This window comes from Pseudonocardia oceanicola, assembly GCF_047200735.1.
GTDB lineage: Bacteria > Actinomycetota > Actinomycetes > Mycobacteriales > Pseudonocardiaceae > Pseudonocardia.
The window spans coordinates 1-57,671 of sequence record NZ_JBJZON010000032.1 but is presented as its reverse complement, the minus strand read 5'-3'; the positions used below and the strand labels follow the sequence as shown (position 1 = coordinate 57,671).

Genomic DNA, 57,671 nt, shown 5'->3' with positions numbered 1-57,671 from the left:
ATCCCGATCGCGTACCCGTACCGGGCCGAGGCGCGGCCGTGCTCGGCGGGCGGCACCAGCTCCGCCACCAGCGCGCTGCCCGCCACCGTGAGGAGCCCGAACCCGATCCCGCGGACCGCGGAGATCAGCAGCACCGGCCCGAGCTCGGCCGTGAGCAGCAGGAACGGTGCCGGCGCCCCGAGCAGCACGAGGCCCGCGCCCAGCACGGCCCGGTAGCCGACGCGCCGGAGCAGCGCGGGCACGGCGAGCTGGGTGACGACGGTCGCGGCCATCAGCACCCCGGTCGTCGTCCCGGCGCCGAACTCGCCCGTGCCGCCGCGGCTGACCCACAACGGCAGCACCGGGAGCAGCAGCGCGTGCCCGCCGAAACCGAGGACGGTCACGGCGAGCATCAGCCGGAAGGCGGTACTCCTCACCGATCCCTCCTCAGGGCCGTTCTCCGGACCGCTCCCCGCCGGGCCGCTCTCCTCCGGGCCGCTCTCCTCAGGGCCGCTCACCACCGGGTCGCTCCCCACCGGGCCGCCAGGTGCGGGTGTCGGTGACGATCGCGGTGACCAGGTCCGCGGGCGTGACGTCGAAGGCCGGGTTCCACGCGTCGGCCCCGGCCACGACCTCGGCGGCGTCCCGCTCCTCGATGTCGATCGCGCCGCCGTCGGGGGTGTCGGTGTCGACCGTCGTCTCCGGGGCGGCGACGACGAACGGGATCCTCGCCCGTGCGGCCGCGAGGGCCAGCGGGTAGGTCCCGATCTTGTTCGCGACGTCGCCGTTCGCGGCGATCCGGTCCGCCCCGACCACCACGGCGTCGACCAGCCCGCGGGCGATCACCGACGCCGCCGCGCCGTCGACGACGACCCGGTGCGGCACGCCGAGCGCCTGCAGCTCGACGGCGGTGATGCGCGAGCCCTGCAGCAGCGGCCGCGTCTCGTCGGCGACCACCAGCTCGACCCGGCCCCGGGCGTGCAGCGACCGGACGACCCCCAGCGCGGTCCCCCACTCCACGCAGGCCAGCGCACCGGCGTTGCAGTGCGTGTGCAGGCGCAGCGGGCGCTCCCCGCACAGCTCCCCGAGCAGGGCGGCGCCCCGCGCACCGATCGCCCGGCAGGCGGCGACGTCGGCGTCCCGGAAGGCGTGCGCGGCCGCCAGCGGGTCCGCCGCGGCGAGGGCCTGCTCGACTCCGCGCCGCAGGTTGACGGCGGTGGGGCGGGCGGAGGCGAGACGTTCGGCGTGCACGGCCAGGTCGCCGCCGCCTCGGGCGGCGAGCGCGACCCCGTACGCCCCGGCGACGCCGAGCGCGGGCGCCCCGCGGACGACGAGCCGGCGGATGGCGTCGACCAGCGCGTCGACGTCCCGGATCTCCACCCGGTGCACCTGCGGCAGCCGGGTCTGGTCGACCAGCACGATCCGGTCGCGTTCCCAGGTGATCGTCGGCGGCAGGTCCCGCCGGGGGATGGTGGAGGACACGCAGGAACCTTCTCAGAACGAGACACCACGGACGGCGACCGCACCTTATGCTCGTCGCCACCGTTAGAGTGCTCTTCGTGGCTGGAGTAGGCAGGTCTACATGACGGGTCGGCACAGGTGGACGGCGATGCTGCTCGCCCTGTGCGTGGCCCTGCTCTGCACCGGCTGCGCCGCGCGAACGGTGACCGCGGACCGCGCGCCGGTCGCCGAGCGCCAGGTCCGGGTCACCACGACCACCACCATGATCACCGATTCGGTGCGCCGGATCGGCGGGGACCGGGTGCAGGTCACCGGCCTGATGGGGCCCGGCGTCGATCCGCACCTGTTCAAGTCCAGCGCCCGCGACGTCCGCCTGCTGCGCGACGCCGACCTGATCCTCTACGGCGGGCTGGGGCTGGAGGGGAAGATGGGTGACCTGCTCGCGGATCTCGCCGTCCGGCAGCCCACCGCCGCCGTCACGGACGGGATCCCGCCCGCGGCGTTGCTGACCCACCCCGGCTCGCCCGAACCGGACCCCCACGTCTGGTTCGACGTCACGCTGTGGGAGGACTGCGTCCGCACGATCGCCGACCGGCTCTCCGCGCTCGACCCGCAGCACGCCGGCGTCTACCGGGCCAACCTCGACTCCTACCTCGTCGAGCTGACCGCGCTCGACGCCGAGGTCCGCGAGCGGATCGCCGCCGTCCCGCCCGCGCAGCGGCTGCTGGTGACCTCGCACGACGCGTTCGCCTACTTCGGCCGGCGTTACGGGATCGAGGTCGCGGCCATCCAGGGCATCTCCACCGCCGCCGAGGCCACGACGGCCGACGTGGAGCGGGTCGCCGAGCTGCTGGCCTCGCGCCGGGTCCCCGCGGTGTTCATCGAGACCTCGGTTCCCCGGCAGACCGTCGACGCGCTGCTCGCCGCGACGGCCGAGCGGGGGTTCCGGGCGTCGATCGGCGGGGAGCTGTACACCGACTCCGCCGGCGCACCCGGAACGCCGGAGGGCACGTACACGGGCATGGTGCGCACGAACGCCGAGCTGATCGCGAGCGCCCTCGGGGCGCCGGGCCGGGAAGGGTGAGGATGCACGCTCTGGAGATCTCCGCGCTCACCGTGTCCTACCGGGCCGCCCCGGTCCTCTGGCAGGTCGACGCGACCTTCCCGCGCGGGGCCCTGTCGGCGATCGTCGGGCCCAACGGCGCGGGCAAGTCCACGCTGCTCAAGGCCGCGCTCGGGCTGGTCCCGGCCGACTCCGGCACGGTCCGGATCGCCGGTGTGCAGGGCCGGGACGCGCTGGAGAACCTCGCGTACGTGCCCCAGGCCGGGTCCGTGGACTGGGACTTCCCCATCACGGTGGCCGAGGTCGTGGCGATGGGCCGGTACCGGGCGGCCGGCTGGTTCCGCCGGATCGGCCGCGCCGACCGGCGGATCGCCGAGGAGTGCCTCGACCGGGTGGGCATGGCGCCGCTCGCGCGGCGGCAGATCGGCCAGCTGTCCGGTGGCCAGCGGCAGCGCGTCTTCCTCGCCCGGGCGCTCGCGCAGCGGGCCGACGTGCTGGTGATGGACGAGCCGTTCGCCGGCGTCGACGCCCGGACCCAGGCCGACCTGCTCGAACTGCTCGGCACGCTGTCCGACGAGGGCGGCTCCGCGATCGTCGTGCACCACGACCTCGCCCAGGTCCGCAACGCGTTCGACTGGGTCCTGCTGCTCAACGTCCGGGCGCTGGGCTGCGGGCCGACGGCCGAGGTGCTCACCCAGGACTCCGTCCACCGGGCCTACGGTGCCGGGCTCCCCGAGGGGACGCCGGTGTGGACGGGCTAGGGCTCGCGTCCTGGGGCGCGCTGCTGGGCCTGCCCTACACCGACACCGTCGTCACGGCCGGGGCGCTGGTCCTCGGCGTGACGAGCGGGGTGCTGGGCTCGTTCGCGGTGCTGCGTGGCCGTTCCCTGGTCGGCGACGCGATCGCGCACTCCACGCTGCCCGGGGTCTGTGTGGCCTTCCTCGTGCTCGGCACGAAGGAGGTCGCCGGGCTGCTCGCGGGCGCGGCCGTCGCAGGGCTGGTCGCGGCACTGCTGATGGTCGCCGTGGAGCGGTCCCGGCTGCGGCCGGACACGGCGATCGGCGTGGTGCTGTCCGGGTTCTTCTCGCTGGGCGTCGTGCTGCTGACGCACATCACCTCGGGCGGGAACGCCCAGCAGGCCGGTCTGGAGAGCTTCCTGTTCGGGCAGGCCGCGGGCCTGCTCGAGCGCGACGTCGCCGTGATGGCGGCGGTCGGGGCCGTCGGGGTCGCCGCCGTGGTGCTGCTGCGCCGCGCGCTCGCGGCCACCCTGTTCGACCGCGCCTACGCCGCCGCGATCGGGCTGCCGACGCGCGCGATGGAGATCGCGGTGACCGCCTTCCTCGTCGCGGCCGTGGTGATCGGGGTGCGGCTGGTCGGCGCGATCCTCATGGTCGCGATGCTCGCGGTGCCCACGGTCACCGCCCGCCAGCTGGCCGACCGCTTCCCGCACGTCCTGGTCCTGGCGGGGGCCACCGGCGCGGTCGTCGGCGTCACGGGGGCGTTGCTCGCCACCCGGGGCGGGTTGCCGACCGGGCCGGTCGTCGTGCTGGTGGGTGTGGCCGCCGCGCTGCTCGCGGTGGTCCTGGCCCCGCGGCGCGGGGTGCTGTCCCGGCGGCTGCGGCTCGGCCGCCGCCGGCGTGCCGCCCGCCGGGCGACCGCCCTGCGGGACCCCGCCACCGCCGACCCGCGCACCCGTCGGCGGCTGGTGTCGGCGGGCCTGCTCACCCCGGACGGCGCACTCACCCCCGCCGGACGGACCGAGCGGGCCGCGGTCGTCGAGCACCTGGCGCTGTGGGAAGCGTGGCTCGACCACGGCCCACGGATCAGGCTGCGGGACGCCCGCGAGCCCGACCCGCTCAACCTGGTCGGCACCCTCGACCCCGAGGCGCTCGCCGAGCTGCGCGAGCGGGCCGGGCTCCCCGCCGGGGGCGGCCGGTGACCGCCGACGACCTGACGATCGTGCTGGTCGCGGGCCTGACCGCGACCGCCTGCGGGCTGTTGGGGCCGTTCCTGGTGCTGCGCCGGATGGCCCTGCTGGCCGATGCCGTCAGCCACGCCGTCCTCCCCGGGATCGTGGCCGTGTGGCTCATCGCCGAGACCCGGGCGCCGGTGCCGGTGGTCGCCGGTGCGGCTGCCTTCGCGGTGCTCTGCGTGCTCGGGATCGACACCGTCCGGGCGACCGGGCTCGTGGCCTCGGACGCGGCGATCGCGCTGGTGTTCCCCGCGCTGTTCTCGCTCGGCGTCCTCGGGATCACCCGCTACGCCTCGGACATCCACCTCGACCTGGACTCCACGATCTACGGGGAGATCGCCTTCACCCCGTTCGACGTCGTGACCCTCGGCGGGGTCGACCTCGCCCGCTCCGGGGTGGTGCTCGGCGGGGTCGTGCTGCTCAACATCGTCCTGGTCACGCTGCTGTGGAAGGAGCTGCGGGCCACGACCTTCGATCCGCACTTCAGCCGGGTCACCGGGCTGCGGCCGCGGCTGCTCTCCCGGCTGCTGCTGGTCGCGGTGGCCGTCACCGCGGTCTCGGCCTTCGAGGCGGTGGGCGCGATCCTGGTGGTGACGCTGCTGATCGTCCCGGCCGCCACGGCGTTCCTCGTCACGCGCACCCTGGCCGCGATGATCGCCGTGGCCGTCGGCGTGGGCTGGGTGGGGGCGATCGCCGGGCACGTCCTCGCGCTCACCTTCGACGCCTCGATCGCCGGGGCGATGGGGCTGGTGTGCACGGGCTGCTTCCTCGTCGCGCTGGTCCTCGCGCCCCGCGGCCCGCTCGCCCGGCTCCGCCGCGCCCGCCGGCCGCGCGCCGTGGCGCCATGACCCGGTCGGGAGCACCGGCCGGACGCGCCATGGATTCCTCACGCGACCGGAATCGGCCCTGACGAGCGTCGTGGATACATACTGCGGGGGATGCCCGACTTCCCCGACGCCGCGTACCCCGCCGCGCCGTACCCCGGGGTCGTGCCCGACCGGTCGTTCGTCCACGTCGAGGGCGGCGGGTTCGCGCTGACCCCCGCCGCCTCGTCCCGCTCCTCCTGGCGCGTGGGCGACCTCGACCACGGCACCGACCTCGACGCCTGGCTCACCGCGCGGGACGCCCCGCCGCTGGCCGCCCGCGTCCCGCTGCTCACCTACGGCTCCAACCGCAACCCCGCGAAGATCGGCTGGCTGCGCCGGGGGCTCGGGTTGGCCGGCCCCGTCGTCGTGCTCCGGGCCCGGACGACGGGGCTGGCCGCGGTGTGGGCACACGGCCTGCGGGTGGTCGACGACCAGCGCCCCGCCGTGCTGGCCGCCGCCCCGGGCCTGGCCGAGGAGCACTCGGTGTGGCTGGCGACGTGCGACCAGATCGCGGTGCTCGACCGCTGCGAGGGCCGGGCGTCCGGCCGCTATCGCCTCGCGCGGCTGCACACCGGCGAGGTGCGCGCCGAGGACGGGACCCTGTTCGACGGCGTCCTGGCGTACGTCGGGCTGGCGGGCATCCGCCGCCCGCTGCTCGTCGACGGTGTGCCGGTCCGCTGCACCGATCTCCCGCAGACCGCGGCCCGGGCGCTGCGGGGTGAGCGCGCCCCGGGCGACGGTCTCGAGGCCACCACCCTCACCGGCGTGCCGCACCCGGACGCCTGGCCCACCTGGCTCTTCGTCTACGGCACCCTGCAGCCCGGCGAGCGCTCCTGGCACCTGCTGGAGGGCTCCGCCGCGGGCCCGCCCGAACCGGTCACCCTCCCCGGGACGCTGCTCGACACCGGGTTCGGCTACCCCGCGATGCTGCGCGACGACGGGCCCGGGGTGCCCGGCCACGTCGTCCCGCTGCGGGATCCGGCCGCCCTCCTCCCCCGGCTCGACCGGTTCGAGGGACCCGCCTACACGCGGGTCCGCGTCACCGCACCCGACGGACGGTCGTGTTGGACGTACGTCTGGACGGAGCCGACGTCCGGGTTCCGTCCCGTCGCGCGCTGGGCCACGGTCCGCGACGGCCGCACTCCCGCCTGACCGTGTCGCCCGGCGCCCGCCGGGGGCCGGCTCTCGCTCTGCGACCGCGGAGCAACCGCCTTACCGTTGCTCCACACAACCGGTCCAGGAGGCGTGATGAGCGAAGCCGGAAGCGCGACGCCGCAGATCGAGGAGGCGGACACCCGGACGGTCCGCCGGGCCGTGTCCGGGGCCGCGATGGGGAACGCCATCGAGTGGTACGACTACGGGGTCTACGGCTACCTCGCCGTCGTGATCAGGGACGTCTTCTTCCCCGACGTCAGCTCGGCGGCGGGGACGCTGCTGGTCTTCGCCGGCATCGCGATCCCGTTCGTGCTCCGGCCGCTCGGCGGGATCGTCCTGGGTCCCCTCGGTGACCGGTACGGACGGCGTCAGGTGCTCGCCGTGACGATCCTGCTCATGTCCGGGTCGACCTTCTGCGTCGGGCTCATCCCCGGCTACGCCACGATCGGCATCTGGGCACCGATCCTGCTGCTGGTCTTCCGGCTGGTGCAGGGCTTCTCGACCGGGGGCGAGTACGGCGGCGCGGCGACGTTCATCGCCGAGTACGCGCCCGACCGGCGGCGCGGTTTCTGGGGCTCGTTCCTCGAGTTCGGGACCCTCGGCGGCACCATCCTCGGCGCCGTCCTCGCCACCGCGGTCCAGCTCGGGTTCGACGAGCAGACCCTGCAGAGCTGGGGCTGGCGGATCCCCTTCCTGGTCGCGGGTCCGCTCGGCCTGATCGGGTTCTACCTGCGCAGCAAGCTCGAGGACACCCCGGCCTTCCAGCACGCCGAGACCGAGGGCCAGACGTCGACGAGCCCCTTCCGCGAGGTCCTGGCGAACGTCTGGCCGCAGATCCTGCAGCTCATCGGGTTCGTCGTGCTGCTCAACGTCGCCGACTACATCCTGCTCACCTACATGCCCACGTACCTCACCCAGGTGCTGGAGATCAGCGACACCGAGTCGCTCCTGGTGCTGATCGGGGTGATGATCGTGATGATGGCCCTGATCGCGCCGGTCGGCGCCCTCTCCGACCGGGTCGGCCGCAAGCCGTTGCTGCTCACGGCGGCGATCGGCTTCCTGGTGCTCGGCGCCCCGGCGTTCCTGATGCTGGGGATGAAGGCCGTCTTCCCGGTCATCGTCGGCCTGGTGATCGTCGGCGGTCTGCTGCTGCTCATGCTCGGCACCATCGGCTCGGCGCTGCCCGCCATGTTCCCGACCCGCAACCGCTACGGCGGCTTCTCGATCGGGTACTCGACGTCCACGGCGGCGTTCGGCGGCACCGCTCCGCTGGCCGTGTCCGCCCTCATCACGGCGACCGGCAACGACCTGGTCCCCGCGTTCTACCTGATGGGGGCCGCGGTGATCGCCATCGTGCCGATCCTGGTCATGCCGGAGACCGCACGGGTGTCGCTGTCGCACCCGACCCGCATCCCGGGCACGGACAGGTTCGTGCCCGACCGCACCCCGGCGATGGCCGGGGGTTCCCGGGCCTGACACACGGGCTCACGCAGGAGACGGCCCGGTCCCCGCTCGGGGCCGGGCCGTCTCCGTGCTCCTCAGCGTGCGCGAGCGGCCGTGTCGTGTGCGACGAGCGCCTCGGGCACCGGCAGCCGGTAGAGCCGGGCCGCGTTGGCGCCCAGCACGGCCTGGATCGCGGGGGGCTCGAGCCCCCGGGCGAGCAGCGCCGCTGCCGTCTCCTCGACGAGCCGCTCCGGCCGCACGAGCGGGTAGCCGCTGCCGAACAGCAGCCGCTCCGGGCCGAACGCGGCCAGCAGGGCGTCGAGGGCCTCCCCCGCCTCCCGCGGATGCGTCCGCAACCCCGTGAGGACCTCGGTGAGCAGCACGTGCACCCCGGGCAACTGGGCGAGCCGGACCAGGACCGGCGTCGGCAGGCAGCCCGCGCCCAGCACGAACCGCAGCCGTGGCAGTGCCGAGACGAGGGGGCGGACCCCGCCGGGGTCGATGCGCCCGGCGGGCGCCGGCCGCGCGTCGCGCTCCCGGACGGGCAGGGCCGAGCCGGAGCGCACCGGTTCGGCCCAGCTCGGCCAGCGGGCGCGGATCCGCCCGGACCCCGTCGGCCGGTCCGGGACGCCGCCGTGGCACCAGCCGGGGGCCCCGGCGGCCGGGTGCGCGGCGGCACCGACCCCCAGGTGCACCACGCCGGCCCCCGCCTGTTCGGCCCGCCCGAGCGCCCGGCGCAGGGCCGGGTCGCCGAGCTCCAGGCGGGCCTCGGGGCGGGTCCCGGACGTCAGGGACAGGCCGCGCAGGTCCTCCCGCCGTACCCGGACGGCGATGCCGCGACGGCCGCCGTCGTCGGCGGGGTCGAGCTCGCCGGTCACGGCGAACCGGCCGGCGAGCCCCTCCGCGAGCTCCGCGGACCATGCCGACGGCGCGAAACCGAGGACGAACAGCGAGCCCAGCCCGAGCGGCTGCAGCACCGCCCGGTCCACGTGTCCCCGGCCCAGCAGGTCGGCGGCCAGGGAGCGCTCGCCGACCGCGGCGAACTCGTCGAACGGGATCGGCCGCGGCGAGCGGTCGAGGACACGGTGCCGGTGGTACAGGTCGGCGACGAACTGCTCGCCCGCCGGGCCCGCCTGGTTGTGCGGACTCCCGTCCCACGCGTGCACGTGGGCGTCGACGACGACGTAGCGCTCCCCGCCGACCTCGTACACCGCGCCTCTCCCGTCGCGTTATGGAGCCATAATGCGATTTCGGACCCGGACATTTCGCATGATGGAACCACAATGCGCTCCGGCCGGTGACTTTCGCGCATTATGGTTCCATCACGGTCAGCCCACCGACGGGCCCAGGCCCATGGACTGCGGCGTCGACGAGTCCGGGCTGGGCTGCGGGATGCCCTCGTCGAGCGGACCGAACTCGGTCATCAGGCTCTTGTTCCAGGGCGTGACCTCCTCGGCCACCAGCGAGTTGGTGGTGAGGATCAGCCCGGCCACGGAGGCGCCGTTCTGCAGAGCGGAGCGCACCACCCGCAGCGGGTCGATGATGCCCATCTCCACCATGTCCCCGAAGCGGCCCTGCAGGGCGTCGAAGCCCTCGTCCACGCCCAGGTCCGTGACCTGCTTGACCACGTCGGCGCCGTCGTAGCCGGCGTTGGACGCGATCAGGTGCACGGGCTCGGACAACGCGGCCCGGACGATCTCGACGCCGATGCGGTAGTCGCCGTCCACCTCCAGCCCGTCGAGCGCGGACTCGGCGTGCAGCAGCGCCGCCCCGCCGCCCGCGACGATGCCCTCGGCCATGGCGGCCCGGGTCGCCTGCAGCGAGTCGTCGACGCGGTGCCGGATCTCCTTGAGCTCGGCGTTCGTCGGCGCGCCCACGGAGATGATCGCGGCCTTGCCTGAGAGCCGGGCGATACGGTCGTTGAGCCAGTCCTCGTCCGTGCCGATCGTCGCGCGCGCCATCTCGGCCCGCAGCTGCGACAGGCGCCGCTCGACGGCCTCCTTCGCGCCGTGCCCGCCGATGAACACGCTCTGCTCGTTGGTCGCCCGGACCTGCGTGGTGCGTCCGAGGTGCTCGGTCGTCATCTGCTCCAGCGCGAAGCTCGACGCCTTGGAGTGCACCTTCGCGCCGGTCAGCGCGGCCAGGTCCTCCAGCAGGTGGATACGCTTCTCGCCGAACCCGGGCGCCTGGATCGCGGTGACCTTGAGGTGCCCGTTGACGTGGTTGTGCACCAGCATCTGCAGCGCGGTGCCCTCGACCTTCTCGGCCACGATGACCAGCGGCCGCGGGTCCCGCATGAGCTTCTCGAGCACCGGCATCAGCTGCCGGACGTCCGTGATCTTCTCGGCGGACAGCAGGATGTACGGGTCGTCCAGCACGGCCATCATCGAGCCCGGGTCCGTGACCAGGTAGGGCGAGACGTAACCGTTGTCGAACTCGAAGTCCTCGACGAAGTTCACGCTCAGCCCGAGGACCGGGCCGTCGTCGACGGAGATCACGCCGTCGTCGCCGACCGTGTGCAGGGTCTGGGCGATGACGGAGCCGATGGTCTCGTCGTCGTTCGCCGAGATGGCGGCCACGCGGGACAGGTGCTCGAGCGAGTCGACGGGGTGCGCCACCGCGGCGAGCTTCTCGACGATCCGGCCGACGGCGAGGTCGATGCCCCGCTTGACCAGCACCGGGTTCCCGCCGGACTGGATGGCCTTCATGCCCTCGCGGACGATCGCCTGGGCCACCACGGTCGCCGTGGTGGTGCCGTCCCCGACGGTGTCGTTGGTCTTGATCGCCGCTTCCTTGAGGATCTGCGCGCCCATGTTCTCGAACGGGTCGCGCAGGTGGATCTCGCGGGCGATGGTCACGCCGTCGTTGGTCACCTCGGGCGTGCCGGTGATCTTCTCCAGGACGACGTTACGGCCCTTCGGGCCCAGCGTGCTCTTGACGGCCTCGGCGAGCTGGTCCACCCCGGCTTGGAGCGCCCTGCGGGCCTCCACGCCGAACTTGAGTTCCTTGGCCATGACTTCGGTCCTCCCGGACTATCTCGAACTGCGTTGGTCTGCGGCGCGGGTGCGGATCAACGAACCCGCGGGTGGCGGCGGCGCTGCGGCCGCCGCCACCTGCGGGGGTGAGGAGCGGCGGTCCTACTGGATCGGCTTCAGGTCGAAGTCGATGTACTCGGCCGCGTCCTCGGGGTTGGCGAACATGATCGTGCGGTCGTCGAGGTGGACCATGCGCCCGTAGTGGGTGGACATCGCCTCCTCGAACTCGGCGGCGGTGAACCAGTCCTCGTCCTCGCCCGCCTCCTCGTCGACGTCGGCGTAGATGACCTCGAACTTGTCCTTCCCGTCGACGCGGATCATCGACGGCAGCGGCGTGACCGTGACGTTGTCCAGCCGCTCCAGGACGTTCGCGATCAGCACCCCGACCTGGCTGTTCATCAGGGTGAAGCCGCACATGTTCGAGGCGGTGTTGTCGGACTTGAACGGGCTCTCGGCCGACTTGAACGTGGTCACTGCTTCAGCTCCTCGGGGGTGTCGAGATGAAGATCGCGGCAGATGCCGGCGAACCGGTTCTTGGCACGGTCGAGGGCGTCCTCGAACCTCGGAGGCTTGTGGTCGGCCTGCGACCACATCGGCTGCATCGTCCGGGCCGCCTCGAGCGCCTGCGGCACCCAGTTCGACAGCCAGCCCTGCATGAGGCCCTTGTTGTGGTCGGCGAACTCACGGTCCTGAGCCAGCGGCGCGAAGCAGGCGATCGTCCAGCGCAGGTCGCGCTGCGAGTAGTCGAACTCGCCCGCACCCATGACCGTCGGGGTCACGAAGTCGCCGTTGCCGGCCGCGGCCTGCATGACCAGGTTGGACCGGAAGAGCTCGCCGATCAGCGGCTCGAACACGACGTTGGCGGCGAAGATGGCCTCGCCCCAGTCGTCCTGCACGGCCGTGAGGGCCTCGCAGACCTTCCGGGCGCCCTGCCACACCTCGTCGGAGTTCCAGGCCTCCACGTGCGCGGTGCCGTCGAAGCCGTCGATCTCCTCGGTCAGCGTCAGGTTGTAGAGCGCGAGGTCCTGGGCGAAGCGGATCTTGTGCGCGCTGTTCACGGCCATCGCCGTGTTGTGCATGTTCGTCGGGCCGGAGCGCTCGTTCGCGGCGAACACGTACAGGCCGAGGACGTGCTCGATGTGCATCCACGCCCCGACGTTGCGCTCGACGAAGCGCACCCAGTTCGGCGTCCAGAGGTCGAAGGCCTTGGCGTTGCGGGCGTTCTCGACGTTCTGGGTGAGCTGCCGGACGACGTTGGCGTTGTACCGGTAGAGGGTCTGCTCCCACTCCTCGTTCGGGTCGCGGAACTCGTGCCAGCCGTGCGCCGGCCAGTTCTGGACGTGCATCGAGCCCGTCCCGACGCCGCGCGCCGGCTCCGGCTCGTCGACTCCCCAGGCCTTGAGCTTCGTCCAGTGCAGCGGGTAGCCGTTCGTGCCGTCGGCGAAGCCGTAGATCCAGCCCTGGGACAGGTAGTGCCGCGGGTCCGGCTGGACCTCGACCGTCACGTCCTCGTAGTGGGTCTGCTTGCGCTTCGCCGGCGCGAAGTAGTTGTAGCGCCGCGCGGCGGGGCTCGAGTCGGGGAACTCCTTGGCGCCTGCTTCGGCGTCCGTGAAGACTGGCTTCGGGACGCTGCGTTCGGTCGGGGCGGAGGGATTGCTCTCTGTGGTGGTCACTGCCCGTCCTGGCCTTCCTGCTCACCGGTCGTGGTGAACTTGTCGTAGAAGATGTTCTGCTCGCGCACGCCCAGTGCGGTCAGCGTCGCGATCGCCGCGTCGACCATGGGCGGCGGACCGCAGACGTAGGCATCTGCTCCTTCCAGCGTCGGTTCGAGGGCCTCGACCACCTCGGTGATCAGACCCGTGTGGCCTTCCCACGGCTCGCCCTCCGCCGGCTCGGACAGGGCGGGCACGTAGCGGAAGTCGGGGATCTTCTCGGCGAGCTCCCGGAGCTCGTCCTCGAAGCACAGGTCGCGGGCGGTGCGGGCCCCGTAGTAGAAGGTCGCCTTGCGCTCGACCCCGCGCTCGGCCATGGACCGCAGCAGTCCGAGCACGGGGGCCATGCCGGCCCCGCCGCCCACGAAGATGATGTTCGACGTGCGGTTCTCCCGGAGCGTGAAGGTCCCGAACGGGGCCTCCACGTCGAGCCGGTCCCCCACCTGGATCTTGTCCGCCAGGTGCTCCGAGAACAGCCCGCCCGGGTAGATCTTGATGACGAACTCGTAGATCCCCTCGCGGTTGGGGGTGTTCGCCATGGAGAAGGACCGCGTCTCCTCGGTACCGGGGACGACGAAGTCCATGTACTGGCCGGGGAAGAACTTGATCTCACTCGGCTCGACGAGCTTCACGACCAGGTGCCGCATGTCGTGGGTGACCGCCTCGTTGGACACGACCTCGACCACGCCCCGGCGCAGCGGCAGTCCGCTCCGGATGATCTCCTCGTCGTAGTTGAGGAGCTCGATCGTCAGGTCCTCGTAGGCGTGCGCCCGGCAGAGGAGGGTCTGGCCCTCCTCCTTCTCGTAGTCCGGCAGCGCGAACGTCGAGTAGCTGTCGAGCTCGATGTCCTCGCCCTCGAGGACGAAGGACTTGCACGCCGCGCACTGACCTTCCTTGCAGCCGTGCATGAGCTGGACGCCGTTCTCGGCGGCGGCGCGCAGGATCGTCTGACCCTCGTCGACCTCGATCTCGATGCCGACGGGTTCGAAGCGCACCACGTGTTTCTCGCCCAAGGGGAGGACCACCTCTCGACTCGGTTGGGCAGCACCCGCGGGCGGGGCCCACCATCACTCCACTGTGGACGGTGATGGTCGCGGGAGGCCCCGGCCCGCGGAGTGCGGGCGTACCACCGGGTGGACCCGCCGGTGGGCGGGTCCACCCGAGCGGGGGAAGGACCGGAGGACCCGGTCCTCCCCCCTCGCCTGACCCGCGCTCAGGCGTCCTGGGGAGCCGGCCGGCCGGCCGGGCCCTGGCGGTTGTAGTCCGCCTTGAACGCCTCGCGCTCGGCGTCCGACATCTCGTTCAGAAGGACGTTGGGGCTCTGCAGATGCGGCATGCGCCGCATGTGGTCGAGCGTCCACATCTTCTTCGGGTCGAGGTTCAGGTGCGGCTGGGCGGTCATGGTCTTGCCGTCGTCGCGGACCATGCCCATGTCCTTCACCACGTCGGCCCAGTTCCAGCCGTGGTACAGCGTCTCCCACTCGCGGTGACCCACGAGCCGGCCCATGTTCGGGGTCTCGCGACCCTGATAGACCGGGCGGAAGGCCTCGGCGTCCGTCCAGCGGCAGACCTCGTGGCAGTACGTCCGCCACTGCCCGTCGACCTCCTGCATGACCATGTCCTCACGCACGAGGCAGGGCACCATGCAGGTCCAGCAGCGGTGCGGGTACACGTAGTCGACGTCCTCGGCCACGATGGCGTTGTGGCCGTTCGGGATGGCGAGACGGTTGTAGTTCTCCCACCACTTGCCGTACTTGTCGTACCATCCCGGGTACTTGTACTCGAACCACTCGAAGTCCTCGTCGGTCATGCCGTCGATGCGCCAGTAGTTGGCGAGCCAACCCGTGGCGAAGAACTGCGCGACCTCGTGGACGTAGCCCTTGTTCCAGATCTGGTTCCAGGACTCCTCGACCAGGTCGTGCGGGATGACCAGGCCGTACTTCTCGAGCGGCAGCAGGTAGGACCGGTAGTAGTCGTCGTAGATCCAGCGGCGCCACATCTCCGCGTAGGACTCGCGGTCCTTGCGACGGTCCTTCGTGCCGTACTCGATGAAGGTGCCGATGGCGGCGTCGACGACGCGGTGGTTGTTCCACCACGCGTAGCGCAGGTCGCGCTCGAGCAGCTGGCGGTTGTCCTCGTCCGACAGCGCCATCAGCAGCGTGGCGTAGCCGTTGGAGATGTGCCGCGACTCGTCGGACTGCACGGAGTGGAAGACCGTCGGCAGCAGGTAGTCGCCGTTGGCCGCCGCCTCGGCCGGCATGGCCACGAACAGCGTGTTCGTGAAGGCCGTCTCGGCGACGATCGTCAGGTAGATGCTGGCCGCGGTGATCGCGTCACCGGTGATGAACCCCTCCGCGAACTGGCGGCCGATGGTGCCGCAGTAGTCCGTGTGGAAGTTCCGCAGGCTGTTGTTGAAGCCCGCCGGGTCGATGTAGTTGTTCATGTACAGGCGCTTGAGGTTCTGCTGGATGGTGCTGTGCCGAACCTCGTCGATCATCTGGATCGCCTGGCCGTTGTGCAGCTCCGGGTTCGGGACCGCGTGGAACAGCATCGGCATGGAGCGCGCCGCCGAGATCTCGGGCAACGGGATGATCGACAGGAAGAGCTTCTGCCACTCCAGCCAACGCTCCTGGACCTGGCGGAACATGTTCCCGCGGATCGCGCCGTCCTGCGCCCCGTAGACGCGGTGGTCCTTCTCCTCCTCCATCGGGAAGTAGGACCGCAGGACCTGCTTGAGCGGGTCCTTCTTCGCGGCCTTCCGGAAGGTGTAGTCGGTTCCGTACTTCATGTACGGCTCGTGGTACTGCGGCTCCCAGGCGAGTTCCTGGATCTTCTGGTGAGCCTTCGCCAAGCTCTGCCGACTCACGTCGTCTCCTCACGGTGGTGGGGTGAGAGCGCACAGAGCTGACGCCGCCGGCCGGCGCGGGAGCCCGCGACGCTGTCGGGCCCTGTGCCGAGGTTCGCCTTGGCCGGGTCGGCAGTGCACCCCGCCGCAGCTCGCCTCGTGCCAGGAATCACACCGCCGACCCCCCTGACCTGCGGTCTCAATATGAGACGGTATGGAGTTGACCAGGCCCTTCCGGGTGGGACCGCTCACCTCTAGCGTGGCTCGGGTCCGGGCGGTACCGTCCGGGCCGATACCGGCTGCCGCGACACCGCGGACCACAGCTGCTCCGAGAAGGGCAACCGGTTGGTCGAGAAGAACGAACACGCCATGCGCCGCGGCGCCGCCGCACCCGGCGATGTCCGGCACGGTGCAGGCCCCGGAAAGGCGCCGGACGACGAGGCCGAGTCCGGGCGCCGCCGACCCGTGCCCGTCGGTCCGGCCACCGTCGGCAAGGCCGCCGAGTGCGTGGCCCTCGCCCGGGACGCGTTCCTCCACTTCGAGGAGCCGGATCCCAGCGCCGTGCGGGCGCCGATCCTGGCCTCGTGGACCCGCTCGCGGCAGTTCTCGGTGCCGAGCGACCACCTCGAGCTGCCGTACGAGAGCGACGCCGAGCCGGACACCCCGCTGCTGCGCGCGGCCCGGCCCGTCATCTCCGACATCGCCGACCAGTTCGCCACCGAGCCGGTCAGCGTGATCCTCTGTGACGACGAGGGCGTCGTCATCGACCGGCGCACCGGTGACAGCGCCCTGCGCCACCACCTCGACCGGATCTGGCTGGCCCCCGGCTTCAGCTACGCCGAGCAGTACGTCGGCACCAACGGAATCGGCACCGCGCTGGAGGGCCGCGCGCCCGCCCAGGTGTTCGGGCACGAGCACTACGTCGAGCACCTCGAGGACATGGCGTGCGCCGGCGTGCCGATCCACCATCCGGTCAGCGGGAAGCTGCTCGGGGTGCTCGACCTGACCTGCTGGCGCAGCGAGGCCAGCGCGATGATGGCCGCGACCGCCGCCACGATCGCCCGGCGCATCGAGGAGACGCTGCTCGAGCAGTCCGGCCGCCGCGAGCTCACGCTCCTGCACGACTACCTCTCGGCCTGCCGCCGGGGCCGGGGCGCGATCTTCGCCGTCAGCGACGACCTGCTGATGATGAACGACCGGGCGCGCGAGCTCATCGACCCGTCCGACCAGGCCCCGTTGCTGGCCGAGGCCACGGACGCGATCCGAAGCGGAAGGCGACGCCAGCTGCTCGTCGACCTGCCCAGCGGCGCCACGGCTCGGGTGCAGTGCCGGCCGAGCTGGGCCGAGGGCGGGCTCTCCGGCGGGATTCTGCAGGTCCAGCTGGTCTCCCGCGCCCCGCTGCACGGCCGCCCGTCGACGCCGTCGATCACCACGGCCCTGCCGGCCGCCGTCGGGTCCGGGGCACTGTGGACCAAGTGCGCCCAGGCCGTCGACCGGCACTTCCGGATGAACGAGTGGCTGGTCCTGGAGGGCGAGAAGGGGTCGGGGCGGACCACGCTGGCCCGGGCCACCCACCAGATGCACTCCCCCGCCGGACACGTGCGGGTGCTCGACGCCGAGCACTGCGGCCCGCGATGGATCGCCGAGGTGTCCGACGAGTTGCGCACGAGCGGCGGGACGCTCGTGCTGCAGCACCTGGACTCGCTCTCCCCGCAGCACGCGCTGGCGCTGGCCGACGCGCTGGAGCCCTTCCGGGAGTCCACCGACCCGGAGCGACAGTGGGTCGTCGCCACCCGGTCGCGGACGGCGGAGCCCGACTCCCCGGAGCTCGCCGAGCTGCTCGGCTGCTTCCCGCGCAGCATCGAGGTGCCGCCGCTGCGCCACCACATCGAGGACGTCGCCGAGCTGGTGCCCTACCTGCTCGCCCGGCTCACCCGGGGCGCGGACCTGCACTGCTCGCCCGAGGCGATGCGGGTGCTGATGCGCAACCGCTGGCCGGGCAACGTCGACCAGCTCTACCAGGTGCTGCGCAAGGTCGTCGCGCGGCGGCGCACCGGGACGATCCGGCCCGAGGACCTCCCGCCGGAGACCCGCGCGATCACCCGCCGGGTGCTCACCCCGCTCGAGGCGATCGAGTGCGACGCCATCGTCGACGCCCTGCTCGACACGGACGGCAACAAGGCCGAGGCCGCCCGGCGGTTGGGGATGTCCCGGGCCACGATCTACCGCAAGATCCGCGGCTACGGCATCTCGATGCCGGACGGCTCGAAGGTCTGACGGTCGGGACCCGGACCGCCGCACGCTCGGCTCGCACCCGCGGCGGAGGGAGGAGGCCGGGCCGTCCGGCGCGGCGATCCCGCGGAGCGACCGGGAGCTCTTCCCGCATGGAGCGGACCGTTCGCCCTGCGACGCCTCCGCTTCCGGGACGTGGATCATGAGGCGGACTCAGCGTCCCCGAGGCTTCGGCTTCCACTCGGTGAAGCCGGCGCGCTCGGCGTCCTCGGCGGTGCGGAACCAGGCCGCGGGCTTGGTCCGGCCGAAGTACGGGCTCGACGGCGAGTGGAACAGCATCGACTTCGCGTTGCCCTTGATCGTGAAGTCGGGGCTCGGCGCGGAGCCGTCGGGCCGCGGGGCTGCGGAGCCGGGCCCGTACGGCCCCTCGGGGACCGAGGCCGGCTCCGTGGGCGATGCAGCGGGCTCCCCGGGCGGCGGCGCGGCCTCCCCGGGTGGCGCGGGCTTGTTCGACCCGGCCTGCTCCGTCGGCCCCGCCTGCTCCGTCGGCCCCGCGTGCTCCGTCGGCCCCGCCTGCTCCGTCGGCCCCGCCTGCTCCGTCGGCCCCGCCTGCTCCGTCGGCCCCGCCTGCTCCGTCGGCCCCGCCTGCTCCGTCGGCCCCGCGTGCGCCGTCGGCCCGGCCTGTTCCGTCGGCCCCGCCTGCTCCTGCGCTGCCTCCTCGCGCGGCTCTTCCCTCTCGGCAGGCTCCGCCCTCTCCGGGCCCGGCTCCTCGACCAGCGGCTCCGGGGTGGTGCACGACAGACCCGGCGGGGCGTGGCCGTTCGTCACGGCCCCGGTCCGGCCGGTCGACCCGTTCACCGCCACGGCGCCGTCCCCACCCCGACCGGCGCCGACCGTCACCTCGTCCGGAACCTGCGACACGGCCCGGGCCCACTCGTCCCGCACGGGCCGGCCCGCCCCCGAACGCCGCCAGAACACCCACGCGACCGCACCCGCCACGGCACCGGCCACGCCCCCCACCCCGAGCAGCAGGAGTCCGCGCCGGCTGCGGTCTCGTCGGTCGGCCATCCTCGGCTCCCCTCGTCGGTGCTCGTCACACCCTAGGAGACCGCCGGACGACCCCGCCCTCCCGCGCAGCGCCCCGGCGGCGCCCGCGCTGCGTCGTCGGCCTGACGAAGACGCCGGGTAGGAGCTGCGGCCTCCGCCTGACGCGGACACCGCCTGGCCGCACGCGACGGCCGGCTTCGTCCAGCAGCCTCCCGGGTTCAGCCGCCGGGCACCCGGGCGACCCCACCCCGACGACCGCTCGTGCTGCTCAGGACCGTGCCTGCTTCACCTTCTCGTAGCGCGCGAGGGCCTCCTGGCGCTCGGCCTTGTGGTCGACGATCGGGTCGGGGTACCCCTCCGGCACACCGTCGGGCAGCGTCCACGGCTGGTGGACCGCCTTGCCGGCGACGCCGCGCAGCTCGGGGACGTACGTGCGCACGTAGTCGCCGTTCGGGTCGAACCTCTCCCCCTGCGTGATCGGGTTGAACACGCGGAAGTACGGCGAGGCGTCCGTCCCGCTGCCCGCGGTCCACTGCCATCCGTGCTGGTTGGAGGCGAGGTCACCGTCGACCAGCAGCTGCATGAAGTGCCGCGCGCCCCACCACCAGGGCAGGTGCAGGTCCTTGACCAGGAACGAGGCCACGACCATCCGCAGCCGGTTGTGCATCCACGCCTCGGCACGCAGCTGGCGCATGCCGGCGTCGACGATCGGGAAGCCGGTGCGGCCCTGCTTCCACGCCTCGAAGTGCTCGTCGGCCGTCCTGCCCGAGGCGAGCGGGAGGGCGTCGAAGGCGCGGTCGTGGTTCCGGCGCGCGGAGTCCGGCCGCTGGAAGAGGATGTCGGCGTAGAACTCCCGCCACGCGATCTCGGTGCGGTAGGTGTCGGCGCTCGCGGACCGCTTGCGGGCCAGGTCGGCGAGCAACGTCCGCGGATGGACGCATCCGTACTTGAGGTACACCGACATCCGCGACGTCGCCGGCTTGTCCGGGCGGTTGCGGTCGTCGCCGTAGTGGTCCACGGCGTCGTCGAGGAAGTCGGTCCAGGTCCGCAGGGCAGCCTCCTCGCCGGGCTCGGGGAGCGTGGCGTCGACCGCGACGTCGTCGGGGATCGTCGCCGCACGCGGCCCGGCCCTCGTGCCCGCCGGGTCCATCCAGGACACGGTCGAGGCGGAGGTGTCGGCCGGCCCGCGCCAGCCGTGGTCGCGCCAGGCCCGGCGGAACGGGGTGAACACGCGGAAGGGATCGCCGTCGGCCTTGCGGACGCGGCCGGGGGCGACGGCGTAGGGCGAGCCGGTGCGCACGAGCTCGCGCCCGGCGTCGGCCAGCGCCTTCTCGACCACCTCGTCCCGGCGGTGCCCGTAGGGCCCGAAGTCGGCCGCGACGTGCACGGTACGGGCCTCGACGGCCTCGGCGATCCGCGGCACGACGTCGGCCGGGTCGCCCGTGACGACCAGCAGCCTCCCGCCGAGGGCCGCGTCGAGCCGGCGCAGACAGCCGTAGAGGAAGGTGAGCCGCGCCCCGCCGCTCGGCCGGATCAGGGCGGGATCGAGCACGAACAGCGCGAGCGCCTCGTCCGAGGAGTCGGCCGCGGCCAGGAAGGTGGGCTGGTCGCCGACGCGCAGGTCGCGCCGGAACCAGACGACGGAGCGCTCGGGCATGCGCCGACGCTAGCGGCGCGCGTGCTGACCCGCGCGCCGAACTCACTGCCGCCGGATGCACGAACGGCGCTCCCGTGCGACAGGTCCGCACGAGAGTGCCGTTCGGGTAGCACGGATCCGTCAGCGGGAGGACATCTCCAGGTAGTTCCGCTCGCCGGAACCGGTGTAGAGCTGGCGCGGGCGGCCGATCTTGTTCTGCGGGTCGGCCATCATCTCGCGCCAGTGCGCGATCCAGCCGGGGAGTCGACCGAGCGCGAACAGCACCGTGAACATCTTCGTCGGGAAGCCCATGGCCCGGTAGATCACGCCGGTGTAGAAGTCGACGTTCGGGTAGAGCTTGCGCTCGACGAAGTAGTCGTCGGCGAGGGCCTTCTCCTCGAGCCGCATCGCGATGTCGAGCAGCGGGTCCGTCACGCCGAGGGCCTTCAGCACCTCGTCGGCGTTCTGCTTGACGATCTTCGCGCGCGGGTCGTAGTTCTTGTAGACCCGGTGCCCGAAGCCCATCAGCTTCGCGCCCTTCTCCTTGTTCTTGACGCGCTCGACGAAGGCGTCGACGTTGCCGTCCTCGACCTCCTGGATGCGGGTGAGCATCTCCAGGACCGCCTGGTTCGCCCCGCCGTGCAGCGGGCCGAACAGGGCGTTCACGCCGGCGGAGATCGACGCGAACAGGTTGGCCTGCGACGAGCCGACCAGTCGGACCGTGGAGGTCGAACAGTTCTGCTCGTGGTCGGCGTGCAGGATCAGCAGCGTGTCGACGGCCTTGGCCATCACCGGGTCGACCTCGTAGGGCTCGGCCGGGAAGCCGAAGGTCATCCGCAGGAAGTTCTCGACCAGACCCAGCGAGTTGTCCGGGTAGAGGAACGGCTGGCCGACGGACTTCTTGTAGGCGTAGGCCGCGATGGTGAAGACCTTCGCCATCAGGCGGACGGTGGACAGCTCGACGGCCTTCTCGTCGAACGGGTCCAGGCTGTCCTGGTAGAAGGTCGACAGCGCCGACACGGCGGAGGACAACACCGGCATCGGGTGCGCGTCCCGCGGGAAGCCGTCGAAGAAGCCCTTGAGGTCCTCGTGCAGCAGCGTGTGCCGGCTGATGTCCGTGGTGAACTGGTCGAGCTGGGCCCGGGTGGGCAGCTCGCCGTAGATGAGCAGGTAGCTCACCTCGAGGAAGGTCGACCGCTCCGCGAGCTGGTCGATCGGGTACCCGCGGTACCGGAGGACGCCCGCGTCGCCGTCGATGTAGGTGATCGCGGAGGCGCAGGCGGCCGTGCTGGTGAAGCCGGGGTCGAAGGTCGTCATCCCCGTCTTCGCGAGGAGCTTGCTGACGTCGACTGCCGAAGCACCCTCCGTCGGCGCCTTGATCGCCATCTCGTGCTCGCCGCCCGGGTACTGGAGGACAGCGGTGTCTGTTCGGGCGGACTCGTCAGCCATGTGGAGGTTCCCTCTCACACTCGTTGCTTGTGCGTTGGTCGCCACGCTAGTGCGCCGCCGCGCATCCGTACCGTTCGGCGGATCTCCGTCACGTCTCGAGGCGGTAAGGATCACTCCACGGGACGCTTCTTACTGCCCTGTCGCGCCCATGGTCGTCCTCCAGGGCCGGAACGGCATCCCCTGGCGTCCACCCGCGGTCACCGGCGGGCGTCGAGGGGAACGCGATAGTCCCAGAACTCGCGGTACCGGAACACCACCGCGACGACCACGACCACGACCACGACCCCGCCGATCCAGGCGGCCGTCCCGGGCCCGACGACAGCGGCGGCCGAGCCGTGCCAGAGGTCCGCCAACCGGGGCCCGCCGGCCACGACCACCAGGAACACGCCCTGCATCCGGCCGCGCATCTCGTCCGTGGCGACCGACTGCAGCATCGAGCTGCGGTACACCGAGCTGACCAGGTCGCCCGCGCCCGCCACCGCGAGCGCGACGACGGCGATCCACAGCGAGGAGGTGAGCCCGAAGGCGGCGACGCCGAGCCCCCACACGCAGATCGCGACGGTGACCGCGACGCCCTGCCGGGACACCCGCTGCAGCCAGCCGGAGAACAACCCGCCCGCGACCATGCCGATGGGGATGGCCGCGAACAGCAGGCCCAGCGCGAAGCCGCCACCGGGCGGGTCACCGAACACGGTCTGGCTGATCTCCGGGAAGACCACGCGCGGCATGCCGAAGCCCATCGCGATGACGTCGACCAGGAACGAGACCAGGAGGATCTTGTGCAGGGCGGCGTAGCGGAAGCCGTCGACGATCTGCCGCAGGCCCGCCCTCGGCCGCTCCCCGGCCGCCTGCGGCGGCACCGCGGGCAGCCGGAACGTGGCCCAGATCGTGGCCAGCAGGAAGATCGCGTCGAGCAGGTAGAGCGTGCCCAGACCGACGACCGGGATGAGCACGCCGGCCAGCAGCGGCCCGACGATCGCGCCGAGCTGCACGACCGTCATGTTCAGGGCGTTCGCCGCGGGCAGCTGGGCCGCCGGCAACAGGCGCGGGATGACGACGGAGCGCGCGGGCTGGTTCATCGCGAGCATCGACGTCTGCAGCGCGAACAGCACGAGCACGACCCAGACGGTGCCGACCCCGCTGGCCGCGACCACCCACAACGCGAGCGAGGTGATCGCGATCCCGGTGCCGGTCAGCAGCAGCATCCGGCGACGGTCCACGGCGTCGGCGATCGCGCCGCCCCACAGCCCGAAGATCACCAGCGGGACGAGGCCGAACGCGCCGGTCAGGCCCACGTAGGCCGAGGAACCGGTCATCGCGTAGATCTGGGTGGGCACGGCGACGACGGACATCTGCGCGCCGACCGTCGTGACGATCCCGGCGACCCACAGCCGCCGGTAGGACGGCGTCTCCAGCGGGGTGGTGTCGGCGAAGGTGTTGCGCGCCAGGCCGGCCAGCCGGGCGCGCAGCGTCCGGCCCTCCGGCAGCTGCGCCGTGGTCGCCCCGGGATCCACCGGCACCCGGCGGGTGGCCGCCTCGCCGCGCACCGGCCGGGTCGGCGCCTCCGGGCCCGCGGCCAGCCGCTCGGTGCTCGCCTCGGCCGGGCCGGGGGCGGGGACGGTGAACGGGTCCGCCCGCGGGTCGTGGGCGGGCCGGGTGGGCGGCTCCGGCGCGGGGCGCGGGGGCTCGGCGCGCAGCGGATCCGTGGGCTGGTCCGGGCCCGGTCCCGGACGGGTGCGACTCACGTTCCCACAGGTACCACGACCGTCCGACACCGCCGCGGTCCGACGGCGGTCGCAACCGGACAGGACGGGCGAAGCGGGCAGCGCTGCGGCGGCGGGCGGCACCGTCGTTCACGAGGTGTGGGCGAAGGCGCCGCTCGCTCGGCCGCGCGGTGGCTACGGCGCCAGCCGCACGACCTTCCACGTCCGCGAGTCGCGGTCGCCCACGAACCGGAGCCGGTCGTGCATCCGGTTGGTGCGTCCCTGCCAGAACTCGACCTCGTCCGGCACGATCCGCCAGCCGCCCCAGTGCGGCGGCCGGGGGATGACCTCGGTGTCGGCGAACCGGCGCTCGGTGGCGGCCAGCGCGTCGTCGAGCACACCGCGGTCGGTCACGACGGCGGACTGGGCCGAGGCCCACGCCCCGAGCTGGGAGCCGCGCGGGCGGGTGGTCCAGTAGGCGTCGGCCTCGGCGTAGCTGGCCTGCTGCACCAGGCCGCGGACGTGCACCTGGCGGTGCAGCGCGTACCAGGGGAAGGTCGCGGACGCCTCGTGCGACTGGCGCAGGTCGCGGCTCTTGGCGGAGGTGAAGTTCGTGTAGAAGACCACGCCTCGCTCGTCGAGCCCCTTGCACAGCACCGTGCGCGACGACGGGCGGCCGTCCGGGTCCGCCGTGGCGAGCACCATCGCGTTGGGCTCGGTGACCCCGGCCCCGCCGGCCTCGGCCAGCCAGCGGGCCAGCTGCTCGTGCCAGGTCGGGGCGAGCTGGTCGACGTCGAACCCTCCGGCGCCGTAGTCGACCCGCATGGCGGCGAGCGTCAGTTCGGTCATTCGCACCTCCTCGTGGAGCCCGACGGTATGTGGGCACCCCGGCCGGGCGACACCCTCCGTTCGGGTCCGGTGACCGAGCACACCTGACCGTTCCGTTGTGCTCCGGTGCTGGTCGGAGGCAGGGTGGCGGCGAGCACGCGCGCGGACCCGCGCGCAAGCAGGGACACCGGCCGACGGCGCCACCCGGCGACGGCCGCCGGTGCGCACCGACACGTGAGGAGAACCCCGGTGTCCGAGGACCACGCCGTCCCCCCGCCCCCGCCCGGCTTCAAGTCCGGCCTGGAGGGGCACGTCGCCTTCCGGACCGAGATCGCCGAGCCCGACAAGGACGGCGGCGCGCTGCGGTACCGGGGCGTCGACATCGAGGACCTGGTCGGTCAGGTCACCTTCGGCAACGTCTGGGCGCTGCTGGTCGACGGCCGGTTCGGGCCGGGCCTGCCGCCCGCCGAGCCGTTCCCGATCCCGGTCCACACCGGCGACGTCCGTGTCGACGTGCAGGCCGCCCTGGCGATGCTCGCCCCGCACTGGGGCTACCAGCCGCTGCTCGACACCTCGGTCGAGGAGGCCCGCGAGCAGCTCGCCCGGGCGTCGGTCATGGCGCTGTCCTACGTCGCCCAGTCCGCCCGTGGCATCGGCATCCCGGCGGTGCCGCAGTCCCGCGTCGACCAGGCGACGACGATCACCGAGCGGTTCATGGTCCGGTGGAAGGGCGAGCCGGACCCGGCGCACGTCAAGGCGATCGACGCCTACTGGGTCTCCGCCGCCGAGCACGGCATGAACGCCTCCACCTTCACCGCGCGCGTCATCGCGTCCACCGGCGCGGACGTCGCGGCCTCGCTGTCCGGCGCGATCGGCGCCATGTCCGGCCCGCTGCACGGCGGCGCCCCGGCCCGGGTGCTGCCGATGATCGCCGAGGTCGAGAAGACCGGTGACCCGGAGGCGCTGGTCACGGGCATCCTCGACCGCAAGGAGAAGCTCATGGGCTTCGGGCACCGGGTCTACCGGGCCGAGGACCCGCGGGCCCGTGTGCTGCGCCGCACCTGCCAGGAACTGAACGCGCCGCGCTACGAGGTGGCCGCCGCGCTGGAGCAGGCCGCACTGCGGATCCTGCGCGAGCGCCGCCCCGACCACCCGATCGAGACCAACGTCGAGTTCTGGGCCGCGGTGATCCTGGACTTCGCCCAGGTCCCGCCGCACATGATGCCGGCGATGTTCACCAGCGCCCGGACCGCGGGCTGGTCGGCACACATCCTGGAGCAGAAGCGGGAGAACAAGCTCGTGCGTCCCTCGGCCCAGTACGTCGGCCCGGGCCCGCGCAAGCCGCAGGACGTCGAGGGCTTCGACCTGCTCGTCCACTGACCTCGTGAGCGGCGATAGTCGCTGTAGCGACTATCGCCACTCACAGGCGGCGGGTCAGGCCGGCGCGGGGACGGGCACCGGGGTGCGGAGGCGGCGGATGGCCAGGCTGGCGATCGCGGCCAGGACGCAGAGCGCCGCGCCCCCGTACCACGCCGCGTCGTAGCTGCCGGAGGCGTCGCGGACGAGCCCCGCAGCCAGGGCGGCGGCCGCGGCGCCGAGCTGGTGGCTCGCGAACACCCAGCCGAACACGACCGGGGCCGTCGCTCCGAACCACTCGCGGCACAGCGCCATCGTGGGCGGCACCGTCGCCACCCAGTCCAGGCCGTAGAAGATCACGAAGGCGAAGATGCTGGCGTTCAGGTCGGCGCCGAACAGCGGCACGAGCAGCGCCAGCGACACCCCGCGCAGCAGGTAGTAGGCGCCGAGCAGGAGCCGCGGGTCGAAGCGGTCGGTGAGCCAGCCGGACAGCACGGTCCCGCCCACGTCGAAGATCCCGACCAGCGCCAGCAGGCTCGCCGCTGTGGTCGCCGGCATGCCGTGGTCGTGCGCGGCCGGTACGAAGTGCGTCTGGATCAGCCCGTTCGTGGTGGCCCCGCAGACGAGGAACCCGCCCGCGAGCAGCCAGAAGGTGCGCGTGCGCGCGACCCGGACCAGGGCGCCGACGGCCAGCCGGGCGGCCCCGGACCGGATCGGCTCGACGACGTCGGCCTCCGTGCCGCCGTAGGGCAGCTCACCCACGTCGGCCGGGCGGTTGCGCAGGAGCAGCAGCACGACCGGCACCACGACCAGCGCTGCGCCGGCCACCGTGACCGAGGCGGTGCGCCAGCCGGACCTCTCGACGACGTGCGCGATCACCGGCAGGAAGACCAGCTGCCCGGTCACGTTGGCCGCGGTGAGGATTCCGGTGACCAGGCCGCGCCGGGACACGAACCAGCGCCCGACGACCGTCGCCACCAGGGCCATCGCCATCGACCCGGTGCCCAGCCCGACGATCACGCCCCAGAGCAGGACGAGCTGCCAGGACTGCGTCATGAACACGGTCAGCCCGGAGCCGACGGCCACCATCACCAGCGCGACCGAGACCACCTGCCGCACCCCGAAGCGCTCCATCAGCGCCGCCGCGAAGGGTGCCGTCAGGCCGAACAGCGCCAGGTTCACCGACAGCGCCGCCGAGATCGATCCGATGGACCAGCCGAACTCGGAGTGCAGCGGCTCCACCATCACCCCCGGCGTCGACCGGAAGCCGGCCGCGCCGATGATCGCGAGGAAGGTCGCCGCCGCGGCCCACCAGGCGGGGTGGACGCGACCGCGCCGGGGAGGGGTGCTGAGTTCACTCACAGGATGCAGCCTGGCCGATCGGGCCCGCCCGCAAAAGCGTGTCCGCGACGGCGCGCGGCGTCGTCGTCATCGGCATGCGCCGCAGGAGGCGGGCGCCTGGCGCCGCGGCGCTCAGGGCACCCCGGCGAGCTCGAGCGCGCGCACGGCCGCGGCGAACTCGGTGAGCTCCCGGCCGACGTCCGCGCCGGTGGGGCGCAACAGCAGTCCGGCGGGCCGCAGCCGCGCGACGACACGGTCCAGGTCCGCCCCCGGCGTCACCTCGACGACGGTGCGCAGGGCGGCCCCACGGGGCGAGCGCACGCCGAAGGTCAGCGGCACGTACTCCGTCGCGCCCGGCCGGGCCAGCCAGGCCGGGACGCCGCCCACGCCGTGCTCGCGCCGGAGCACCTCGCGGACCGCGGCCGCGTGCGCCTCCGGGTCCCGGCCGCTCCCACCCGGCAACCCCACGACCAGCTCGGTCCGGCCCCGGGCCCGCACGGCCAGGTCGGCGACCGCGCCGGCGTCGGCCGAGGCCCGTCGCCAGTGTCCGCCCACGGCCAGGCCGATGCGGATCCGCGAGGTCCGCTCGGCCGCGACCGCGAGGGCCATGCCGGCGTCCGAGTAGCTGCGCGGCGCGTCGTGGCACCACGCACGGGCGTAGCCGAGCTGCTCGGCCAGCGCGACGTGCTCCGGCGTCGCCACCGTGGCGGCGAGCGCGCAGTCGATCTCCATCTCGGTCCTCCGTCGACGTCCCAGACCGGTATCTCGACCGATCAGGATGAGACGTTGCAGCCGCAACGGGAACGGCGGGGGGGTTCGCTCGGACGGCCGCCGCACTGCACCGCTCCGGTGATGCCGCCTCACCCGCACGGCGGAGTCGGCGCGGCCACCCTCCGTGCAGGGCCGAACCCGCCACCCCACGCGCGCCGGAGGCTTGCGACACTGGGGCACGTGACCGCGTCGACCAGCTCCGACCTGCAGATCCCCGCCGACCTCCTCCCCGGCGACGGGCGGTTCGGCTGCGGACCGTCCAAGGTCCGCCCCGAGCAGCTCCGGGCGCTCGCGGACGCCGCGGACGTGATGGGCACCTCGCACCGGCAGAAGCCGGTGAAGTCCCTGGTCGGGCGGGTACGCGCCGGCCTGCGTGAGCTGTTCTCGCTGCCCGACGGCTACGAGGTCGTCCTCGGCGACGGCGGCTCCACCGCCTTCTGGGACGCCGCGGCGTTCGGCCTGGTCCGGGAGCGGTCGCTGCACCTGACCTACGGCGAGTTCTCCTCGAAGTTCGCCGACACCACCAAGGGCGCGCCGTTCCTGGCCGACCCGGTGATCGTGTCCGCCGAGCCCGGCAGCGCGCCGGAGCCGACCGCGGACCCGTCGTGCGACGTCCTGGCCTGGGCCCACAACGAGACGTCCACCGGCGTCGCGGTGCCGGTCGTGCGGCCGGAGTCCTCGATCGAGGGCCAGCTCGTGGTGATCGACGCGACCTCGGGCGCCGGCGGCCTGCCCGTCGACATCACCCAGGCGGACGCGTACTACTTCGCGCCGCAGAAGGGCTTCGCGTCCGACGGCGGGCTGTGGCTCGCGCTGGTGAGCCCTGCCGCGCTCGGCCGGGTCGCCGAGCTGGCGCAGGGCGACCGCTGGATCCCGCCGTTCCTGTCGCTGGCCACCGCCGTCGACAACTCGGTCAAGGACCAGACGTACAACACCCCGGCCGTGGCCACACTGATCATGCTCGCCGACCAGATCGACTGGATGCTGGGGCTCGGCGGGCTCGACGCGTGCGTCGCGCGCACCCAGGACTCCTCGAGCCGGCTCTACTCCTGGGCCGAGAAGTCGGACTACACCACGCCGTTCGTGACCGACCCGACACACCGGTCCCAGGTCGTCGGCACGGTCGACTTCGCGGACTCGGTCGACGCGGCCGCCGTCGCGAAGATCCTCCGGGCGAACGGGATCGTGGACACCGAGCCCTACCGCAAGCTGGGCCGCAACCAGCTGCGGATCGGCATGTTCCCGGCCGTGGAGCCGACGGACGTCTCGGCCCTGACCGCCTGCATCGACTGGGTGGTCGAGCAGCTGCACTGAGCGGAGCGAACATCAGCGCCGAGCGGAGCCTGCGTAGCGAACATCAGCGCCGAGCGGAGCCTGCGTCGCGAACATCAGCGCCGAGCGGAGCCTGCGTCGCGAACCTCAGAACCGGGACTCTCCCACTCCCCGAACGGCCGGGTCGCCTCGTGCGACCCGGCCGTTTCGCGTCGGTACGGGGTGACGGAATGTAGTCACAGCAGTAACATGCGTCCCAGATTTACCGATCTCGGCACGACGTGCGACGGTACGGAGTGTCCACCGGCGTGAGCGGTCGCCGGTGCGGATCAGAAGGCCACGTCGAGGGCCGGAAGGGCCCACCGGCGCGCCTCACTCGTCGGACACGATTCGGCAACTACCGTCACCCGGACGGGGTCAGAGCGAGCGAGGAGGCCGGCGGATATGCGGTCGTTGCGGGTCGTCGGGATCACCGAGGACGGTTCGGTGGTCCTCGAGGACTCGGCGCGCCGCGAACGGTTCACCGTGCCCGCCGACGAGCAGCTCCGAGCCGCCGCGAGGGGGGACCTGACCCGGCTCGGACAGATCGCGATCGAGTTGGAGAGCCAGTTGCGACCACGCGAGATCCAAGCTCGGATCCGGGCCGGAGCGTCCGTGGAACAGGTCGCCTCGGCCGCCGGGGTACCCGCCCAGAAGATCGAACGCTTCGCCTATCCGGTCCTGCTCGAACGCGCCCGTACGGCCGAGCTCGCCCGTGCGGCGCACCCCGTCCGGGAGGACGGGCCGGACGTGCGGACCCTCGCCGAGACCGTCGCGCACACCTTCGGGCTGCGCGGACAGGACCACACGGGCGCCGAGTGGGACAGCTGGAAGGGCGAGGACGGCAAGTGGGTCGTCGCCCTCGGATGGCGGTCCGGCCGTTCCGACATCCGGGCGCACTGGGTCTTCCAGCCGGGTGCGCACGGGGGCACCGTGACCGCGCTCGACGACCACGCCCGCGACCTCGTCGAGGGCCGTCCGCAGCAGCCGCTGCGGCCCGTCGGCCCGGTGATCGACATGGCGCGCCCGGACGACCCGGCGGCCGAGATGGCGGCCGAGGAGGTCGTGCCCGCCGCGGTCAACGGCGACCCCCGCCGGATCGCCCCCGACCAGCGCCGCGGCCCGCTGCCCTCGACGCGTCGAGAGCCGGTTCGCGCGCGTACGGACGGGCGGTCGGAGCCGGCCGGGCCACCACATCCCGCGACGCGGAGCACGGACACGCTGACGACGGACACCCGGACGGCGGAGGCCGGGCGGTCCGGGCTCGTCGGGTCGGGTCCGGGGTCGGCCGGGTCCGGGTCCGGGGCGGCCGGGTTCGGGTCGGGCTCGGGGTCGGCCGGGTTCGGGTCGGGCTCGGGGTCGGCCGGGTCCGGGTCGGGCTCGGGGTCGGCCGGGTCGGGGTCAGGCGGGTCCGGGCCAGGCGGGTCCGGATCGGCGGGGTTCGGGCCAGGGTTCGTCGGGTCCGGTTCGTCCGCATCGGGTTCGTCCGCATCGGGCTCGGGCGGTTCCGGGTCGGGCTCGATCGGATCCGGGTCGGGATCGGCCGGGCCGGATACCCCGCGGACCGGTGGTCTCGGGCCCGTGGGCCGTCGTGCCGACCCGGCGGGATCCGAGCCGCGCGAGCGCGCGGTGGAGGTTCCGGACGAGCGCTCCTCCGCCGGGACCGAGCCCGCGGACGGCACCGTGCAGGTCGAGTCCGCGGCACCCACCGCGACCGCGACACCGTCGGCCGTCACGACCGCACCCTCGGCATCGAGCGCCGATGGTGCTGTGAGCGTCGGCGGGACGGAGCAGAAGAGGGGCATCGACGCGGTCTCCGGGAGCGCGTCCGCCACCAAGCCGGGTGCAGCGGAGACGGCCGTGGACACCGCGGCATCGAGGAACGACGCAGCGGCTCCGGAGAAGGACGCGGCGGCCCCGGACAAGGACGCGGTCTCGACAGGGGACGCGACGGGCCCGGCCACGGAGCCGGCGACGAAGGACACGGCCCAGGCCGCCCCGAAGGAGCGGCGTGACCGGACCTCTGCCGGGGACGAAGCGCCCGAGCAGGCCGGGGCGAGCGCTGTGCAGGACGAGAAGGCGCCGGCAGCCGGGGCAGGGCCCGGCGCCCGGACCGAGGGCGACCAGCCCGCTCCCGCCAAGCGCACCAAGAAGGGCAAGCCGGTCATGCCGTCGTGGGACGAGGTGCTGTTGGGCGTCCGCGGCCGGTGAGCTCGGGCCGGCCCGTTCCCGGTCCTCTCCGCGATCCGACGCCAGTCGGTCACACGCAGCGATCATGAGCGGACCCCGATCGGCAGTGCCGGCCGCACCGCGGCGGATCTGCCGGACGAGCCGGGGTGCCGCGAGCGAGCCGACGTCCGGCGGAGCTTCGGTCAGAGGAACTGGCCGAGCAGCAGCACGACCCAGGCCACGCCGAGCCCCACAGCCACACCGAGCCCGATCCAGCGCCAGAAGGGCAGCCGGCGGACCAGCCAGAGCGAGGGCGCCAGCCCGCCCACCACCAGGAGGTTCGCCGGGATCCAGAGCAGCCCGAACGCCTCGCCGAAGGCCCGGCTCAGCGTGATGTCGCCGATCGCCGCGAGCACCGCGAAGAACGCCGCGACCACGAGGCCGGTGGACCAGGGCGTCGGCTCGTCGGGATGCGCCGGCACCAGCGGGATCGGCTCGGTGGTGCGGCCGTGCACCAGGTCGACGCCCCCGGTCAGCGGGTCGACGTACTCGACCGGCCGGCCCAGGACGTCGGACACCCGGCCGGCGAGCTGCCGCCCGCGCCGGCTGACGATGTCCTGCTGCTCGGGCCGCACCTCGATCCCGCGGATGCTCGCCGCGACCGCGCCCCACTGGCGGAGGTCCGCGCTGAGGTCCGGAGGCAGCACGGCATCGCCCGGCCGCTTCTCACCGAGCACCACCTGACCCCCCGCAGCGAGGTGCACACTTCTCAGCCTACGGACGCCCCCACCGCGTGGAAGGCCACCGCGGCAGCCGTTGCGACATTGAGAGAGTCGACGCCCGTCGCCATCGGGATCCGCACCCGGACGTCGGCCGCGGCCAGGGCCTCCGGCGTCAGACCGGGCCCTTCGGCGCCCAGCAGCAACGCCACCCGCTCCCCCGCCAGGCCGGCCGTCGAGAGGGGGAGCGAGTCGGGCGCCGGCGTCAGCGCCGCGACCCGCAGGCCGGCCTCGCGCAGCAGGTCCAGCGACGCCGGCCACGGGCTGGGCAGGGGCGCGAACGGCACCCGCAGGACGTGCCCCATCGACACCCGCACCGACCGCCGGTACAGCGGGTCGGCGCAGCGCGGCCCGAGCAGGATCCCGTCGACGCCGAGGGCCGCGGCGTTGCGGAACAGGGAGCCGAGGTTCTCGTGGTCGTTCACGCCCTCGCACACGGCCAGCACGCGGGCCGTCCGGGCCAGCTCCCGGGCGTCGACCGGGGCGGCCCGGTCCGCGACGGCGAGCACCCCGCGGTTGAGGTGGAAGCCGACCGTGGTGGCCATGGTGTCGGCGTCCGTGGCGTAGGCGGGGACGTCGAGGTGCGCGAGATCAGAGGTGAGCTCCTCGATCCGGCGGGGTACCCCCAGCAGCGAGCGGACGGGAAAGGGGGACTCGATGAGGCGGCGGACGACGACCACGCCCTCGGCGATCACGAGGCCGCGGCCGCCGGGGCGGTCGGGTCGGCGGTCGGCGGTGGTCAGGTCGCGGTAGTCGTCGAGCCGGGGGTCGGTGGGGTCGCCGATCGCGGTGATGATGGCCACGGCGACCGATCGTCCCAGGTGGCCGGCCGTTCGTCGCACGGGGTCGCCCGGTCAGCCGGTACCGCCGCTTCCGGCGATGTGCCACGGTGGAGAGCCGCTTCGGGCGGACCGGCAGCTAGGAGGCATCGGGAGAGCATGGGCCAGGACGTCGACCGGACCCGGTTCAGTCGGCGGGAACGCCAGCGGTATCGAGCCAAGGTGCAGCGTTGCCTCGAGGCGCTGACGACGATGCTGCGGGAGCACCCGTTCGCCGAGGACGATCCGATGACCGGCATCGAGGTCGAGCTGAACCTGGTCGACGGCTCCCTGAGCCCCTCGATGACGGGCAAGGACGTCCTCGAGGCCATCGGTGGCACCGAGTTCCAGACGGAGCTCGGCCGGTGGAACATCGAGCTGAACCTCCCACCGCGCCCGCTGCCCGGTGACCAGTGGCGGCACCTGGAGCACGAGCTGCTCGACGAGCTCGCCGTCGCCCGGGCCAAGGCGCGGGACTGCAAGTCGCACCTGGCGATGATCGGGATCCTGCCGACGCTGGAGCGCTGCCACCTCGTCGCGGAGTCGATCTCGGCCGACGACCGGTACGCCGTCCTCAACGACCAGATGCTGGCCGCGCGGGGCGAGCCGATCCACGTCGACATCTCCGGCGGTGACCCGGGCGGGCTGCACGCCGTGGCGCCGGAACGGTTCACGGCCGACTTCGAGACGATCATCCCGGAGGCCGCCTGCACGTCCATGCAGCTGCACCTGCAGGTCTCCCCGAGCTCCTTCCCCGCGTACTGGAACGCGGCGCAGTGCCTCGCCGGCGTCCAGCTCGGGCTCGGGGCGAACTCGCCGTTCCTGTTGGGCTCGCGGCTGTGGGCGGAGACCCGGATCCCGCTGTTCACACAGGCCTGCGACGTCCGGACGGTCGAGCTGCGCAATCAGGGCGTCCGGCCGCGGGTGTGGTTCGGCGAGCGCTGGATCTCGTCCGTGCTCGACCTCTTCGCCGAGAACGCGCGGTACTTCCCGGGGATCGTCCCGTTCCCGGGCGACTCCGACCCGATGACCACGCTGCGCACCGGCGGGGTGCCGGACCTCGACGAGCTCAAGCTGCACAACGGCACGATCTGGCGCTGGAACCGCCCGGTCTACGACGTCGCCGACGGCCAGCCGCACATCCGACTGGAGAACCGGGTGCTCCCGGCCGGGCCGACCGCCGTCGACATGGTGGCCAACGCGCTGTTCTTCTACGGGCTGCTGCGCGTGCTCGTGGAGTCCGACCAGCCGCTGTGGCAGTCGATGTCGTTCGAGGCGGCCGAGGAGAACTTCACCACGGCCGCGCGGCACGGCATGGAGGCGCCGCTCTACTGGCCGGGCACCGGGTGGATCAAGCCGGACGAGCTGGCCCTGCGCAAGCTCCTCCCGCTCGCCCACGAGGGCCTGGCCCGGTGGGGCGTGAGCTCGGCGGTCCGCGACCGGTACCTGACGGTGATCGAGCGGCGGTGCGTGACGGGCCGGACGGGCGCGACCTGGCAGCTCGACACGGTCGCGGCGCTCGAGACCCGCGGGATGAGCCGGCAGGGTGCCCTGACCGGGATGCTGGAGCGCTACCTCGAGGCCTCCGAGGCCAACGAGCCGGTGCACACCTGGGCCCTCCCCGACTGATCCCGACTGGCCGCACCTGACGTCCCGACTCGCCACGGCCCACCTCGCTTCGCGCACCGTTCCGCGAGGCACACCCTGTGGATTCGCGGGTCGGGAGCTCCTCGCCGGTACGATCGGGTCGTGGCAAGGGCGGGGAAGGAGCAGCTCCGGGGCAACGTCGCGACCGCTATCCGGGACCAGATCATGGCGCGGACCGTGCACCCCGGCGACACGCTCCGGCTCGGGCAGCTGGCCGAGCAGCTCGGCGTGAGCGTGACGCCCGTCCGTGAGGCCCTGTTGCTGTTGTCGCAGGACGGGTGGGTGCGTCACGAGCCGAACCGCGGGTTCCGTGTCGCGGCGATCCGGCGCAGGGACGTCGAGGACACGTACCTGATGTGGTCGACGGCCGAGGGCGAGATCGCCGCTCGCGCGGCCACCCGGGCGACCGCGCGGGACATCGACTACCTGCGTCAGATCGACCAGCAGATCCGCAGCGCGGACCCGGAGGACGGGCACCTCGCGACCGAGCTCAACGCCACGCTGCACCACTACGTGTCCGTGATCGCGGATGCCCCGAAGCTGGACTGGTTCGCCCGGGCCGCCAGCAGGTTGGTGCCGCTGCAGTTCCCCGAGAACTTCCACGTCGTACCGGGTTGGTCCGAGGTCGACCGTGTCGAGCACGCACACCTGATCGATGCACTCGCCGCCGGTGACGTCGAGGCGTCCCGTGCGGGGACCGCCGCGCACTTCCGCGGCACCGGCGAACTGCTCATGCGGTGGCTGGACTCCCTCGACTTCTGGGGGGAGCCGGACACGCCGAAGGCGCCCCGGGATCCGGGGCGCCTGGCGGGCTGAGCAGATCCGTCAGAGGTCGAGGACGAGACGGGGCGAGCGCGAGCGCGAGCAGCACGGCATCATGACCTCGCCGGAGGCCTGCTCCTCGGCACTCAGGTAGGAGTCGCGGTGGTCCGGCTCCCCCTCCAGGACATACGTCTCACAGGTCCCGCAGGTGCCTTCCCGGCAGGAGGTCGGGATGTCCACCCCCGCTGCCTCGATCGCCTCGGCCAGGGTCTGGTCCGCCCCGACGGTCAGGGTGATCCCCGAGGCGTCCAGCTCCACCTCGAACGGAAGGTTCGCGCCGTCGAGCGCGCCCTCCTTGGGCCGGAACCGCTCGAGGTGCAGCGACCCGGCGGGCCACGACGCGCAGCGCTCCTCGACGGCGTCGAGCAGCACACCCGGGCCGCAGCAGTAGACCGCGGTGTCCGGGGTGGGGGCGCCGAGGATCTCGGCCAGGTCGAGGAGGCCGTGGGTGTCCTGAGGCCAGAACGTCACGTCGTCACCGTGTTCGGCGAGCTCGGCGCGGAAGGCCATGGATGAGGTCTGCCGGCCGCCGTAGAACAGTCGCCAGGGCTTCCCGGCCGCCTCGCAGGCCGCGACCATCGGCAGAATCGGGGTGATCCCGATGCCGCCCGCGACGAACAGATACTCCGCCGCGTCGACCAGGGCGAAGTTGTTCCGCGGACCTCGGCACACCACCTGGTCGCCGACGGCAAGCCGCTCGTGGACGTAGGCCGACGCGCCGCGGCTCTCGGGCTCGCGCAGGACGCCGAGGCGCCAGTGGGACAGGTCGGTCGGGTCCCCGCACAGCGAGTACTGCCGTTCGAGGTCCGGGCCCAGGACGAGGTCGACGTGCGCGCCGGGCTCCCAGGCGGGCATCTTCTCCCCCGCCGCGGGCTCGAGGCGCAGCGAGACGATGCCGTCCGCCTCGGCCTCGATCGCCGCGACGACCGCGGTCAGCTCCTCCGTCACGGCCCGAGCACCTTCGCGGCGACGGCCTTGGTGGCCTCGGCGTCCCCGGTGAGCACCTGCACGGGGTTGACGACCATCATCTGGGTGATCTGGTCCTCGGTGACCCCGCGCTTGCGCAGCTCGGGCAGCACGTAGTCCGAGATGCGGTGGTGGTGCCAGTTCGGGGTGTGCTTCGCCCGCCACGACGGCGGGGTGTTGATGGAGAAGAACCCGGCGTCGTGGGAGATCGTGATCTTCTCCGCGTAGCCCTGCTCGAGGAGCGTGGCGAGGGTGTCGACGCGGGACTCGTCGTCGAGCACGAACTCCATGCCGAAGCGGTCCATGCCGATGAAGGAGCCGTTGTCCATCAGCTCCTTGAGGTAGTCCAGGTCCGTGGAGTCCCCGCTGTGCCCGATGACGGTGCGCTCGAGGTCCACGCCGTTGGCCGTGAACCACTTCTGCTGGTCGCGGCCGTTGGCGAAACCGACGTTGGTGTGGGTGGAGATCGGCACGCCGGTCTCGGCCTGCGCGCGGGCGGCGGCCCGGTAGACCCGGTCGAGATCCGGGGTGATGCCGTGCTCGTCGGTGACGATCTTGATGATCCCGGCCTTGACGCCGTCGGTGCGCGGGATGCCCGTGACGATGTCGTCGATGAACATCGTCTCCAGCACGTCGGGGCCGCCGAGGGTCTTGCCGACGAGCCCGTCCGGGCCGTGGGTGTGGAAGTAGGTCGGGAGGTCCTTGGCGGTGTAGTAGCCGGTGGCGACGACGATGTTGAGCGGCACGCCCTCGGCGAGGCGCTGCACGGTCGGGATGTCGCGGCCCAGGCCGAGCACGGTCAGGTCGACGAAGGTGTCGATCCCCTTGTCCTCGTGCAGCGAGGTCAGGCTCTTCCGGGCCCGCTCGAAGATCGCGGCCTCGTCGTACTCCGGGTGCACGATGTTCTGCTCGAGCTCCGGGTTGCGGGCCATGATGTGCTCGTGCATCAGCGTGGTGCCGATCTGCGAGCTGTCGATCGGGCCACGCAGGGTGTTCACGGTGCTCATGCGGGGACATCTCCTTCGGTGTCGGTGGTGAGGGCGTCGCGGCGGGCGCGGGCCGCGGTCAGGCCCGCCTTGAGGAAGCCGACGTCCGAGCCGGCGGTGACCATGCGGAAGCCGCGGTCGGCCTCGGTGACCGGGTCGCCGGTGATCCCGGCCGCGATGCCGGCCGCGGCACAGGCAGCGACGATCTCGGCGACGGCGGTCCGGTGCCGGTCGTCGCGGGGGCCGGTGACCGGGTCGAGGCCGAGACTGACGGCGAGGTCGCCGGGGCCGACGTACACGCCGTGCACGCCGGGGACCGCGGTGATCTCCTTCGCCTGGGCCACCCCCTCGGCGGTCTCGATCATGACGAGGCACAGCACCTGGCCGTTGACGGTCGCCGGGTCCGGGCCGAGGCCGTAGGCCGAGCGGGTCGGCCCCCAGCTGCGCACCCCCAGCGGCGGGTAGTGCACCGCCGCCGCCGCCCGTCGGGCGGCCTCGGCCGACTCGACGTTGGGCACGATCACGCCCTCGGCGCCGGCGTCGAGCGCCCGGCCGATCAGCACGGGGTCGTTGGCGGCGACCCGGACCAGGGCCGTGGTGCCGGTCCGGGCGGTCGCCCGCAGCATCTCGACGGGGCTGGCGAGCCCCCCGACGCTGTGCTGCTGGTCGAGGTAGAGGTAGTCGAACCCGGCCATCGCCAGGGTCTCCGCGACGTGCGGGTCCCCGGTGTGGCAGGCCAGGCCGACGGCCCGCCCGCCCGACTCCAGGATCGCCCGGAGCCGGTTGGGGTGGGCCTCGGTGGTCACGGCGTAGCTCACGACGGCGTCGTCCCCACGGCCTTGTCGAGCCGGTACCAGTGCCGGGCGGACTCGTGCATCACCTTGGGCCGCATGGACTCCGGCATCAGGTTCAGCACCCGGGCGAGGTCGTCGGTGTGCAGGTGCGGGTAGTCCGTGGCGAACAGCAGGATGTCCTCGGAGCCCAGCCACTCGATGATCCGGCGGGCGTGCGCGTCGGGACCGAGGTCGGCGGGGGCGATGGAGAACCGGAAGTGGTCCCGGATGATCTCGGTGGGCAGCCGGTCGACCCACGGGATCTCGCGGCGCAGGCCCTTCCACTTCTTGTTGATGCTCCAGCTCCAGGTGGGCACCCAGGCGAAGCCGCTCTCCAGCATCGTGACCCGCAGGTCCGGGAACTTCTGGAAGATCCCCTCGTAGATCAGGCTGGTCAGCTGCGCCCCGTAGACCTGGATCTCCGCGGCGTACTCCTCGGCGTACCAGGAGGCGTACCCGGTGGGCGAGGGCGCGTCCTCCGAGGTCCCGCCCCAGCTCAGCCCCATGACGAGATCGTGGCGGGTCATCGCCTCGTAGATCGGCCAGAACACCCGCTGCCCGTAGAGCCGCTCCGCGCGCACCGGCATGGTGACCTGCACGATCCGCGGGTGCGAGCCGACGCGCTCGATCTCGGCGGCGGCCGCGGCGGGGTCGCGGGCCGGGACCACCATCGAGCCGACGAGGCGGGGGTCGCGGTCGAGCCACTCGGCGATCAACCAGTCGTTCACGGCACGGGCCAGCGCCGGAGCCCAGTCCGGGTGGCGCAGCGAGTCCACACCGTAGGCGGTGTTGACCAGCGCCACCTCCGTCCGCCACGGGTCCAGGACGTGCTGCTGCAGGTCCTCCAGGCGGGATGCCGGGGGCCGGCCCTCGGGCCGCCACTCGTCCCGCGCGGTGGTCGGCGCGTTCGGCGGGTAGGCCAGGGCCTGGCCGTTGGGGCCCTTCCAGCCGCGTTCCCGGGCGCCCTGCACCCACACCGGGTCGGTGTAGGGGAACAGGGCCTCCAGCGACGGCGGGGTGGCGTGCACGTCGCAGTCGATCACCGGTCCGGTCCACAGGGTGTCCCGGGTGGTGCCCTGCAGCAGTGCGGTGGTCATGGCTTTCCTCCGGGCTGTTCGTGGCGGGCCGGCCGCAGGGACAGCACGACGTAGTCGGACTCGACCGCCACGTCGACGGTCTCGGCGGTGTAGGGACCGGGGATTCGGCCGAGCTCGCCGCGGTCGAGCGCGGCCTTGACCTCGTCGGCGCCCTCGAGGGCGACCGGGAACGGGCGGGCGCGCAGTCGCGGGTTCCAGTAGGACCGGCCGTCCTCGACGTCGAACTCCCAGTTGTGGTATGGGCAGGTCACGAACGTCCGACCCTCGTCCAGGCGGACGTCACCGGGGACCGGGGACTCGATCTGGTTGACGACACCGCCCTCGCACAGCGGCGCGCCCAGGTGCGGGCAGCGGTTGAGCATCGCGTAGAAGCGGCCGCCGATGTTGAACACGCCGATCTCGCGGCCGTTCGCCTCGACGATCCGGCGCTCCCCCGGCGGGATCTCGTCGACCCGGCCGACCACGAAGCGGGTGGTGCGGGCCGGACGGGTGGGTGAGGTCGTCACAGGACCTCCACCTCCTTCGTGCGGTGGCCGGGCACCGTCGCCGGGTCCAGCCAGGTCGGGTCCAGGTCGGCGACACTGCGGCAGCCCATCAGCCGCATCGTGCGGACCATCTCGGTGCGCAGGATCTCCAGGACCCGCTCGACGCCCGCGGTGCCGGCCGCGGCGAGCCCCCAGGCGGGCAGACGGCCCACGAGCACGGCGCGGGCACCCAGCGACAATGCCTTGAGCACATCGCTGCCGCGGCGGATCCCGCTGTCCAGCAGCACCTCGGCCTGCTCGCCCACGGCGTCGACGATCCGTGGGAGCGCGGTGAGCGTGGCCGGGGAGCCGTCGAGCTGGCGGCCCCCGTGGTTGGACACGATGACCGCATCGGCGCCCGCCGCGACCGCCCGCAGGGCATCCTCGGGCGTGATGATCCCCTTGACCACGAGAGGGCCGTGCCAGTGGGCACGCAGCCAGTCGAGGTCGGTCCAGGTCGGCGAGTGCGAGCCCGCGCCGCCCTTGGTCATCTCGGTGAGCACCATCGGCTTGCCGTCGACGGTCACCTCGGCGGTGTTCGGGATCTCGAAGGGCAGCCCGTCGAGCAGGTACCGGGCCAGCCATGCCGGCTTCGGCAGTAGCTGCGGGGCGAGCTTCACGGCGTTGCGGGCGTTGACCCGCATCGAGTAGCTGAAGCCGTTCTTGTAGTCGCGGGGCCGGAAGCCCGCCACGGCCGTGTCGACCGTGGCGACCAGCGCGGAGTAGCCCGCCGCCTGCGCCCGGCCGACCAGGTTCTCCATCGTGGCCTGCGAGGAGAAGCGGTAGAGCTGGAACCACTGCGGCCCGTCGACCGCGGCGATGTCCTCGAGCGTGTACCCGGCGGCCGAGCTGGCGACGTGGATCGTGCCCGCCCGCGCCGCACCCGTCGCGAGCCCGAGGTCGCCGTCCGGGTGCACCAGCCGCATCCCACCGCACGGGGCGGTGAGTACCGGCAGGTCGATCGGCGTGCCGAGGACCTTCGTGGACAACTCGGGCTGGTCGACCCACGTTGCCATCCGCGGCGCGAAGGCCACGTCCCGGAACGCGCGGGCGTTGCGTTCGAGGGTCACCTCCCCCTCGGAGCCGCCGTCGACGTACTCCCGGATCCCGCGCGGCAGCACCCGGGCCGCGGCGCGCTGGGCGTCGCGGTGGTCGAGCAGCCGGGCGGCCCGCCTGCGGCGGGCGTCGTCCACGAGTGGCATGTCAGGCCTTCCCTGCGGGGATGCCGTGGCCGGGGCGGAGCGGGATGTTGTAGAGGGCACTGGCGTTCGCGCCGAGGATCCGGCGGCGCCGCTCCAGCGGGAACGACCGCGGCACCGACTCGTAGGGCGAGTCGAAGTCCCAGTGCGGGTAGTCCGAGGAGAACATCAGCCGCTCGGCGAACCCGGACTCCTCGAACATCGCGTACACGTCCGGGGTCCACTGCGGGTTCTCGGGCTCCTCGACGGGCTGGGTGGAGAACCAGAAGTGCTCCCGCAGGTAGTCCGACGGCCGCCGCGTCAGGTGCGGCAGCTCGTCGCGCAGCTTGTCGAAGGTCGCGTCGAGCCGCCAGGAGAACGGCACGGCCCAGTCCCACCCCAGCTCCAGCAGCGCGATCTTCAGCCGCGGGAAGCGCTCGAACACGCCCTCGAAGACAAGGCTGGGCACCATCGAAATCGGCAGCACCGCGAACGCCGCGTGCATCTCGGCGTAGAAGTTCTGCCGGCCCGCGCCGGTGGGCTGGCGGCCCATGCCCGGGACGTGGAAGCCCAGCGGGATGTCGTAGTGCTCGCAGGCCTCGAAGATCGGCCAGTAGCGCTGCTTGCCCAGCGGGTCCTGCCCGGCCGGGGACATCAGCACCTGCACGTAGGAGTCGCCGTTCGGGCCCTCCTTGCAGCGCACGATCTCGTCCGCGGCGCCGGCGAGGTCACGGGGCAGGGTGATGCTCGCCTTGAACCGGTCGTCCGCGCCCGCCCAGCTGTGGGCCAGGGCGTCGTTGTAGGCGCGGTAGATCGCGAACGCGCACTCGTAGGGCATGTTCACCCCGCCGTGGGTGACGATGTAGGTCTGCGGGCAGGTCAGCACCACCGCGGACATGTCGTACTTGTCGACCACCTGCTCCACGGCCAGGTGCGGGTCCACACCGACGCGGCCGTGCTCGTCGACGGCGTCCAGCCGGTGGGTGAACTCGCGCTGCGAGGGCGAGACCCCGCCCCCGAAGCTGCCCAGCCCGTAGCGGGCGATGTAGTCACGCCAGCGCTGCGGCAGGTGCTCGGCGACCTGCGGGTCGGTCGGCAGCGGCATCGGGTGGAAGTCGGTGTCGATGATGCCGAGCTTCTCCTCGACGGGCACGTCGACCGGACGAACGTCGGTGAGGGTCATGGCAATCCTCCTCCGGAGGGTCGAGGATCAGAGGGCGCTGCGGCTGGTCTCGGCGGCGAAGAACACCGCGATCACCGTGAGCAGGCACGCCGCCCCCATGAACAGGGAGATCCCGGCGGTGCCACCGCCCGAGGCCGCGAGCAGCGAGGCACAGATCAGCGGCGTGAACCCCCCGCCGACGGTGCCGGCGATCTGATACCCGAGCGAGGCGCCGGTGTAGCGCTGGGTCGTCGGGAACAACTCGCCCAGCCACGCCCCGAGCGGGCTGTAGACGATGGCGTGCGCGAACGCCGCCAGCGAGATGCCCAGGTACATCGCACCGACGCTGCCGCTGTCCATCAGGGCGAACATCACCGGGATGCTGAGCGCCTGCAGCACCGCGCCGACCCCGACGACGAGCCTGCGACCCCACAGGTCGGACAGGTAGGCGAACACCGGCTGGAACACCAGGCCGATCGCCGCGGAGACGAGAACGGCGTTCAGGACGTCCGCCCGGGGGAAGCCGTCGGCGATGCCGTAGCTGACGATCCAGGTGCCGTAGACCGCGCTCGCCGCGAACGCGCCGAGCACCAGCGCGATCGACACCAGGAGGTTCTTCGGGTGGCGGAGCACCTCGACCAGCGGCACCTTGGGCGCCTCGGCCTGCCGGGCCTGCTCGCGGGCCTGCGTGAAGATCGGGCTCTCCTGGACGCCGAGCCGGATCCACAGGCCGATCACCACGAGGAGGGCCGAGATCAGGAACGGGATACGCCAGCCCCACTCGAGGAAGGCGTCCCCGGTCGCGGCGGCGGCGAGCGCGAACACCCCGTTGGCCAGCAGGATGCCGCCGTAGAGGCCCATCTGCGCGACCGAGCTGGACAGCCCCCGACGCCGGGGCGCGTGCTCCATGGTCATGAGCACCGCGCCGCCCCACTCACCGCCCGCGGAGACACCCTGGATCAGCCGCATCAGCACCAGGAGCAGCGGCGCGGCGATGCCGATCGTCCCGTACGTGGGCAACAGACCGACGACCGTCGTGGACACGCCCATCAGTACGATGGACAGCACCAACATGCCCTTGCGGCCGACCTTGTCCCCGAAGTGACCCCAGATGATGCCGCCGATCGGCCGGGCGATGAAGCCCGCGGCCAGGGTGGCGAACGAGGCGAGAGTCCCCGCCGTGGAGCTGAACTCGGGAAAGAACAGCTGGCTGAACACCGCGGCAGAGGCGATGCCGAACAGGTAGAAGTCGTACCACTCGATGACGGACCCGAAGAAGCTCGACAGGAGCACCCGGTTGCGCATACGGCGGTTTGTCTGCTGAGAGGGATCGCCGACCGGAGCACCATCGGCGCTGCGGGCAGCAATCTGCGAGTCGGTCACCATCGACCTCCGTGGTGGGCGCACGATCAACGGACATTGATCGTATATTCTCTGCCGCAAGAATATACGAAACCGATCCGGCTGTGTCCAGGGCCGGCTTCCGGGGACCTGTTCCGGCCGACCGGACGACTCGGGCGGCCGAGGGGGCGGAGGGGCGGAGGGGCCGGGGGGGCGGGGCGAGCGCTCAGCGCTGCTGACTGCGGATTCGCGATCGTGAACTGCTGGTCCGTTCAGCCCCGCCCCGCCCCCACAGGTTCCTAGGGTTCCCCTCGTTCCACCGCCGGTCCGTGATCCGGGCACCGCCGGTCCTCCGCTCGCTGACCCGCAGCCCCCCGCGGGCAGGAGCGCCTGCCCACGAGAGGGAGCGATGTCCCAGATCCGCATGCCCGGGAGGCGGTGAGATGGCCGCCTTCCGGAGGTTCGGGCGCCCGGCCGGGGCGCCGCGGGAGATCGTTCCGGGGAGCGCGACGAGCCACGCCCGGCTCTCCCGGCGCGCGGAGGACCTGCTCGGCCCGCCGCCCGGGGACCAGGACGGGAGCGCCGACCTGCCCACGGATCCGTACGGCTTCCCGCCGATCACGAGCGAGTCCTCCCCCGGCGGGCACCGCGGCTGGCCCGACGCCGACTCGCCGGCCGTTGCCGCCGCCTGGTCCGTACCGGCTCCGGAGTGGCCCGTCCCGGTGACGCCGACCGAGCAGCACGCAGCGCCGACCGCCCAGCACCCGCAGACCCAGCACCCGCAAGCCCAGCACCCGCAAGCCCAGCACCCGCAGATCGCCCAGCCCCCGCAGATCGCCCAGCCCCCGCAGATCGCCCAGCACCCGCAGATCGCCCAGCCCCCGCAGGTCGCCCAGCCCGCGCGGGTCGCCGCGCCCCGGCAACCCGACTCTCCCGACCCCGCAGGCCGTGCCGGGCCCGGCCTCGTCGTCCCCGATCCCGTCCCCCATGCCGGGGAGGCGGCCGCGCTCGCCGCCGCCTTCGCCGCCGACTACCTCTCCTGGGACGAGGACGACCCCGACCGGCGGGCCGGTGTGCTGGGCGACTATCTCGCCGAACGCAGACCGGTACGCCTCGGCTGGTCCGGGCGGGGGCGCCAGCGGGCGGACTTCGCCCTGCCCGGCCTGGTCCGGCCGGACGGCGAGGGCCGGGTGCTCGTCGACGTCCGGGTCCGCGTCACCCCCTACCGCCGGGTGCCCGGCGGTCGCCTGTCCCCGGCGGACGAGCCCGACGACGGGCCCGCGGTCGCCGCCGCCGCGCCCGCTCCCGCCGCCCGCGGGTGGCGCGGCCTGCCGGGCCGGTGGGTGCGGATCGGCGTGGCCGTGCGGGTGGAGGGCGACCGGCTCGTCGTCGACGCCGAGGAGGAGCTCGACGACCCGGCCGACACGACCCCGCCCCTCCGCGACAGGGACCGCGACACGGACCACGACACGGACCGCGACGCGCGCCCCGACACCGACCTCGACGACGACGCCCCCGTGGAGACGCGATGACCGGCTTCCGCCCACCCTCCGTCGCCGGCGTGGCCGGCGGCGTCGGCACCACGACCCTCGCGCTGGCCCTGCACGGCCGGGACAGCGGCACCGGCGCCGGCCTCGAGGCCGACATCGTCGTCTGTCGCAGCAGCGCCGAATCGCTGGAGCGCGCGGTGCGGGTCGCCGACCTCCTCGACCCGACGGCGGTGCCGCCGGTGCTCGCCGTGACCCTCGACGGTGGCGAACGGCGACCTCCCGACCGCCTCGACGAGCTCGGCCCGGGCTGGGCGGCGGTCGTGGTGCTGCCGCACGTCGGGCGGTGGCGCGGGGTGGTGGACCCGTACCGCGAGGCCGCCGGACTGCTCGGCAGGCCGCGCGAGCGGATCCCGCGGGCGCTGCGGCCCTACCTCGACGCCGTGACCCGGCTGGCCCGCGCGGTCGCGGAGTCGGGTCGCCTCACCCGGCCCGCGCCCACCACCGGGGCCCGGCCGGGCCCGCCGCCCGCCTCGAGGCCGGCGTCACCCACTCCACCGGCGCTCCCGGAGCCGGTCCTCGCGGCACCACCCTCCCAGCCCGAGCCCGCGGCCCCCACCGCACCGCCTCGGCCGGGGCCGACACCCATGTCGCTGCCCGCGACGGGGCTCGGGTTCGCCTCGTACCGCACCTTCGTCCCGGTCGGCGCCGACGGCCCGCTCACCTCCGTCGCCGTGCCCCGCCCGTCCCCCGTGGAGTCGCCGGACCCGCCCGGCGCCGACGTGGTCGCCGCGGGCCCCAGCCCCGCCCTCGAGGCCCGAGAACCGGGCCCGGACCGGGCGATCACCGGGCCTCCGATCACGGTCTGCCCGCCCGCGGTCCCCCACCCGCCCGCGGTTCCCCGGCCCGTCGAGCGGACGCCGGCCGTCGAGCGGGCGATCCATCCCGACCTCAGCCCCGTCCGCGGGATCCGGATCCTCACCGTCGCAGCTCCGCCCGACACCGCCGGTCCCCGGGGGTGAGTCCGTGCTCCGCCTGCCGCTCGTCGCCGCCCTCGCAGTGGCGTGGCTCCTGACCACGAGCCCGGCGACACCGCCCGTCCACCTCACCGCCGCCGGGCCCGTCGCGTCCGGTCCCCCCGGGCCGGCCGGTCCCGCCCACGCGGTCGATCCCACTCCTCCCACCACAGTGACCCGACGGGCAGGAACCGACGGCGTCCTCGTGGTCCCCGCCCCCACCCGCGCACCGTTCCTCGAACGGATGGCCGCCCAGCAGTGCCCCGAACTCGCCCCCGCCCGGGGCGGTGCCGTCCGCACGGTGGCGGCGCGGTCCCCGGACGAGCCGGTACCGGTCACGCGGCTGCGGCGGACGTGCTCGGCCCTGCGGACCGGCGTCGCGACGCTGCTCCGCCGGCCCGCATCCGCGCACAGCTGCGCGGCGGCCTGCCCCGAGGCCCTGCGCGAGGCCGTGTCCGGCGCGCGTGACCAGGCGGTTCCCGCCGCGCGGCCGGGCGTGTGGACCGGCGGGCGGACCGCCTGCACCCCGCCCGACCCGACCGGTGGCGACGGCTGCGTCACGGGTGCCACGCGGCACGGGGTGGCCGCGGTCGCCGCGGCGTTCGGGCCGCTGGGCGGCGGCCCCGCGATCCGCTCGGCCGGCTGCTGGGACGCCCATGCCTGGAACCCGCGCAGCGACCACCCGCGGGGCCGCGCCTGCGACTTCTTCCCGGGCACGGCCGGTGCGTTCCCCGACGCCGACGGCCTCGCCGCGGGCTGGGCGGTGGCGAACTACCTGCGCGAGCACGCCGGGCCGCTCGCCGTCGCGTACCTGATCTGGCAGGGGCGGTACTGGGATCCGTCGGTCACGGACGAGGGCGGCTGGGGCCGGCCGTACACGAGCAGCGTCTACGACACCGGCGACGTCACCGGCGGTCATTTCGACCACGTCCACGTCAGCTTCGCGCAGTGAGTGAGGAGTGAGGACGCCGTGCCACCCACCGACCTGACCGCCCACCTCGCCCGCCTGCTCGCGACCGGGGTCGCCGCCCTGCTCGGCTTCGTCGGGCCGGGAACCGCCGCCTCGCCGGCCGACGTCCCGGTGGTCCGGACCGCGGCCGAACGCGCGGACAGCGGGGGCGAACGGGTCCGCCGGATCCCGGCCCCACCCCGCCGCGCCACCACCGTCGGCCCCGGACGGAGCAGCCGCGGCGGCGGGGGCACCGGGGATCGTGACCCGGCGGGCACCCTCACCCGCCGGCCGCGCGGCAGCGGGACCACCGGCCCCCTCATCCGCCCCGGAGAGGGCCGCACCGCGGCCGCCACCTTCGGCTGGGGCACGCCGAACCGCGAGGACGACTTCACCGACGGACTCGCCGGCTGGGGCCTCTACGACGGCGCCGGGCACGGCGGGAAGGGTCGCCGCTCCCCCGACGCCTTCTCGATCCGCGACGGGATCCTGGTCGTCACCGGCTCACCGGACGGCACCACGGGCGGCATGGCCTGGAACCCCGGGCAGAAGTACGGCAGGTGGGAGGGCCGGGTCCGGGCCCCGGAGAGCGACCGCAGCTACCACGCCCTGCTGCTCCTGTGGCCCGACGCCGAGGACTGGCCCTCGGGCGGTGAGGTCGACTTCATGGAGATGTCCGATCCGGACCGGCGGAGCACCGACCTGTTCCTGCACTACGGCCCGGACAACTCCCAGCTGCACGGCGAGGTCGAGATCGACGCCACGCAGTGGCACAACTGGGCGGTGGAGTGGACGCCGGACCACATCGCGGCCTTCGTCGACGGCGAGGAGTGGTGGCGCACGGAGGAGCGGCGGACGCTGCCGCCCGGGCCGATGCACCTGACGATCCAGCTGGACTGGTTCCCGCACGGCGGCGAGGTCCGCGAGTCCCGGATGGAGGTCGACTGGGTCCGTCGGTACGACCTGTGACCGAGGAACGCGCCCCGGAGCATCCGCCCCCGACGCGAGTGGGCCCCGGCCGATCCGGCCGGGGCCCACTCTGTTCCCGAACTGACGCGCCGCTCCCACCACGAAGCGACGAGATGAAGGTTAGCCTTACCTTGTCATCGCCGTCAACCCCGCGTTCCGGGGGAATCCGGGCATCCCCTGGCGCCAGGCCAGCACCAGCCCGACGACCAGCACCGACAGTACGGTCACGACGCCGCCGACGACCAGCGGCGCGCGCCCGCCGAAGTGCTCGGCCAGCAGCCCGAGCAGCGGAGCCCCGAGCGGCGTCCCGCCCAGCAGGAGCAGCATGTAGAGCCCCATGACCCGACCCCGCATCGTCGGGTCGACCGAGAGCTGCACCGACGAGTTCGCCGCCGTCGTGAAGATCAGCGCCGCGAACCCGACCGGTACGAGCGCGACCCCCGCCGCGAGGTAGGTCGGCATCAGGCCCGCGACGACGAGCAGCGCACCGAACACCGCCCCCGCACCCGCGACCAGGCGCAGCCGCGGCTTGCGGGTGCGCCGCGCGACCGCCGTCGTGCCGAGCACCGAGCCGACGGCCAGCAGCGTGGTGAGCAGGCCGTAGCCCTGGGCGTCGCGGCCGAACACGTTGCGGGCCAGCAGGGCGATCGTCATGAAGAAGTTGATGCCGAAGGTCGAGACCAGGAAGACCAGCGCCAGCACGGCCAGCAGGTCCGCACGGCCGCGGACGTAGGCGAGCCCGTCCCGGAGCTGGTGCGGCGCCCGGGGCACCCGCTCGGACCGGTACAGCCGCTCCGGCCGCATGAGCAGCAGACCCGTGATCACCGCGGCGAAGCTCAGGGCGTTGATCAGGAAGACCCACCCCGTGCCGACCGCGACGATCAGCACACCGGCCACCGCGGGCCCGACGATCCGGGCGAGATTGAAGGTCAGCGAGTTGAGCGCGACGGCGTTGACGACCTGTCCGGGCCCGACCATCTCGGACACGAAGGCCTGCCGCATCGGGGCGTCGAGCGCGGAGAAGCAACCGAGCAGCAGGCACAGCAGGTAGACCTGCCACAGCGCGACGACGCCGGTGAGCACGACCGAGCCGAGTGCGAGCGCGCACAGTCCCATCGCGAGCTGCACCCCGACCAGCACGAGCCGCTTGTCGACCCGGTCGGCCAGCACCCCGCCCCACAGCGAGAGCCCGAGCGTGGGCGCGAACTGCAGGGCCGCGGCGACCCCGAGCGCGGTCGCGCTGCCGTGGGTGAGGTCGAGGACCAGCCAGTCCTGCGCGATGCGCTGCATCCAGGTGCCCACGTTGGACACCACCTGGCCCGAGACGAAGAGCCGGTAGTTGGGCACGCGCAGCGAGGCGAACATGCCATCGGGCGGTGAGTGCGCGGACTCGGAACCTGGAGCGGAACCTGCGGGGACCGGGGTTTCGGCGACAGCACTCACGATGTAGTTAGTTTACTACAACTACCCGAAGAGGGTGCGCAGCGGGCCGACCGCGAAGTAGCCCACGAACGCCACCGCCACGACCCACATGAGCGGGTGCACCTGGCGGGCCTTGCCGGTGGCCGCGGACAGCACGACGTAGCTGATGAAGCCGGCCCCGATGCCGTTGGCGATCGAGTAGGTGAACGGCATGATCACGATCGTCAGGAAGGCGGGCAGCGCGGTCCGCAGCTCGGTCAGCTCGATGCCCGCGACCTGCCGGAACATCAGCGCGCCCACGACCACCAGCGCCGGCGCCGCCGCCTCCACCGGCACGATGGCGTAGAGCGGGGTGAAGAACATCGCGGCGAGGAACAACACGCCGGTGAGCACGTTGGCCAGGCCGGTGCGCGCGCCCTCGGCGATGCCCGAGGCCGACTCCACGAACACCGTGTTCGACGACGCCGAGCCGACCCCGCCGGCCACCGCGCCGACGCCCTCGACCACCAGGGCGCGCCCGACGTTCGGCAGCTGGCCCCGCTCGTCGGTCAGCCGGGCCTGCTGGCCGAGGCCGGTCATCGTGCCCATGGCGTCGAAGAAGTTGGCCAGGACCAGGGTGAAGACCAGCAGGATGACGGTCAGCGCGTCGAGCCGGCCGAAGGCGCCGAACGAGAAGTCGCCCACCAGCGAGAGGTCGGGCCAGCCGACGACGCTGTCCGGCAGCGCCGGGACGGACAGCGACCACCCCTTCGGGTCGGTGGCCGACGAGCCGACCTGCACGATCGCCTCGACGACGATCGCGACGACCGTCGTGGCGACGACGCCGATCAGCAGGCCGGCCCGGACCCCGCGCACCACCAGCACGCCGGTGAGCAGCAGGCCGACGACGAAGACGAAGGTCGGCCACGAGGCGATGGAGCCGCCGATGCCCAGGCCGACGGGCACCGTCGTGTTGGCGGCGTCGGGCAGGCGGCGGACGAAGCCGGCGTCGACCAGCCCGATCAGCGCGATGAAGGCGCCGATGCCGACGGCGATGGCGGACTTCAGGGCGGCCGGCACGGCGTTGAACACCGCGGTGCGGAAGCCGGTGACGGCGAGGACCACGATGACGATGCCGTCGAGGACGACCAGGCCCATCGCCTCGGGCCAGGACATGAGCGGCGCGATCGTGACCGCGAGCAGGGTGTTGATGCCGAGGCCGGTGGCGATCGCGAAGGGCAGGTTCGCGACGAGCCCGAACAGGATCGTCATGACCCCGGCGACGAGCGCGGTCACGGCGGCCACCTGCCCGATCGGCAGGATGTTCCCGAGCGCGTCCGCCTTCGCGCCCGGGTCACCGGGCGCCACGCTGCCGAGGATCAGCGGGTTCAGCACGATGATGTAGGACATCGTCACGAACGTGACGACGCCGCCGCGCATCTCGCGGGCGACCGTCGTCCTGCGTTCCGTGAGCTTGAACAGACGCTCGAGCACGCGCACACGGTAAGCGGCCGCTCGGCGGGGCGCTCACCCTGTCGGCCCCGCCCACCGGTTCTGCGCCCCCACGCCGTTGAGCTGCGGTGACGAAGGGTGTGGCGACCTCGTCGCCGCCGCGCCGTCGTCGCGGGCGCCGGACGCGGACTACGCTCGGCGGGTGGTCGACCCGCCCCCGCTACCCCGCAGCACCACCGACGTCACCGTGGTCGTGGGGGTCGGGACGCTGCTGTGGCTGGTGGGGGCGATCGCCCTGCTCGTCGCGCATCTCGCGGCCGGGCGCCCGCTCGACATCTGGTTCAGCACGTGCGTCACCGGCGCGATCCTCGGCGGCATCGGGTTCGGCATCTTCCGGTGGCAGCGCGCCGCGGCCCGGCGCGGGTCGCGGTTGGCCCAGCGCGGGCTCGGAGACTGAGCCGGCGCGGCCCCGCCCGGCCGCTCGCCCGGCTCCGCCCGTGCGGGCGAACTAGGCTCGTGGCATGAGCGACCGTCCCACCGCCGTCGTCACCGGGGCCAGCTCCGGCATCGGAGCCGCCACCGCCCGTGCCCTCGCCGGGGCCGGCTTCCACGTCGTGCTCGGCGCCCGTCGCGTCGATCGGCTCGAGGCGGTGGCCGAGGACATCGACGGCACGGCGCTGCGGCTCGACGTCACGGACAAGGAGTCGGCGGCCGCCTTCGTCGAGGCCGTCCCGGAGTGCCGGCTGCTGGTCAACAACGCCGGCGGGGCGAAGGGCCTCGAGCCGGTCGAGAAGGCCGACGAGGAGGACTGGCGCTGGATGTTCGAGGCCAACGTCATCGGCACCCTGCGGCTCACCCAGGGCCTGCTGCCGAAGCTGCGGGAGTCCGGCGACGGGCACATCATCACCGTCACCTCGATCGCGGCCCTCGCCCCGTACGACAACGGCGCGGGCTACACCGGCGCCAAGCACGCGCAGGCGATGCTGCACCGCACGCTGCGCGGGGAGCTGCTCGGTGAGCCGATCCGGCTCACCGAGATCTGCCCCGGGATGGTGGAGACGGAGTTCTCCCTGGTCCGCTTCGGGGGCGACCAGGAGAAGGCGGACAACGTCTACCGCGGCCTGCAGCCGCTCACGGCCGAGGACGTGGCGGACGTGATCGCCTTCGCGGCCACCCGCCCGAGCCACGTCAACCTGGACCAGATCACGCTGATGCCGCGGGCGCAGGCCAGCGCGAGCCGCGCCCACCGCGAGGGCTGACGGCCGGGCGGAGCCTCACGCGGTGTCCTCCGAGCGGCGGTGCTCGTCGGCGGCGTCGGAGGGCGCGCGGCCCGCGTCCGCCTCGGCGATGCGCTCCTCGGAGTCGGCGAGGATGCCCTCCGCCTCGGCGTACCGGTCCTCGTCCGGCTCCGTGACCCGCGCCTCCTCGGGCAGGGGTGCGGCACGGGTCTCGGCGCGCTCCGCGGCGGTGGCGCCACCGGTGTCGTTCGCGGACAGATCGTTCATGGGCCCTGCCTACCCGGGTCGGCCGGGCATCAATCCAGCCCGGCTACAGGGCAGACAGCTGCTGCCACTGGTCCCACGACAGCGTCCAGTCCCAGATGTCGCCGTCGCGGGCGGAGAGCTGCACCGGCGTGCCCGTGACCTCGACCGGATCGCCGTAGAGCGCCGTGTCGTAGTAGGACCTGGCGTTCTCCAACGACAGGTTGACGCAGCCGTGCGTGACGTTCGACGAGCCCTGCGCGTTCGCCGAGGCCGGGTTGGCGTGGATGAACTCGCCGTTGTTGCTCATCCGCACGGCCCACTTCTCCATGACGTCGTAGCCGTACTGCGCGCTCGTCATCCGCTTGTCGGTGAACTTCTCGGTGACGACGTGGATGCCCGAGCGGGTGTTCCGGTTCGGGTCCGAGGCGAGGCCGTAGCTGGCCGGGTAGTCCGCGACCTGCTTCCCGTCCCGCTCGACGACCATCCGGTGGGAGCGCGCGTCCGCCTTCACGATCTGCGCCCGGCCGATCTCGAAGTCGCTGGTCACGTCGGCCGCGCCGTACTTCCCGCCCCCGTAGTCGACCCCGTAGAGCTTCGCCGCCACGGACACCTTCGTGTACGCGGGCCAGTACTCCTTCGGCCGCCAGTGCACGCGGGAGCCGCCGTTCTCGTCCGGCAGCCAGCCCCAGGCGCCCTCGACGGGCACCGACGTCTGCACGCTGAGCGCCTGCTCGACGGCCGTCCGGTCCTCGACGTGCCCGTTGAACTGGATCTCGATCGGGGCGGCGATGCCGACGGTCCGGTCGTCGCCGATGTTGAGCACTCCCCGGACGACCGTGCCCGGCACGACGGTGTGGAAGCCACCGGCGAGCGGCTCACCGACGCCGTCCTCGCCCTTCGCGGTGCCGGACCAGGTGTACTCGGTGTCGTACCCGAGCGGCTCGCTGCTGGTCCAGGTGGTGCGGTCCGCGTTCAGCGCGCCCTCGACCTGCTCACCCTGCGGGTTGGTCAGCGCGACCTGCTCGAGGATGCCGTTCGTCACGCTCACCGAGACGGGTGACCTCACGCCGACGCCGGTGGCCTGCGCGGCCGGCTCGTAGGCCACCGTCGCGGCCCGCGCGAGCAGCGCCGGCGTCGAGTCACCGCCGCGCCCGGCGGCCGTCGCCGCCGTGACCACACCGACCGTCCCGACCGCGATCACGGCCAGGACCAGCAGGAGCCGCCTCATCGTCCTCCCCCGTACGCACCGTCCACCCCGTATCAGGACGTGACGGGGTGGCGGACGTTGCCTCCGGCAGACGTCCGATCAACGAGGTTACGCGTCACGACCGACGGCGACGATCGCCGGCACGGCCCGGGTGGCGCACGTCGCGACGGGACGGAACGGTACGGTGCGTCACCGGGTTCGTCACAGCGTGCAACCGACGAGGACCGGCTCCGGGTACAGCTCGATCCCGAACCGGTCACGCACCCCCGCGCGCACCTCCCGGGCCAGCGCCAGCAGGTCCCCCGTGGTGCCCTCGCCGCGGTTGGTGAGGGCGAGGACGTGCCGCGTCGACAGGCCGACCCGCCCGCCGGGGCCCGGGTGGCCGGGGGTGAACCCGGCGCGCTGGATGAGCCAGGCGGCGGGCAGCTTCGCGCGACCCTCCCCCGCGGGCCAGCGCGGCATCGCCGGGTCCGGCACCGCGGCGTCGTCGACGATCGGGTTGGTGAAGAACGAACCGGCGCTCCAGGTGTCGTGGTCGGCCGCGGCGAGCACCATGCCCTTGCCGCGACGCAGCTCCAGCACGGCCTCGCGCGCCACCGCGGCGGGCACCGTGGACCCGGGGTCGACGCCGAGCGTGCGGGCGAGCTCGGCGTAGGCGACGGGCATGCTGGCCCCGCCGCCGGGCAGCGCGAACCGCACCCGCAGCACGATCGCGGCGTCGCTGTTCTTGAGCACGCTGGTGCGGTAGCCGAGGCCGAGCTCGGCCGCCGGGACGTGGGCGCGGACGACCCCGGTGCGCCGGTCGTACAGGTCGACGTCGACCAGCAGGCGGGCGACCTCCACGCCGTACGCCCCGACGTTCTGCACCGGAGTGGCGCCGGTCAGCCCCGGGATGCCGGACAGGCACTCCAGCCCGCCCAGGCCCTCGGCGACGGTGGCGGCGACGACGGCGTCCCAGTTCTCGCCCGCGTCCACGGTCAGCAGTACCGAGCCGTCCGCGCGGCGCTCGAACCCGGTCCCGCCGCCGGTGAGCCGCACGACCGTGCCCGCGAAGCCCTCGTCGGCCACCACGACGTTGGACCCGCCGCCGAGCAGGAGCAGCGGTTCGCCGGACCCGTCGGCGGCGCGGACGGCCTCGACCACCGCCTCGGCGTCGGGGGCCTCGACCAGGCGCGCGGCGGGACCGCCCAGCCGGAGCGTGGTCAGCGGGGCGAGCGGCGCGCCGACGTGCTCCCGGCCGGCCCCGTCGCCCCTCCCCCGAAGGTCCCGGTCGGGGGTCGGCGCGGCGGAGGTCGGCGCGGGGGAGGTCTGCGCGCGGGACGTCTGCACAGGGCGCCACGGTAGCGGGCGGGGTAGCCTCCGGCCGTGTCCCGCCCGACCGAGCTCCGCGTCACCAGCCCCCATCCCGTCGACCGGGTCTACGCGACCATGGTCGACCGGCAGGTCCTCAGCGACCGGCTCGCCACCATGGGTGGCCCGGGCGCGACGATCCTCGAGTACTCCGGCGACGAGAACGGCTGCAAGTACCGGATCCGGCACGGCATCGACGAGAAGGACCTGCCGGGGGTCGTGAAGTCCTTCGTCGGGTCGCACGGGATCACGGTCGAGCGTGAGGAGACGTGGACGCGCGCCGGCGACGGCTACGACGGCACCGTCGGCGTCGAGCTGCCGGGAATGCCCGCGGGGGCCCGCGGCACCATGCGGCTCGCACCGCGGGGCGAGGGCTCGGAGCTCGTCGTCACGGTCGACGTCACGGTCAAGGTCCCGATCATCGGCGGGAAGATCGAGGAGTCGGTCGCCCAGCAGATCCGTCACCTGCTCGAGATGGAGACCGAGTACACGCTCTCCCGTCTCTGACCGGGGCCGGAACCCGAGCGCGCCGGCGAGGGCGCGGCGGGCACCGGCCGAGGGCACGGCCGCGATCCGCGTGACGACGGCGGCCCACGGCCCCGGTCCCGTCGCCCAGATCGGATCAGAAGGCGAGGACGGCGACGATCGCCCCGTAGATCCCGACCAGCAGCACGCCCTCGAAGCCGACCCGTCCCGGCCCGCGGCGCTCCCGCACGAGCAGGCCGATGACGAGGACGGCGGTCATCAGGATGCCGCCCAGGGTGAGGAACAGCTGGTCGGTCCCCGCGCTGTGGTAGATCGAGCCGCCACGGTAGGCGAGGTCGCCGACCACGACGTTCAACGCGTCGAGACAGTTGCCGCCCAGGATCGCGGCGACCGCGAGGGTCACCGCGCCGCGACGGACGGCGGCGATCGCGGTGACCGTCTCGGGCAGGGCGTTGACGACGCCCATGAACACCGCGCCGACCAGCCCCTCGCTCAGGCCCGTGACCTCCACGATGCTGTCGGCGGCCCGGGCGACGGCCCACCCGCCGACGGCGACGACCGCTCCGACCGCCAGGAACACGACCCAGATCCGCGCGGTGGACCGCTCGTCGTCCTCCTCCGAGCCGGGCTGGTCCTCCCTGGTCGCCCCGGTCTCCACCGCCCGCCACATGGGCGTCTCGCCGGACCGGCGCACGAGGTGCACGCCGCCCAGGTAGGCGGCGACGATCACCAACGACATCGGATGGATCCCGACGACCGCCACGTCGGGCATGAAGGAGGCCAGGACGACGAGCGTGAGCAGGGCGATCAGCACGCAGCCGAAGAGGATGTTGGACAGCGACGCGGCGGCGTGTTCGAGGTTGGCGCGGGAGTAGGCCAGGTCCGCGACCGCGATCGCCAGCGTTTGCGCCGCGATCCCGCCCACGGCGTTGGAGTAGGCGAGACCAGGGCTGTCCGACGCCGCGGACACCGCCGTCATCACGATCCCGGACAGGGACGTGAGCGCGCCGAAGAACACGGCACCGAAGAGCGCCTCGCCCCAGCCGGTGCGGTCGGCGAGGACGTCGCCGAGGCCGGCCATCCGCACGCTGCCGAGCACCGTGACCACCGCGCCGGCCGCGAAGACGCCCAGCGCCACCCCGATCGGCCAGGTGGCGAACAGTGCGCCGGTCATCGCGAGCGCTCCGGGGACCGCGGCTCTCGGACCGGCATGCCCATCCCTCCGCCGACAACGTGGACCTCGTGTCGCTGCCCGCCTCCGAAACCGGCAAACGCCCCAGGGGTGTGCACGGCGATCCCGTCAGGCTTCCGCAAGGACGGGTCGCGCTCGGCGCCGCGATGTCGGGTCGGCCGCACCCCGCGGCGACGCCGATCCTCGCGATGGCACGCTTGTCGTCGTGCAACCGGAAGCCGACCGCCGCTACGTCATCACCTTCAGCTGCCCCGACCGCACGGGCATCGTCGCGCGGATCGCCGGTTTCCTCGCCGAGACGGGTGCCTGGATCGTCGAGGCCGCCTACCACGCCGACGCGGAGGAGGGCTGGTTCTTCACGCGCCAGGCGGTCCGGGCGTCGTCCGTGCCGTTCGACGTGGACGAGCTCCGGACCCGGTTCGCGGAGATCGCCGAGGAGTTCGGGCCCGAGGCCACCTGGCGGGTCACCGACAGCGGCGTGCCCAAGCACGCCGTCCTGCTCGTGACGCGCGAGCCGCACTGCCTGCACGACCTGCTGGGGCGCGTCGCCGCCCGCGAGCTGCCGGTGTCGATCGACGCCGTCGTCGGCAACCACGAGGAGCTCGCGCCGCTGGTCAAGGCGCACGGCATCCCGTTCCACCACGTGCCCTTCCCCGGGCCCCGGGACGCCCGGCGCGAGCAGGGCAAGGTGGAGTCGTTCGAGAAGGTCCGCCAGCTCGTCGACGCCCACGAGCCCGACGCCATCGTCCTCGCCCGGTTCATGCAGATCCTGCCCGCGCACCTGTGCGAGGAGTGGGCGGGCCGGGCGATCAACATCCACCACAGCTTCCTGCCGTCCTTCGCCGGGGCGCGCCCGTACCACCAGGCGCACGCCCGCGGCGTGAAGCTGATCGGCGCCACCTGCCACTACGCCACGGCCGACCTCGACGCCGGTCCGATCATCGAGCAGGACGTCATCCGGGTCGACCACGGCGACACCGTCGCCGACATGGTCCGCCGCGGCCGGGACGCCGAGCGCCTGGTCCTCGCGCGGGGCCTCCGCTGGCACCTCGAGGACCGGGTGCTGGTGCACGGCAACAAGACCGTCGTCTTCCGCTGACCCCGTGAGTGGCGATAGTCGTCATAGCGACCATCGCCACTCACGACCGCGG

50 protein-coding genes and 1 pseudogene (1 of these 51 running past the window's edge) are annotated in these 57,671 nt (G+C 73.2%); 20 read left to right on the top strand and 31 right to left on the bottom strand.

All coding sequences use genetic code 11. The features are described from left to right. Together ACL02T_RS30680 and mtnA are read right to left on the bottom strand one after the other, a co-directional pair. Positions 1–416 carry the 5' portion of an MFS transporter gene (locus ACL02T_RS30680; RefSeq protein ID WP_412834291.1) on the bottom strand. The gene continues 727 nt to the left of window position 1, outside the view, so the window shows 416 of its 1,143 coding nt (coding positions 1–416); its start codon is at positions 414–416; the stop codon falls past the left edge of the window. A 67-nt stretch (positions 417–483) separates the two neighbouring features. Further along, positions 484–1,434, bottom strand: coding sequence for an S-methyl-5-thioribose-1-phosphate isomerase (gene mtnA, locus ACL02T_RS30675; RefSeq protein ID WP_503129108.1), 951 nt, complete (start codon positions 1,432–1,434; stop codon positions 484–486). A 154-nt stretch (positions 1,435–1,588) separates the two neighbouring features. Here mtnA and ACL02T_RS30670 point away from each other — a divergent pair, with 154 nt between their 5' ends. From ACL02T_RS30670 to ACL02T_RS30645, 6 genes are all read left to right on the top strand, one after another. Beyond that, positions 1,589–2,524, top strand: coding sequence for a metal ABC transporter solute-binding protein, Zn/Mn family (locus ACL02T_RS30670; protein ID WP_412834289.1), 936 nt, complete (start codon positions 1,589–1,591; stop codon positions 2,522–2,524). Between the two features lie 2 nt (positions 2,525–2,526). Further along, positions 2,527–3,264, top strand: a complete 738-nt coding sequence (locus ACL02T_RS30665) for a metal ABC transporter ATP-binding protein (protein WP_412834288.1) — start codon at positions 2,527–2,529, stop codon at positions 3,262–3,264. After that, on the top strand, positions 3,252–4,442 hold the full coding sequence (locus tag ACL02T_RS30660; protein WP_412834287.1) for a metal ABC transporter permease: 1,191 nt from the start codon (positions 3,252–3,254) through the stop codon (positions 4,440–4,442). The genes ACL02T_RS30665 and ACL02T_RS30660 overlap by 13 nt, the downstream gene beginning before the upstream one ends. Next, a complete protein-coding gene (locus ACL02T_RS30655) occupies positions 4,439–5,323 on the top strand; it encodes a metal ABC transporter permease (protein WP_412834286.1) in 885 nt (294 codons plus the stop codon). Before ACL02T_RS30660 ends, ACL02T_RS30655 begins: the two co-directional genes overlap by 4 nt. 90 nt (positions 5,324–5,413) lie before the next feature. Beyond that, positions 5,414–6,493: a gamma-glutamylcyclotransferase family protein gene (locus ACL02T_RS30650; RefSeq protein WP_412834285.1), complete on the top strand. Its 1,080-nt coding sequence runs from the start codon at positions 5,414–5,416 to the stop codon at positions 6,491–6,493. Between the two features lie 96 nt (positions 6,494–6,589). After that, positions 6,590–7,972: an MFS transporter gene (locus ACL02T_RS30645; protein ID WP_412834284.1), complete on the top strand. Its 1,383-nt coding sequence runs from the start codon at positions 6,590–6,592 to the stop codon at positions 7,970–7,972. A gap of 62 nt (positions 7,973–8,034) precedes the next feature. On the opposite strand, the gene ACL02T_RS30640 is transcribed toward ACL02T_RS30645, so the two are convergent. The 6 genes from ACL02T_RS30640 to ACL02T_RS30615 all read right to left on the bottom strand — a co-directional run bounded on the left by ACL02T_RS30640 (position 8,035) and on the right by ACL02T_RS30615 (position 15,537). After that, on the bottom strand, positions 8,035–9,150 hold the full coding sequence (locus tag ACL02T_RS30640; RefSeq protein ID WP_412834283.1) for an amidohydrolase family protein: 1,116 nt from the start codon (positions 9,148–9,150) through the stop codon (positions 8,035–8,037). Between the two features lie 117 nt (positions 9,151–9,267). After that, positions 9,268–10,953 (bottom strand): chaperonin GroEL, encoded by a 1,686-nt coding sequence (gene groL / locus ACL02T_RS30635; RefSeq protein WP_412834282.1) that lies wholly within the window; start codon positions 10,951–10,953, stop codon positions 9,268–9,270. Positions 10,954–11,076: 123 nt separating this feature from the next. After that, positions 11,077–11,448: a propane 2-monooxygenase effector subunit MimD gene (gene mimD / locus ACL02T_RS30630; protein ID WP_412834281.1), complete on the bottom strand. Its 372-nt coding sequence runs from the start codon at positions 11,446–11,448 to the stop codon at positions 11,077–11,079. Next, positions 11,445–12,647 (bottom strand): ferritin family protein, encoded by a 1,203-nt coding sequence (locus ACL02T_RS30625; protein ID WP_412834280.1) that lies wholly within the window; start codon positions 12,645–12,647, stop codon positions 11,445–11,447. Before ACL02T_RS30625 ends, mimD begins: the two co-directional genes overlap by 4 nt. Beyond that, positions 12,644–13,699 (bottom strand): FAD-binding oxidoreductase, encoded by a 1,056-nt coding sequence (locus ACL02T_RS30620; protein ID WP_412834279.1) that lies wholly within the window; start codon positions 13,697–13,699, stop codon positions 12,644–12,646. The genes ACL02T_RS30625 and ACL02T_RS30620 overlap by 4 nt, the downstream gene beginning before the upstream one ends. A gap of 200 nt (positions 13,700–13,899) precedes the next feature. Beyond that, positions 13,900–15,537 carry a ferritin family protein gene (locus tag ACL02T_RS30615; RefSeq protein ID WP_412834296.1) on the bottom strand — a complete coding sequence of 546 codons (1,638 nt, stop codon included), beginning with the start codon at positions 15,535–15,537 and terminating at the stop codon, positions 13,900–13,902. Between the two features lie 339 nt (positions 15,538–15,876). Between ACL02T_RS30615 and ACL02T_RS30610 the strand changes: the two genes are divergently transcribed. After that, positions 15,877–17,808 carry a sigma-54-dependent Fis family transcriptional regulator gene (locus ACL02T_RS30610; RefSeq protein ID WP_412834278.1) on the top strand — a complete coding sequence of 644 codons (1,932 nt, stop codon included), beginning with the start codon at positions 15,877–15,879 and terminating at the stop codon, positions 17,806–17,808. Between the two features lie 168 nt (positions 17,809–17,976). Here the strand turns inward: ACL02T_RS30610 and ACL02T_RS30605 are convergent, their stop codons facing one another. The 5 genes from ACL02T_RS30605 to pdxH form a co-directional block, all read right to left on the bottom strand. Then, on the bottom strand, positions 17,977–18,831 hold the full coding sequence (locus tag ACL02T_RS30605; protein WP_412834277.1) for a sunset domain-containing protein: 855 nt from the start codon (positions 18,829–18,831) through the stop codon (positions 17,977–17,979). Between the two features lie 247 nt (positions 18,832–19,078). Continuing rightward, positions 19,079–20,467 carry a cryptochrome/photolyase family protein gene (locus ACL02T_RS30600; RefSeq protein WP_412834276.1) on the bottom strand — a complete coding sequence of 463 codons (1,389 nt, stop codon included), beginning with the start codon at positions 20,465–20,467 and terminating at the stop codon, positions 19,079–19,081. Between the two features lie 120 nt (positions 20,468–20,587). Continuing rightward, the gene (locus ACL02T_RS30595; RefSeq protein WP_412834275.1) at positions 20,588–21,895 is read right to left on the bottom strand and encodes a citrate synthase; all 1,308 of its coding nucleotides are present in this window, start codon (positions 21,893–21,895) and stop codon (positions 20,588–20,590) included. Between the two features lie 197 nt (positions 21,896–22,092). Beyond that, complete coding sequence (locus ACL02T_RS30590) at positions 22,093–23,382, bottom strand: MFS transporter (RefSeq protein ID WP_412834295.1); 1,290 nt, start codon at positions 23,380–23,382, stop codon at positions 22,093–22,095. 411 nt (positions 23,383–23,793) lie between these two features. Beyond that, entirely contained in the window at positions 23,794–24,447 is a 654-nt protein-coding gene (gene pdxH / locus ACL02T_RS30585) for a pyridoxamine 5'-phosphate oxidase (protein WP_412834274.1), read from the bottom strand. A 228-nt stretch (positions 24,448–24,675) separates the two neighbouring features. Between pdxH and ACL02T_RS30580 the strand changes: the two genes are divergently transcribed. Then, positions 24,676–25,806 carry a citrate synthase 2 gene (locus tag ACL02T_RS30580; protein WP_412834273.1) on the top strand — a complete coding sequence of 377 codons (1,131 nt, stop codon included), beginning with the start codon at positions 24,676–24,678 and terminating at the stop codon, positions 25,804–25,806. Positions 25,807–25,860: 54 nt separating this feature from the next. Here the strand turns inward: ACL02T_RS30580 and ACL02T_RS30575 are convergent, their stop codons facing one another. Then, positions 25,861–27,144: an MFS transporter gene (locus ACL02T_RS30575; protein WP_412834272.1), complete on the bottom strand. Its 1,284-nt coding sequence runs from the start codon at positions 27,142–27,144 to the stop codon at positions 25,861–25,863. Between the two features lie 111 nt (positions 27,145–27,255). Further along, the gene (locus ACL02T_RS30570; RefSeq protein WP_412834271.1) at positions 27,256–27,855 is read right to left on the bottom strand and encodes an LLM class flavin-dependent oxidoreductase; all 600 of its coding nucleotides are present in this window, start codon (positions 27,853–27,855) and stop codon (positions 27,256–27,258) included. A 219-nt stretch (positions 27,856–28,074) separates the two neighbouring features. On the opposite strand from ACL02T_RS30570, the gene serC reads away from it, so the two are divergent. Both serC and sepH read left to right on the top strand, forming a co-directional pair. Then, on the top strand, positions 28,075–29,208 hold the full coding sequence (serC, locus tag ACL02T_RS30565; RefSeq protein WP_412834270.1) for a phosphoserine transaminase: 1,134 nt from the start codon (positions 28,075–28,077) through the stop codon (positions 29,206–29,208). A 402-nt stretch (positions 29,209–29,610) separates the two neighbouring features. Next, positions 29,611–30,384: pseudogene (gene sepH, locus ACL02T_RS30560) on the top strand (septation protein SepH); the annotation flags it as partial. Between the two features lie 1,193 nt (positions 30,385–31,577). On the opposite strand, the gene ACL02T_RS30555 reads toward sepH, so the two are convergent. Further along, positions 31,578–32,138: a DUF2537 domain-containing protein gene (locus ACL02T_RS30555; protein ID WP_412834269.1), complete on the bottom strand. Its 561-nt coding sequence runs from the start codon at positions 32,136–32,138 to the stop codon at positions 31,578–31,580. Between the two features lie 5 nt (positions 32,139–32,143). Then, the gene (locus ACL02T_RS30550; RefSeq protein WP_412834268.1) at positions 32,144–32,956 is read right to left on the bottom strand and encodes a TrmH family RNA methyltransferase; all 813 of its coding nucleotides are present in this window, start codon (positions 32,954–32,956) and stop codon (positions 32,144–32,146) included. Positions 32,957–33,091: 135 nt separating this feature from the next. On the opposite strand from ACL02T_RS30550, the gene ACL02T_RS30545 reads away from it, so the two are divergent. Both ACL02T_RS30545 and ACL02T_RS30540 read left to right on the top strand, forming a co-directional pair. Beyond that, complete coding sequence (locus tag ACL02T_RS30545) at positions 33,092–34,600, top strand: glutamate-cysteine ligase family protein (protein WP_412834267.1); 1,509 nt, start codon at positions 33,092–33,094, stop codon at positions 34,598–34,600. A gap of 120 nt (positions 34,601–34,720) precedes the next feature. After that, positions 34,721–35,434, top strand: coding sequence for a GntR family transcriptional regulator (locus ACL02T_RS30540; RefSeq protein WP_412834266.1), 714 nt, complete (start codon positions 34,721–34,723; stop codon positions 35,432–35,434). A gap of 9 nt (positions 35,435–35,443) precedes the next feature. Here ACL02T_RS30540 and ACL02T_RS30535 read toward each other — a convergent pair whose 3' ends face one another. The 8 genes from ACL02T_RS30535 to ACL02T_RS30500 are packed head-to-tail and all read right to left on the bottom strand — an operon-like array spanning position 35,444 to position 43,491. Continuing rightward, positions 35,444–36,388, bottom strand: a complete 945-nt coding sequence (locus ACL02T_RS30535) for a PDR/VanB family oxidoreductase (RefSeq protein WP_412834265.1) — start codon at positions 36,386–36,388, stop codon at positions 35,444–35,446. After that, a complete protein-coding gene (locus ACL02T_RS30530) occupies positions 36,385–37,413 on the bottom strand; it encodes a phosphotriesterase family protein (protein WP_412834264.1) in 1,029 nt (342 codons plus the stop codon). The genes ACL02T_RS30535 and ACL02T_RS30530 overlap by 4 nt, the downstream gene beginning before the upstream one ends. Next, positions 37,410–38,210: an HpcH/HpaI aldolase family protein gene (locus ACL02T_RS30525; RefSeq protein WP_412834263.1), complete on the bottom strand. Its 801-nt coding sequence runs from the start codon at positions 38,208–38,210 to the stop codon at positions 37,410–37,412. Before ACL02T_RS30525 ends, ACL02T_RS30530 begins: the two co-directional genes overlap by 4 nt. Further along, positions 38,207–39,322 (bottom strand): amidohydrolase family protein, encoded by a 1,116-nt coding sequence (locus ACL02T_RS30520; protein WP_412834262.1) that lies wholly within the window; start codon positions 39,320–39,322, stop codon positions 38,207–38,209. The genes ACL02T_RS30525 and ACL02T_RS30520 overlap by 4 nt, the downstream gene beginning before the upstream one ends. Then, complete coding sequence (locus tag ACL02T_RS30515; RefSeq protein ID WP_412834261.1) at positions 39,319–39,828, bottom strand: Rieske (2Fe-2S) protein; 510 nt, start codon at positions 39,826–39,828, stop codon at positions 39,319–39,321. Before ACL02T_RS30515 ends, ACL02T_RS30520 begins: the two co-directional genes overlap by 4 nt. Beyond that, positions 39,825–41,048: an alpha-hydroxy acid oxidase gene (locus ACL02T_RS30510; RefSeq protein WP_412834260.1), complete on the bottom strand. Its 1,224-nt coding sequence runs from the start codon at positions 41,046–41,048 to the stop codon at positions 39,825–39,827. The genes ACL02T_RS30515 and ACL02T_RS30510 overlap by 4 nt, the downstream gene beginning before the upstream one ends. A gap of 1 nt (position 41,049) precedes the next feature. Next, on the bottom strand, positions 41,050–42,207 hold the full coding sequence (locus ACL02T_RS30505; protein ID WP_412834259.1) for an amidohydrolase family protein: 1,158 nt from the start codon (positions 42,205–42,207) through the stop codon (positions 41,050–41,052). A 27-nt stretch (positions 42,208–42,234) separates the two neighbouring features. After that, entirely contained in the window at positions 42,235–43,491 is a 1,257-nt protein-coding gene (locus tag ACL02T_RS30500) for an MFS transporter (protein WP_412834258.1), read from the bottom strand. Between the two features lie 479 nt (positions 43,492–43,970). Here ACL02T_RS30500 and ACL02T_RS30495 point away from each other — a divergent pair, with 479 nt between their 5' ends. The 4 genes from ACL02T_RS30495 to ACL02T_RS30480 are packed head-to-tail and all read left to right on the top strand — an operon-like array spanning position 43,971 to position 47,948. Continuing rightward, positions 43,971–45,059: a hypothetical protein gene (locus ACL02T_RS30495; protein WP_412834257.1), complete on the top strand. Its 1,089-nt coding sequence runs from the start codon at positions 43,971–43,973 to the stop codon at positions 45,057–45,059. After that, on the top strand, positions 45,056–46,036 hold the full coding sequence (locus tag ACL02T_RS30490; RefSeq protein ID WP_412834256.1) for a hypothetical protein: 981 nt from the start codon (positions 45,056–45,058) through the stop codon (positions 46,034–46,036). Before ACL02T_RS30495 ends, ACL02T_RS30490 begins: the two co-directional genes overlap by 4 nt. Before the next feature lie 4 nt (positions 46,037–46,040). After that, on the top strand, positions 46,041–46,982 hold the full coding sequence (locus ACL02T_RS30485; RefSeq protein ID WP_412834255.1) for a VldE C-terminal domain-containing protein: 942 nt from the start codon (positions 46,041–46,043) through the stop codon (positions 46,980–46,982). A gap of 18 nt (positions 46,983–47,000) precedes the next feature. Next, positions 47,001–47,948 (top strand): glycoside hydrolase family 16 protein, encoded by a 948-nt coding sequence (locus ACL02T_RS30480; protein ID WP_412834254.1) that lies wholly within the window; start codon positions 47,001–47,003, stop codon positions 47,946–47,948. Between the two features lie 126 nt (positions 47,949–48,074). Here the strand turns inward: ACL02T_RS30480 and ACL02T_RS30475 are convergent, their stop codons facing one another. Together ACL02T_RS30475 and ACL02T_RS30470 are read right to left on the bottom strand one after the other, a co-directional pair. Next, the gene (locus ACL02T_RS30475) at positions 48,075–49,313 is read right to left on the bottom strand and encodes an MFS transporter (RefSeq protein WP_412834253.1); all 1,239 of its coding nucleotides are present in this window, start codon (positions 49,311–49,313) and stop codon (positions 48,075–48,077) included. Positions 49,314–49,412: 99 nt separating this feature from the next. Continuing rightward, entirely contained in the window at positions 49,413–50,789 is a 1,377-nt protein-coding gene (locus ACL02T_RS30470) for an NCS2 family permease (RefSeq protein WP_412834294.1), read from the bottom strand. A gap of 214 nt (positions 50,790–51,003) precedes the next feature. On the opposite strand from ACL02T_RS30470, the gene ACL02T_RS30465 reads away from it, so the two are divergent. Together ACL02T_RS30465 and ACL02T_RS30460 are read left to right on the top strand one after the other, a co-directional pair. Beyond that, positions 51,004–51,258: a DUF2530 domain-containing protein gene (locus ACL02T_RS30465; protein WP_412834252.1), complete on the top strand. Its 255-nt coding sequence runs from the start codon at positions 51,004–51,006 to the stop codon at positions 51,256–51,258. Between the two features lie 64 nt (positions 51,259–51,322). Continuing rightward, complete coding sequence (locus ACL02T_RS30460) at positions 51,323–52,060, top strand: SDR family NAD(P)-dependent oxidoreductase (protein WP_412834251.1); 738 nt, start codon at positions 51,323–51,325, stop codon at positions 52,058–52,060. A 15-nt stretch (positions 52,061–52,075) separates the two neighbouring features. Here ACL02T_RS30460 and ACL02T_RS30455 read toward each other — a convergent pair whose 3' ends face one another. From ACL02T_RS30455 to ACL02T_RS30445, 3 genes are all read right to left on the bottom strand, one after another. Continuing rightward, positions 52,076–52,306, bottom strand: coding sequence for a hypothetical protein (locus ACL02T_RS30455; protein ID WP_412834250.1), 231 nt, complete (start codon positions 52,304–52,306; stop codon positions 52,076–52,078). Between the two features lie 43 nt (positions 52,307–52,349). Then, a complete protein-coding gene (locus ACL02T_RS30450) occupies positions 52,350–53,513 on the bottom strand; it encodes a L,D-transpeptidase (protein ID WP_412834249.1) in 1,164 nt (387 codons plus the stop codon). Between the two features lie 180 nt (positions 53,514–53,693). Next, positions 53,694–54,698: a UDP-N-acetylmuramate dehydrogenase gene (locus tag ACL02T_RS30445; protein WP_412834293.1), complete on the bottom strand. Its 1,005-nt coding sequence runs from the start codon at positions 54,696–54,698 to the stop codon at positions 53,694–53,696. A gap of 159 nt (positions 54,699–54,857) precedes the next feature. On the opposite strand from ACL02T_RS30445, the gene ACL02T_RS30440 reads away from it, so the two are divergent. Then, positions 54,858–55,349, top strand: coding sequence for a DUF2505 domain-containing protein (locus tag ACL02T_RS30440; protein ID WP_412834248.1), 492 nt, complete (start codon positions 54,858–54,860; stop codon positions 55,347–55,349). Positions 55,350–55,464: 115 nt separating this feature from the next. Here ACL02T_RS30440 and ACL02T_RS30435 read toward each other — a convergent pair whose 3' ends face one another. Further along, positions 55,465–56,502 (bottom strand): sodium:calcium antiporter, encoded by a 1,038-nt coding sequence (locus ACL02T_RS30435; protein WP_412834247.1) that lies wholly within the window; start codon positions 56,500–56,502, stop codon positions 55,465–55,467. 223 nt (positions 56,503–56,725) lie between these two features. Between ACL02T_RS30435 and purU the strand changes: the two genes are divergently transcribed. Further along, a complete protein-coding gene (purU, locus tag ACL02T_RS30430) occupies positions 56,726–57,619 on the top strand; it encodes a formyltetrahydrofolate deformylase (protein ID WP_412834246.1) in 894 nt (297 codons plus the stop codon). The last annotated feature ends 52 nt before the right edge of the window (positions 57,620–57,671 follow it).

What these genes read in the sequence shown, in the direction of transcription:
- ACL02T_RS30670 (WP_412834289.1), top strand. Translation starts at nt 1,589, where the DNA reads ATGCTGCTCGCCCTGTGCGTGGCCCTGCTCTGCACCGGCTGCGCCGCG.
- ACL02T_RS30665 (WP_412834288.1), top strand. Translation starts at nt 2,527, where the DNA reads ATGCACGCTCTGGAGATCTCCGCGCTCACCGTGTCCTACCGGGCCGCC.
- ACL02T_RS30650 (WP_412834285.1), top strand. Translation starts at nt 5,414, where the DNA reads ATGCCCGACTTCCCCGACGCCGCGTACCCCGCCGCGCCGTACCCCGGG.
- ACL02T_RS30645 (WP_412834284.1), top strand. Translation starts at nt 6,590, where the DNA reads ATGAGCGAAGCCGGAAGCGCGACGCCGCAGATCGAGGAGGCGGACACC.
- groL (WP_412834282.1), bottom strand. Translation starts at nt 10,953, where the DNA reads ATGGCCAAGGAACTCAAGTTCGGCGTGGAGGCCCGCAGGGCGCTCCAA.
- ACL02T_RS30605 (WP_412834277.1), bottom strand. Translation starts at nt 18,831, where the DNA reads ATGGCCGACCGACGAGACCGCAGCCGGCGCGGACTCCTGCTGCTCGGG.
- ACL02T_RS30600 (WP_412834276.1), bottom strand. Translation starts at nt 20,467, where the DNA reads ATGCCCGAGCGCTCCGTCGTCTGGTTCCGGCGCGACCTGCGCGTCGGC.
- ACL02T_RS30595 (WP_412834275.1), bottom strand. Translation starts at nt 21,895, where the DNA reads ATGGCTGACGAGTCCGCCCGAACAGACACCGCTGTCCTCCAGTACCCG.
- pdxH (WP_412834274.1), bottom strand. Translation starts at nt 24,447, where the DNA reads ATGACCGAACTGACGCTCGCCGCCATGCGGGTCGACTACGGCGCCGGA.
- ACL02T_RS30570 (WP_412834271.1), bottom strand. Translation starts at nt 27,855, where the DNA reads ATGGAGATCGACTGCGCGCTCGCCGCCACGGTGGCGACGCCGGAGCAC.
- ACL02T_RS30545 (WP_412834267.1), top strand. Translation starts at nt 33,092, where the DNA reads ATGGGCCAGGACGTCGACCGGACCCGGTTCAGTCGGCGGGAACGCCAG.
- ACL02T_RS30530 (WP_412834264.1), bottom strand. Translation starts at nt 37,413, where the DNA reads ATGAGCACCGTGAACACCCTGCGTGGCCCGATCGACAGCTCGCAGATC.
- ACL02T_RS30520 (WP_412834262.1), bottom strand. Translation starts at nt 39,322, where the DNA reads ATGACCACCGCACTGCTGCAGGGCACCACCCGGGACACCCTGTGGACC.
- ACL02T_RS30510 (WP_412834260.1), bottom strand. Translation starts at nt 41,048, where the DNA reads ATGCCACTCGTGGACGACGCCCGCCGCAGGCGGGCCGCCCGGCTGCTC.
- ACL02T_RS30505 (WP_412834259.1), bottom strand. Translation starts at nt 42,207, where the DNA reads ATGACCCTCACCGACGTTCGTCCGGTCGACGTGCCCGTCGAGGAGAAG.
- ACL02T_RS30500 (WP_412834258.1), bottom strand. Translation starts at nt 43,491, where the DNA reads ATGCGCAACCGGGTGCTCCTGTCGAGCTTCTTCGGGTCCGTCATCGAG.
- ACL02T_RS30495 (WP_412834257.1), top strand. Translation starts at nt 43,971, where the DNA reads ATGGCCGCCTTCCGGAGGTTCGGGCGCCCGGCCGGGGCGCCGCGGGAG.
- ACL02T_RS30490 (WP_412834256.1), top strand. Translation starts at nt 45,056, where the DNA reads ATGACCGGCTTCCGCCCACCCTCCGTCGCCGGCGTGGCCGGCGGCGTC.
- ACL02T_RS30475 (WP_412834253.1), bottom strand. Translation starts at nt 49,313, where the DNA reads ATGTTCGCCTCGCTGCGCGTGCCCAACTACCGGCTCTTCGTCTCGGGC.
- ACL02T_RS30470 (WP_412834294.1), bottom strand. Translation starts at nt 50,789, where the DNA reads ATGCGCGGCGGCGTCGTCACGTTCGTGACGATGTCCTACATCATCGTG.
- ACL02T_RS30460 (WP_412834251.1), top strand. Translation starts at nt 51,323, where the DNA reads ATGAGCGACCGTCCCACCGCCGTCGTCACCGGGGCCAGCTCCGGCATC.
- ACL02T_RS30455 (WP_412834250.1), bottom strand. Translation starts at nt 52,306, where the DNA reads ATGAACGATCTGTCCGCGAACGACACCGGTGGCGCCACCGCCGCGGAG.
- ACL02T_RS30450 (WP_412834249.1), bottom strand. Translation starts at nt 53,513, where the DNA reads ATGAGGCGGCTCCTGCTGGTCCTGGCCGTGATCGCGGTCGGGACGGTC.
- ACL02T_RS30435 (WP_412834247.1), bottom strand. Translation starts at nt 56,502, where the DNA reads ATGACCGGCGCACTGTTCGCCACCTGGCCGATCGGGGTGGCGCTGGGC.